This is a genomic window from Pseudomonas sp. GXZC (genome assembly GCF_026967615.1).
Lineage (GTDB): Bacteria > Pseudomonadota > Gammaproteobacteria > Pseudomonadales > Pseudomonadaceae > Aquipseudomonas > Aquipseudomonas azotoformans_A.
The window spans coordinates 4,384,566-4,441,805 of record NZ_CP114115.1 but is presented as its reverse complement, the minus strand read 5'-3'; the positions used below and the strand labels follow the sequence as shown (position 1 = coordinate 4,441,805).

At 59.9% G+C, this 57,240-nt stretch carries 50 protein-coding genes (2 of these 50 running past the window's edge); 22 read left to right on the top strand and 28 right to left on the bottom strand.

Going from position 1 to position 57,240, the window contains the following annotated elements; translation table 11 throughout:
• From OZ428_RS20755 to tagF, 6 genes are all read left to right on the top strand, one after another.
• Window positions 1-1,021 carry the 3' portion of a type VI secretion system Vgr family protein gene (locus tag OZ428_RS20755; protein WP_269131129.1) on the top strand. The gene continues 941 nt to the left of window position 1, outside the view, so only the last 1,021 of its 1,962 coding nucleotides appear in the window; its start codon lies beyond the left edge, outside the window; its stop codon occupies window positions 1,019-1,021.
• Window positions 1,022-1,039: 18 nt separating this feature from the next.
• Window positions 1,040-2,443, top strand: a complete 1,404-nt coding sequence (gene tagH, locus OZ428_RS20750; RefSeq protein ID WP_269131128.1) for a type VI secretion system-associated FHA domain protein TagH — start codon at window positions 1,040-1,042, stop codon at window positions 2,441-2,443.
• 228 nt (window positions 2,444-2,671) lie between these two features.
• A complete protein-coding gene (tssK, locus tag OZ428_RS20745; RefSeq protein ID WP_269131127.1) occupies window positions 2,672-4,003 on the top strand; it encodes a type VI secretion system baseplate subunit TssK in 1,332 nt (443 codons plus the stop codon).
• 15 nt (window positions 4,004-4,018) lie between these two features.
• Window positions 4,019-5,290: a type IVB secretion system protein IcmH/DotU gene (gene icmH / locus OZ428_RS20740; protein WP_269131126.1), complete on the top strand. Its 1,272-nt coding sequence runs from the start codon at window positions 4,019-4,021 to the stop codon at window positions 5,288-5,290.
• 2 nt (window positions 5,291-5,292) lie between these two features.
• Complete coding sequence (gene tssM / locus OZ428_RS20735) at window positions 5,293-8,856, top strand: type VI secretion system membrane subunit TssM (protein ID WP_269131125.1); 3,564 nt, start codon at window positions 5,293-5,295, stop codon at window positions 8,854-8,856.
• A gap of 9 nt (window positions 8,857-8,865) precedes the next feature.
• Window positions 8,866-9,411: a type VI secretion system-associated protein TagF gene (tagF, locus tag OZ428_RS20730; protein WP_269131124.1), complete on the top strand. Its 546-nt coding sequence runs from the start codon at window positions 8,866-8,868 to the stop codon at window positions 9,409-9,411.
• Window positions 9,412-9,446: 35 nt separating this feature from the next.
• Here the strand turns inward: tagF and OZ428_RS20725 are convergent, their stop codons facing one another.
• The 23 genes from OZ428_RS20725 to OZ428_RS20615 form a co-directional block, all read right to left on the bottom strand.
• A complete protein-coding gene (locus OZ428_RS20725; RefSeq protein ID WP_033896843.1) occupies window positions 9,447-9,761 on the bottom strand; it encodes a helix-turn-helix domain-containing protein in 315 nt (104 codons plus the stop codon).
• Complete coding sequence (locus OZ428_RS20720) at window positions 9,751-10,101, bottom strand: toxin (protein WP_038850296.1); 351 nt, start codon at window positions 10,099-10,101, stop codon at window positions 9,751-9,753. The genes OZ428_RS20725 and OZ428_RS20720 overlap by 11 nt, the downstream gene beginning before the upstream one ends.
• Before the next feature lie 238 nt (window positions 10,102-10,339).
• Window positions 10,340-11,803, bottom strand: coding sequence for an NADH-quinone oxidoreductase subunit NuoN (gene nuoN, locus OZ428_RS20715; protein WP_105698607.1), 1,464 nt, complete (start codon window positions 11,801-11,803; stop codon window positions 10,340-10,342).
• A 7-nt stretch (window positions 11,804-11,810) separates the two neighbouring features.
• On the bottom strand, window positions 11,811-13,343 hold the full coding sequence (gene nuoM / locus OZ428_RS20710) for an NADH-quinone oxidoreductase subunit M (protein ID WP_269131123.1): 1,533 nt from the start codon (window positions 13,341-13,343) through the stop codon (window positions 11,811-11,813).
• Between the two features lie 49 nt (window positions 13,344-13,392).
• On the bottom strand, window positions 13,393-15,246 hold the full coding sequence (gene nuoL / locus OZ428_RS20705) for an NADH-quinone oxidoreductase subunit L (protein ID WP_033896839.1): 1,854 nt from the start codon (window positions 15,244-15,246) through the stop codon (window positions 13,393-13,395).
• Complete coding sequence (gene nuoK, locus OZ428_RS20700) at window positions 15,243-15,551, bottom strand: NADH-quinone oxidoreductase subunit NuoK (protein WP_003174727.1); 309 nt, start codon at window positions 15,549-15,551, stop codon at window positions 15,243-15,245. Before nuoK ends, nuoL begins: the two co-directional genes overlap by 4 nt.
• A gap of 2 nt (window positions 15,552-15,553) precedes the next feature.
• Window positions 15,554-16,057 (bottom strand): NADH-quinone oxidoreductase subunit J, encoded by a 504-nt coding sequence (nuoJ, locus tag OZ428_RS20695; protein WP_016974946.1) that lies wholly within the window; start codon window positions 16,055-16,057, stop codon window positions 15,554-15,556.
• Between the two features lie 9 nt (window positions 16,058-16,066).
• Complete coding sequence (gene nuoI / locus OZ428_RS20690) at window positions 16,067-16,615, bottom strand: NADH-quinone oxidoreductase subunit NuoI (protein ID WP_003174725.1); 549 nt, start codon at window positions 16,613-16,615, stop codon at window positions 16,067-16,069.
• Window positions 16,616-16,626: 11 nt separating this feature from the next.
• Window positions 16,627-17,634, bottom strand: a complete 1,008-nt coding sequence (nuoH, locus tag OZ428_RS20685) for an NADH-quinone oxidoreductase subunit NuoH (protein WP_017137518.1) — start codon at window positions 17,632-17,634, stop codon at window positions 16,627-16,629.
• Window positions 17,631-20,345: an NADH-quinone oxidoreductase subunit NuoG gene (gene nuoG / locus OZ428_RS20680; RefSeq protein WP_269131122.1), complete on the bottom strand. Its 2,715-nt coding sequence runs from the start codon at window positions 20,343-20,345 to the stop codon at window positions 17,631-17,633. Before nuoG ends, nuoH begins: the two co-directional genes overlap by 4 nt.
• A gap of 135 nt (window positions 20,346-20,480) precedes the next feature.
• A complete protein-coding gene (gene nuoF / locus OZ428_RS20675; RefSeq protein WP_003174722.1) occupies window positions 20,481-21,836 on the bottom strand; it encodes an NADH-quinone oxidoreductase subunit NuoF in 1,356 nt (451 codons plus the stop codon).
• On the bottom strand, window positions 21,833-22,330 hold the full coding sequence (gene nuoE, locus OZ428_RS20670) for an NADH-quinone oxidoreductase subunit NuoE (RefSeq protein WP_033896837.1): 498 nt from the start codon (window positions 22,328-22,330) through the stop codon (window positions 21,833-21,835). Before nuoE ends, nuoF begins: the two co-directional genes overlap by 4 nt.
• Window positions 22,331-22,332: 2 nt before the next feature.
• Window positions 22,333-24,117: an NADH-quinone oxidoreductase subunit C/D gene (gene nuoC, locus OZ428_RS20665; protein ID WP_033896875.1), complete on the bottom strand. Its 1,785-nt coding sequence runs from the start codon at window positions 24,115-24,117 to the stop codon at window positions 22,333-22,335.
• 73 nt (window positions 24,118-24,190) lie between these two features.
• Complete coding sequence (locus OZ428_RS20660) at window positions 24,191-24,865, bottom strand: NuoB/complex I 20 kDa subunit family protein (RefSeq protein ID WP_016975544.1); 675 nt, start codon at window positions 24,863-24,865, stop codon at window positions 24,191-24,193.
• A gap of 10 nt (window positions 24,866-24,875) precedes the next feature.
• Entirely contained in the window at window positions 24,876-25,289 is a 414-nt protein-coding gene (locus OZ428_RS20655; RefSeq protein WP_003219575.1) for an NADH-quinone oxidoreductase subunit A, read from the bottom strand.
• Window positions 25,290-25,790: 501 nt separating this feature from the next.
• Window positions 25,791-27,116, bottom strand: a complete 1,326-nt coding sequence (aceA, locus tag OZ428_RS20650) for an isocitrate lyase (protein WP_003174717.1) — start codon at window positions 27,114-27,116, stop codon at window positions 25,791-25,793.
• Between the two features lie 490 nt (window positions 27,117-27,606).
• On the bottom strand, window positions 27,607-28,344 hold the full coding sequence (locus OZ428_RS20645) for a secretin N-terminal domain-containing protein (protein ID WP_269131121.1): 738 nt from the start codon (window positions 28,342-28,344) through the stop codon (window positions 27,607-27,609).
• Between the two features lie 262 nt (window positions 28,345-28,606).
• On the bottom strand, window positions 28,607-29,029 hold the full coding sequence (locus OZ428_RS20640) for a GNAT family N-acetyltransferase (RefSeq protein ID WP_095015613.1): 423 nt from the start codon (window positions 29,027-29,029) through the stop codon (window positions 28,607-28,609).
• The gene (locus OZ428_RS20635; RefSeq protein WP_269131120.1) at window positions 29,022-30,188 is read right to left on the bottom strand and encodes a ribosomal protein uL16 3-hydroxylase; all 1,167 of its coding nucleotides are present in this window, start codon (window positions 30,186-30,188) and stop codon (window positions 29,022-29,024) included. Before OZ428_RS20635 ends, OZ428_RS20640 begins: the two co-directional genes overlap by 8 nt.
• A gap of 84 nt (window positions 30,189-30,272) precedes the next feature.
• Window positions 30,273-31,643 carry an adenylosuccinate lyase gene (gene purB, locus OZ428_RS20630; protein ID WP_269131119.1) on the bottom strand — a complete coding sequence of 457 codons (1,371 nt, stop codon included), beginning with the start codon at window positions 31,641-31,643 and terminating at the stop codon, window positions 30,273-30,275.
• 124 nt (window positions 31,644-31,767) lie between these two features.
• Window positions 31,768-32,391, bottom strand: a complete 624-nt coding sequence (gene hflD, locus OZ428_RS20625) for a high frequency lysogenization protein HflD (protein ID WP_033896832.1) — start codon at window positions 32,389-32,391, stop codon at window positions 31,768-31,770.
• Window positions 32,388-33,512 (bottom strand): tRNA 2-thiouridine(34) synthase MnmA, encoded by a 1,125-nt coding sequence (gene mnmA, locus OZ428_RS20620; protein WP_269131118.1) that lies wholly within the window; start codon window positions 33,510-33,512, stop codon window positions 32,388-32,390. Before mnmA ends, hflD begins: the two co-directional genes overlap by 4 nt.
• A gap of 59 nt (window positions 33,513-33,571) precedes the next feature.
• On the bottom strand, window positions 33,572-34,018 hold the full coding sequence (locus tag OZ428_RS20615; RefSeq protein WP_269131117.1) for an NUDIX hydrolase: 447 nt from the start codon (window positions 34,016-34,018) through the stop codon (window positions 33,572-33,574).
• 337 nt (window positions 34,019-34,355) lie between these two features.
• Between OZ428_RS20615 and OZ428_RS20610 the strand changes: the two genes are divergently transcribed.
• The 6 genes from OZ428_RS20610 to OZ428_RS20585 all read left to right on the top strand — a co-directional run bounded on the left by OZ428_RS20610 (window position 34,356) and on the right by OZ428_RS20585 (window position 41,117).
• Window positions 34,356-35,306, top strand: coding sequence for a transposase (locus OZ428_RS20610; RefSeq protein WP_269131116.1), 951 nt, complete (start codon window positions 34,356-34,358; stop codon window positions 35,304-35,306).
• A gap of 250 nt (window positions 35,307-35,556) precedes the next feature.
• Complete coding sequence (locus OZ428_RS20605; protein ID WP_269131115.1) at window positions 35,557-36,453, top strand: DMT family transporter; 897 nt, start codon at window positions 35,557-35,559, stop codon at window positions 36,451-36,453.
• A 39-nt stretch (window positions 36,454-36,492) separates the two neighbouring features.
• Window positions 36,493-36,936 (top strand): cupin domain-containing protein, encoded by a 444-nt coding sequence (locus OZ428_RS20600; protein ID WP_269131114.1) that lies wholly within the window; start codon window positions 36,493-36,495, stop codon window positions 36,934-36,936.
• Window positions 36,933-38,456 carry an acyl CoA:acetate/3-ketoacid CoA transferase gene (locus OZ428_RS20595; protein ID WP_269131113.1) on the top strand — a complete coding sequence of 508 codons (1,524 nt, stop codon included), beginning with the start codon at window positions 36,933-36,935 and terminating at the stop codon, window positions 38,454-38,456. The genes OZ428_RS20600 and OZ428_RS20595 overlap by 4 nt, the downstream gene beginning before the upstream one ends.
• An 85-nt stretch (window positions 38,457-38,541) precedes the next feature.
• Window positions 38,542-40,098, top strand: coding sequence for an FAD/NAD(P)-binding protein (locus tag OZ428_RS20590; protein ID WP_269131112.1), 1,557 nt, complete (start codon window positions 38,542-38,544; stop codon window positions 40,096-40,098).
• A gap of 140 nt (window positions 40,099-40,238) precedes the next feature.
• Window positions 40,239-41,117: a LysR substrate-binding domain-containing protein gene (locus tag OZ428_RS20585; protein WP_269131111.1), complete on the top strand. Its 879-nt coding sequence runs from the start codon at window positions 40,239-40,241 to the stop codon at window positions 41,115-41,117.
• A 61-nt stretch (window positions 41,118-41,178) separates the two neighbouring features.
• Here OZ428_RS20585 and OZ428_RS20580 read toward each other — a convergent pair whose 3' ends face one another.
• Window positions 41,179-43,404 (bottom strand): NADP-dependent isocitrate dehydrogenase, encoded by a 2,226-nt coding sequence (locus tag OZ428_RS20580; protein WP_269131110.1) that lies wholly within the window; start codon window positions 43,402-43,404, stop codon window positions 41,179-41,181.
• A 493-nt stretch (window positions 43,405-43,897) separates the two neighbouring features.
• On the opposite strand from OZ428_RS20580, the gene icd reads away from it, so the two are divergent.
• Window positions 43,898-45,154 carry an NADP-dependent isocitrate dehydrogenase gene (gene icd, locus OZ428_RS20575; protein ID WP_038847898.1) on the top strand — a complete coding sequence of 419 codons (1,257 nt, stop codon included), beginning with the start codon at window positions 43,898-43,900 and terminating at the stop codon, window positions 45,152-45,154.
• A gap of 76 nt (window positions 45,155-45,230) precedes the next feature.
• On the opposite strand, the gene cspD is transcribed toward icd, so the two are convergent.
• On the bottom strand, window positions 45,231-45,497 hold the full coding sequence (gene cspD, locus OZ428_RS20570) for a cold shock domain-containing protein CspD (protein WP_330911104.1): 267 nt from the start codon (window positions 45,495-45,497) through the stop codon (window positions 45,231-45,233).
• A gap of 218 nt (window positions 45,498-45,715) precedes the next feature.
• Here cspD and clpS point away from each other — a divergent pair, with 218 nt between their 5' ends.
• Together clpS and clpA are read left to right on the top strand one after the other, a co-directional pair.
• Window positions 45,716-46,084 carry an ATP-dependent Clp protease adapter ClpS gene (gene clpS, locus OZ428_RS20565; RefSeq protein WP_005789091.1) on the top strand — a complete coding sequence of 123 codons (369 nt, stop codon included), beginning with the start codon at window positions 45,716-45,718 and terminating at the stop codon, window positions 46,082-46,084.
• A 29-nt stretch (window positions 46,085-46,113) separates the two neighbouring features.
• Window positions 46,114-48,384, top strand: coding sequence for an ATP-dependent Clp protease ATP-binding subunit ClpA (gene clpA / locus OZ428_RS20560; RefSeq protein ID WP_033896823.1), 2,271 nt, complete (start codon window positions 46,114-46,116; stop codon window positions 48,382-48,384).
• Window positions 48,385-48,510: 126 nt separating this feature from the next.
• On the opposite strand, the gene infA is transcribed toward clpA, so the two are convergent.
• The 3 genes from infA to aat form a co-directional block, all read right to left on the bottom strand.
• A complete protein-coding gene (infA, locus tag OZ428_RS20555) occupies window positions 48,511-48,729 on the bottom strand; it encodes a translation initiation factor IF-1 (protein ID WP_002553999.1) in 219 nt (72 codons plus the stop codon).
• Between the two features lie 100 nt (window positions 48,730-48,829).
• On the bottom strand, window positions 48,830-49,537 hold the full coding sequence (locus OZ428_RS20550; protein ID WP_016975530.1) for an arginyltransferase: 708 nt from the start codon (window positions 49,535-49,537) through the stop codon (window positions 48,830-48,832).
• A gap of 55 nt (window positions 49,538-49,592) precedes the next feature.
• Entirely contained in the window at window positions 49,593-50,273 is a 681-nt protein-coding gene (aat, locus tag OZ428_RS20545; RefSeq protein ID WP_177112677.1) for a leucyl/phenylalanyl-tRNA--protein transferase, read from the bottom strand.
• 246 nt (window positions 50,274-50,519) lie between these two features.
• Here aat and OZ428_RS20540 point away from each other — a divergent pair, with 246 nt between their 5' ends.
• The 7 genes in view from OZ428_RS20540 to cysG are tightly spaced (at most 54 nt apart) and all read left to right on the top strand, a layout consistent with a single transcriptional unit that may run on beyond the window.
• On the top strand, window positions 50,520-50,795 hold the full coding sequence (locus OZ428_RS20540; protein WP_156487831.1) for a hypothetical protein: 276 nt from the start codon (window positions 50,520-50,522) through the stop codon (window positions 50,793-50,795).
• Window positions 50,770-53,178, top strand: a complete 2,409-nt coding sequence (locus tag OZ428_RS20535) for a DNA translocase FtsK (RefSeq protein WP_033896820.1) — start codon at window positions 50,770-50,772, stop codon at window positions 53,176-53,178. The genes OZ428_RS20540 and OZ428_RS20535 overlap by 26 nt, the downstream gene beginning before the upstream one ends.
• 54 nt (window positions 53,179-53,232) lie before the next feature.
• Complete coding sequence (gene lolA / locus OZ428_RS20530) at window positions 53,233-53,856, top strand: outer membrane lipoprotein chaperone LolA (RefSeq protein ID WP_016975527.1); 624 nt, start codon at window positions 53,233-53,235, stop codon at window positions 53,854-53,856.
• Window positions 53,857-53,866: 10 nt separating this feature from the next.
• Complete coding sequence (locus OZ428_RS20525; RefSeq protein ID WP_016975526.1) at window positions 53,867-55,189, top strand: replication-associated recombination protein A; 1,323 nt, start codon at window positions 53,867-53,869, stop codon at window positions 55,187-55,189.
• Window positions 55,189-55,563, top strand: a complete 375-nt coding sequence (gene crcB, locus OZ428_RS20520; RefSeq protein WP_033896818.1) for a fluoride efflux transporter CrcB — start codon at window positions 55,189-55,191, stop codon at window positions 55,561-55,563. Before OZ428_RS20525 ends, crcB begins: the two co-directional genes overlap by 1 nt.
• A gap of 16 nt (window positions 55,564-55,579) precedes the next feature.
• On the top strand, window positions 55,580-56,860 hold the full coding sequence (gene serS, locus OZ428_RS20515; RefSeq protein ID WP_269131109.1) for a serine--tRNA ligase: 1,281 nt from the start codon (window positions 55,580-55,582) through the stop codon (window positions 56,858-56,860).
• On the top strand, window positions 56,861-57,240 hold the start of the coding sequence (cysG, locus tag OZ428_RS20510; RefSeq protein ID WP_269131108.1) for a siroheme synthase CysG. It continues 1,015 nt past the right edge of the window; the window shows 380 of its 1,395 coding nt (coding positions 1-380); it begins with the start codon at window positions 56,861-56,863; its stop codon lies beyond the right edge, outside the window.

Here is a 57,240-nt window from a genome sequence, read left to right as displayed (position 1 = left end):
CGAGCAGAACGCGCAATTCCTGTTGCTGGAGGCGCGCTATCGCTTGTCCTCGGACACCTACGAGCCGACGCCGCCGGACCATCCCGAGCCGGTGCTCACCTGCGAGTTCGTTGCCCTGTCGCGCCAGCAGCAATTTCGTGCGCCGTGTGTGTCGCGCAAGCCGCTGATGCACGGCCCGCAGACCGCCATGGTGGTGGGCAAGCAAGGCGAGGAAATCTGGACCGATAAATACGGGCGCATCAAGGTGCAGTTCCACTGGGACCGCGAAGGCCTGCGCGATGAAAACAGTTCGTGCTGGATTCGTGTGGCCCAGGGCTGGGCCGGCAAACGCTGGGGCGCGCTGTACACGCCGCGTATCGGCCAGGAGGTGGTGGTGAGTTTTCTTGAAGGCGATCCCGACCAACCGCTGGTGACCGGCAGTGTCTACAACGCCGACACCCTGCCGCCCTATGCGCTACCGGAAAATGCCACGCGTTCGACGATCAAAAGCAACTCATCCAAAGGCGGCGGTGGCTACAACGAGCTGCGTTTCGAAGACAAGAAAGGCGCGGAACAGGTGTTCCTGCACGCCCAGAAGAACCTCGACCAGCGCGTGCTCAAGGACTCCCTGGACTGGGTCGGCGGTGACCGCCATTCAAAAGTCGACAACGACCTGCGCGAGAAAGTCGGCGGTGACCGGCATTCCTCGGTGGGTGGCAATCGCAATGAGAAAGCCACCGGCGCCGTGTCGATGACAGCCGGCACCAACATGATCATCGACGGCAAGTTGAAGGCCGGTGTTACTGCCGGCCTCGACGTGCACATCAAGGGTGGCATGAACGTGGTGATCGAAGCCGGGGCGACCATCACCCTGAAGGTCGGCACGACCTTTCTCACGATCACTCCGGCGATGATTCTCGCCTCGACCATTCCCATCCCCTTGCCCCAGGCCGGCACCGCCGCGACCGCGCTGGCGCTGTCGGCCGCCACGGGGCCTGCCGGTGTGCCGTTGCCGCCCAAGGAGGCCGACGATGGCAAATAACCCTTACAGGAGCCCGCTATGAACCTGATCCTGCTGGTCAAAAGCTACCGCGACCAACCAATGCCCGGTGACGTGATCTGCCGGTTTACCGAGGTGGGTGGCTCCATCGGCCGAGGTCCGGACAATGACCTGACCCTGGACGACCCAGGCAAGTACATTTCGCGGGTGCATGCGCGCATCGAGCTGCGTGGCGCCGAGTTTTACCTGACTGACACCGGCAGCAATCCCAGCCTGGTCAATGAGCGTCCGCTGGGTAACGGGCGCGAGCGCGTGCTGGAGGAGGGGGATCGCCTGGTGATCGGTGATTACGCCCTGGAAGTGCGCCTGGCGCAGCCAGCCGCCGTCGAACCCGAAGACGACGCCCTGGCGACGCGGATCCTGCCGCCGTTGTTTGTACCTCCACCGCCGCCCGTGGCCGTGCCGCTGCCACCCCTGGAAGTGCCCCAGCCGTTGGCGCGCAACCCTGAAGTGGTGGTGCCGGTGCTGCTGCATGATGACCTGGCCGGTGCGCGCATCCTGGAGGGCGGCTCGTTGTTTGACGGGGCGATGCCGTTGTCGGACCCGTTGGGGTTGAATCCATCGCTGACGCCGGCGTTTCGCGGCACTGAAAGTGACCACGTGGCGCCGCAGTTGCAGGCGTTCAACGCGCCGTTGTGGCAAGCGGAGCCGCAGGTGATTCCGGAGGATTACGACCCGTTGTTTGGCCTGTCATCAGAACCAGCGGTTTTGCCGGATCTAAATGTGGGAGGGGGCTTGCCCGCGAAGAACGATAACGCGGTGGTTCAGGAAAACCTCGGTGTGCGTGAGCCCATCGCGGGCAAGCCCGCTCCCACAGTGGGGGACGCTGTCCTGCAGGCCCTGTTGACTGGCCTCGGTATTCCGGACCTGCACACCTCGCGCTCGCCCACCGAACTCGCCCAGCTCATCGGCGAAATGCTCCGTGCCGCCACCACCGGCACCATGGATGTGCTCATGGCCCGCGCGCTGACCAAGCGCGAAAGCCATATCGACATGACCATGATCGGTGCCTATTCCAACAATCCACTCAAATTCTTCCCCGACGCCGACAGCGCCCTGACCCAGATGCTCGGTGGCGACTCGCCGGCCTATATGCGCCCGGTCAAGGCGATGAACGCCTCGTTTGAAGACCTCAAGGCCCATGAGCTGGCGGTGATCGCGGGCATGCGCGCGGCCCTTGGTGCGGTGGTGCAACGCTTTGATCCGGCACGGGTCGAGCAACGCCGCACCACCCATGGCGCGCTGGACAAGTGGATGCCGGCGCGGCGCAAGGCGCGGTTGTGGGACCGCTTGGTGGAGCGCTACGAAGACCTGGCACGGGACGCCGATGAGGATTTGCAGCGGTTGTTTGGTGAGCTGTTTTCCAAGGCTTATGAGGAACAGGTCGCGCGGATGCGCTCTTGAGCGCAGGTCTTTGTATTGAGCGGGCTTGTTGTGGTGAGCGGGCTTGCCCCGCGCTGGGCTGCGAAGCAGCCCTAAAACAGGCGACCTTATTTGACTGAATAAACGCAGCGTCTGGATTGGGGCCGCTTCGCAGCCCAGCGCGGGGCAAGCCCGCTCACCACAGTAAGCCCGTTCACCACAGACAAGCTTGCCAGCATCAGAAACGTATTCAATTGATGAGAAGAATTCATGTCCTGGAATAACAAAGTCGTCTGGTCCGAAGGCATGCTGTTGCAGCCTCAACACCTGCAACAACATGACCGTTTCCTGCAGGCCCAACTGGAAGCCCGCGTCAGTGCCTTGCGTGCTTACAGCTGGGGTTTTTCCACGCTGGAAATCGACCCGCAACAGTTGGCCATGGGCAAGTTGTCCTTGTTGTCGTTCAGCGGCGTGTTGCCTGACGGTACGCCGGTTGGCCTGCCTTTCGGCGATGAAATGCCGTTGCCCCTGGAGATCCCCGGCGACGCCCGCGATCTGAAAGTGGTGTTGGCGCTGCCCAGCCTGCGTCCTGGCGTGTCGGAGGTGGATGACAACCCCAGCTTTGAAAACTTCGCCCGCCATCGCAGCAGCGAGTACGAAGCCTGGGACAGCAATGGCCTGGACAGCAGCGCGTTGATGAGCATCGGCAAACTGCGTCTGCGCCTGGCGTTTGAAGGCGATGTAGCGGATGCCTACACCACCCTGGGCATCGCCCATGTGGTGGAAAAGCGCGCCGACAAAAGCGTGGTGCTCGACCGCACTTACTGCCCGCCGTGCCTGGACATGCGCGCCGCCGAACGCCTGGGGGCGTTTGTCGATGAGCTGCTGGGCCTGGTGCAGCAGCGGGTCGAGGCGCTGGCGTCGCGCCTGACTCAACCCGATGGCAGCGGCGCCGCAGAAATCGCCGACTTCCTGCTGTTGCAGGTACTCAATCGCAGCCTGCCGTTGGTGCGCCACTTGGCGGCGATGACTGGCCTGCATCCCGAGCAGTTGTACCGCGACCTCGCGAGCCTGGCCGGTGAATTGGCGACCTTTACCCGCGATGACAAGCGCGCCTCTGCCTACCCGGCGTACCGCCATGCAGCCCTGGCGGAAACCTTCGCCCCGGTGATGCTCGACCTGCGCCGCGCACTGTCGACGGTGATGGATGCGCGCGCCATCGCGATCCCGCTGGAAGAGCGCCAGTACGGCATTCGCGTGGCGGTGCTGCCCGACCAGGAGTTGCTGCGTTCGGCCACCTTTATCCTGGCGGTGCAGGCGCAGATGTCCGCCGAGAGCGTGCGCAACGGCTTCCCGCCGCAGGTGAAGATCGGCTCGGTGGAGAAGATCCGCGACCTGGTCAACCTGCAACTGCCGGGCATCGGTCTGCGCCCCTTGCCGGTGGCGCCACGGCAGTTGCCGTTCCACGCCGGTTTTACCTATTTCGAACTCGATCGCAGCAGCGAATATTGGCAATTGCTGAGCCAGTCGGCCGGCTTTGCCCTGCATATCGCCGGGGTGTTCCCAGGGCTGGACATGCAGTTCTGGGCGATCCGCAACTAAGGCAAGGTGACTGACGTGAACGACACTTTTGAAGGCGACCCGGATCGCACCCTGCTGATTCCCACTCCAGGCGGACGCAGGGCAGCACCGCCGGTAACACCGGTACAGCGCGAAGCCATGGTGTTGCAGGGCCAGGGGCTCAACCCGCTGGTGCGTGCCGCCAACCCGCTGCTGGACCTGGTGGTGCCGTTGCGCAGCCTCACGGCCATGCCGGATATGGAAAGCCTGCGCCAACGCCTGATCCAGGCGGTGCAGGCCTTCGAAGCCCAGGCCCGCGCCAGCCAGGTCGACGTGGAAACCGTGGCCGCCGCGCGCTACGCGTTGTGCACTCTGGTCGACGAAACCATCGCCAGCACCCCGTGGGGCGCCGGAGTGTGGGGCAGCCGCAGCCTGTTGGTGACCTTCCACAACGAGGCGTGGGGCGGCGAGAAGTTCTTCATGATCCTGCAGCGCCTGAGCCAGGACCTGCGTACCCATATCGACGTGCTGGAGTTGATGTACCTGTGCATGGCGCTGGGCCTGGAGGGACGTTATCGCGTGCTGGATCGCGGCCTCGATCAGTTGGGGTTGCTGCGTGAACGCCTGCTGCACTTGATCAACCAGCAACGTGGCAATCAGGAGCAAGACTTGTCACCGCGTTGGCGCGGTGCCGAAGCGCCGCAGGCCTCAATGTTGCGGCGGGTGCCGTTGTGGGTGTTGGCGTCGGTGGCGGCGGTGCTGCTGTTGAGTGTGCAACTGACCTACAGCTGGTTGCTCAACCGTGCGTCCGACCCGGTGTTTGCCCAGCTGGGTTCGATCCGTGTGGCTTCGCCGCTCAAGGTGGCGGTGCCGGCCACGCCTGCGCCCGTGCGCCTGGCCGGTTTCCTCGCGCCGGAAGTGGCCCAGGGGCTGGTGGCGGTGAAAGACAGCGCCGACCGCTCGGTAATCACCCTGCGCGGCGATGGGGTGTTCGCCTCCGGCAGTGCCGAAGTGTCGAGCAACTTCGACGGCTTGCTTGCGCGCATCGGCGATGCCCTGGCTACGGTGCAGGGGGATGTGGTGGTGGTTGGGCATACCGACAACGTGCGGCCCTCGGCGACCTCACGGCTGGGCTCCAACTTTGATCTGTCCCAGGCGCGGGCCAAGACCGTCGCACGCTTGCTGGCGCAACGGGCCGGGCCGGTGGAGCGTTACCGCAGCGAAGGCCGTGGCGAAACCGAACCCTTGGTGCCCAACGATTCAGCGGTGAATCGCGCGCGTAACCGCCGCGTCGATATCACCGTATTGATCCCTTCCCAGGCGCAATAGCCATGAATTTTTCGACGCTGTTTTCGTTGTTATGGTCCCCGGTGGAGCGCTTCATCCTGTGGCTGCTCAAGCCCTGGTTGTTGTCGCTGATCGGTGTGGCCTTGCTGTCCCTGCTGGTGTGGTACGAAGGCCCGTTGCTGGCGTTCAACGGCAGCGAGCCGTTGGCGCCGGAGTCGCGGCGCTGGGGTTTGATCGGGTTGTTCGTGTTGGTGTGGGCCAGCTATTTTGCCTGGCGCCTGTGGCGGGCCTGGCGTGCCAACCGTGGCTTGATGGCGGGCGTGGCCGACGCACCATCGGTGGCGCCCGGCGTGCGTGAGTCCCAGGCTGAAGTGGCCGAGTTGGGCGAACGCATGCGTTCGGCCATGGCGGTGCTGCGCAAGGCCAATCCTGGCTGGAAGATGAGCGGGCAGTACCTGTATCAATTGCCGTGGTACATGTTTGTCGGCGCGCCGGGCAGCGGCAAGACCACGGCACTGACCCATTCCGGGTTGCAATTTCCCCTGCGCGAGGCCATGGGCAGCGGTGCCATTGGCGGTGTCGGCGGCACGCGGCATTGCGATTGGTGGTTCACCGATGAAGCGGTGCTGCTCGACACTGCCGGGCGCTACACCACCCAGGACAGCTACACCGAAGTGGACAAGGCCGCGTGGGGCGGCTTCCTCGACCTGCTGAAAAAGTACCGTCGGCAACGCCCGGTCAACGGTGTGATCGTGGCCTTGAGTGTCAGCGACCTGCTGCAACAGACCGACGCCCAGCGTCAGGCCCAGGCTGTGGCGATCCGTGCGCGCATCAATGAGCTGTACGAGCGCCTGGGCTTGCGCTTCCCGGTGTATGTGATCATCACCAAGTGCGACTTGCTCGCGGGTTTTTCGGAGTTCTTCGAAACCTTCGGCCGCGACGAACGCGCGCAGGTGTGGGGTGTGACTTTTCCATTGGCCCAGCCACCCCAGGTGGAAACGGGCCTGGCGTCGTTCCCGGGCGAGTTCGATGCCCTGGAGCGTCAGTTGCAACGGCGTGTGCTGGAGCGTTTGCAACAGGAGCGCGATTTGTCACGACGCGCGTTGCTCTACAGCTTCCCGCAACAGTTCGCCAGCCTGGGCGACGGCCTGACGCGGTTTCTCAATACAGTCTTCGAAGCCAATCGCTACCAGGAGCCGGCACTGCTGCGGGGTGTGTATTTCACCAGTGGCACCCAGGAGGGCAGTCCGATTGATCGGGTGCTGACCTCGCTGGCGGCGTCCTTCGGGCTGGGCCGCAAGGTGCTGGCGCCGAATGTCGCCAGTGGGCGCAGTTACTTCATCACCCGCCTGCTGCGCGAAGTGATCTTCAAGGAAGCCGGGCTCGCCGGGGTCAATCACCAGGAGCAACGGCGCCGACGCCTGCTCGGCCGGGCGGGGCGCATGGCGGCGGGTGTGGCGTTCGTCCTGCTGCTGGTCGGCATGACCATCAGTTATACCCGCAACCTGCAACTGATCGCCGATGCGTCCAGTGCCGCCACCAACGTCGCGCAATTGGCCAAGGCACTGCCGGCCGAAGGCGATGTGCTGGTGACCCTGCCGTTGCTGAATGCCGCGCGCGCGTTGCCCAGCGGCTACAGCGACGGCGACCGCAGTGTGCCGTTGCTCAGCCGCATGGGCCTGTACCAGGGCAACAAGCTCGGTGCGGGTGCAGTCACGCTGTATCGGCGCTTGCTGCGCAGCACCTTGTTGCCGCATATCGTCGCCAACATGGAAAACGCCTTGCGCCGTGGCGACGCGAGCAATCAGGAGTTTCTCTACGAAACCTTGCGCGCCTACTTGATGCTCGGCGAGCGGCAGTTCTTCGACGCGCCGTCGGTGCAGGCCTGGGTCGATGTAGATTGGCGTCGCGAACTGCCCCAGGCCACGCCTGCGCAGTTGCAGCAACTGTCGGACCACGTCACGGCGCTGTTGGAGGCCGACGACGAGGCCGAGCCGGTGCAACTGGACAGCGCGCTGGTGGCCAAGGTGCGCCTGGCGTTGGCGAGCATGCCGTTGTCCCAGCGCATCTATAACCGGGTGAAGCGCCAGGTCGACCAGCAACACCTGCCCGAGCTGAGTGTGAACAGTGCGGTGGGGCGGGATGTTTCGTCGTTGTTTACCCGCGCCAGTGGCGAGCCGTTGTCCCGTGGGGTGAGTGGCGTCTACAGCATCGCCGGCTACCGGGAACTGACCCGCAAGACCCCGCAGGCCGTGGCCGAGATGGCCAAAGACAGTTGGGTGCTGGACCGCCAGGAATCGGCGCAGATTGCCGGCGCCGATCCGGCCATGCAGGCGGCGGTGCTGGAGCTTTACTACGCCGACTACATCCGCCAATGGGACAGTTTCCTCGCGGATGTGCACCTGGCACCGTTGACCAGCCTGGGCCAGGCCTCGTTGGTGACCAATGTGCTCGCCGCCAGCGATTCTCCGTTGCGCGCGTTGCTGGTGGCGATATCGAAGGAAACCACGCTGGAGGGGGCGTTGACCTCGACCACAATCAAGGACACCGATCAGCGCGTGCGCGACAAGATCGCTGCGGCCACGCAAAAGCTGCAATCGGCGCTGGGTGGCGATAGCCCGGCACCGGTGGCGGACGCGTCGGCCAATCCGGTGGACCCGCATTTCGCTGCGCTGCATCGCCTGGTGGGCAACGGCGCCGGTCCGCAGCCGGTTGATGAGGTATTGGCGTCGCTGAAGGACGCCGGGCAATTCTTCGACAGCGCTGACGCCGCGCGCCGCAGTGCTGCGCCGGCACCTTCCAACGAGGTGTTGGGGCGCTTGAAACGCTCGGGTGACACGCAGCCTGCGCCGTTGTCGACGCTGCTGCGGGATGTGGAGTCGGGGGGCACGGCGCTGACCCTTGGCAATGAAAAAGCCCGGTTGAATGCACTATGGGAGGCGAGCGGCGCGCCGTTCTGTCGGGCGGCCATCGATGGGCGTTATCCGCTGGTGCGCAGCTCGGCCCGCGATGCCACCGCCGATGACTTCGGCAAGTTTTTCGGCCCCGGTGGGTTGATGGACGATTTTTTCAGCAAGAACCTTGCGGCGTATGTCGACATGAGCGGCAGCCAGTGGCGCTGGCGTTCAGCTGGCGTGACGCCGCTGAATATCTCCCAGGATGTACTCAATCAATTCCAGCGTGGCGCCAAGTTGCGCGATATGTTCTTCGTGGCCGGTGCGCGCCAGCCGTCCATGCGTTTCGACTTGAAAACCCTGGGAGCAGACCCGGCACTGAGCAAGGTCACGCTGGATATCGATGGCCAGCCGGTGGTGTTTGACGCTGGGACTGTGGCCGACTTTGCCAGTATCTCGCTGCCCAGCGGCAAGTCCGGCGGCCTGGTGCGACTGGATGCCACGCCAGGGCTGGCCAGCCCACTGCGCACCGACGGCCCCTGGGGTTGGCTGCGCATGATGGACAAGGCTGTGGTGAGCACCCAGGGCGAACAGCTGCAACTGACCTTCAATCTGGAAGGTCATCGGGTGGCGTATCTGCTGCGGGCCAGCAGTGTGATCAACCCGTTCCGCCGCGACAGCTTCGAGCCGTTCCATTGCCCGGGCAGCTTTTAGGAAACCACCATGAATGGATTTTTCGGCAAGGTTCCCAGACTGGGAGACTTTGTCAGTCGTCGCTTGGCACCGGAATTCCTTGGCCCGTGGGACGCCTGGTTGCAGGCCGGTTTGCAGTGCAGTCATGAGCGTCTGGGCGAGCAATGGCTGGAGGTGTACCTGTGCAGTCCGATCTGGCACTTTGCGTTGGCGGCGGGTGTGTGTGGTGAACAGGGCTGGGCCGGGGTGATGATTCCCAGTGTGGATCGGGTGGGGCGCTATTTTCCACTGACCGTTGCTGCAGCAGTTGGAGACGTGCTGCTGTTGGATGCGACCTGGCATGATGAGGTGGAGCGCTTGGCGTTGTCAGCCTTGAGCGAGGCGTTTTCCCTCGAAGTATTTGATGAGTCGGTACAGGCGTTGCCATTGCCCACGCTTATCGCACGAGCAGATCCCTCCATGCGGGTGTTGTTCTGGAGCGAAGGTTCCCCCCACGTTGCGCCGACGCGTTGGGAAGGGGAGGGATTGCCTGATGCAGAGACCTTCGCCGACATGCTCGGCAGCCCATGGCCCTGAATGAAAAAGCCCCGAACCTGTCGGGGCTTTGCTGATCAACCCAATGCAGCAAGTTGCGCCACGGTTTCCGGGAAACGTGCCACCAGGCGGATCAGCGTGGCAGCCTGGGCGTTTGGCTTGGCCCGGCCTTGCTCCCAGTTTTCCAGGGTGCGGGTGTTGGTGCGCAGGTACATGGCGAACACCGACCGAGAGAGGTTGAGTTGTTGGCGCACCGCGACCACTTCCTCGGCGGTGAGTGGCGCCAGGTTTTTGAGGTGAACCTTGTGGGTTCGCAGGGTGACTTTGCCTTGGCGTTCGTCTGCCAGGGCGTCGAAGCCTTCGACCAGTTCGGAAAAGATTTCACGTTTCATGATGTGTTCTCGCTTTGATTTCCCTGTCCAGCAGGTGTTTTAGGGCTTTTTTGTGCTGTGGTGTCAGGTCATCCTGTTCGTGCTTGCCGTACAGGGTGAACAGCCAGAATTGCGTGCCGCCCGACCACCAGTAGTAAATGACCCGCAGGCCACCGCGCTTGCCTTTGTTGCGTCGCTCATCGACGAAGCGAACCTTGCGCAGTCCGCCTGTTCCCTCGATCACATCTCCTGCTTCCGGGTTTTTCATCAACTCTTGTTGAAAACCCTGGAAAAGCTCGTCACTCAGATAGTCCTTGCGATGCCGCTCGAAGGCCGGCAGTTCGATAAATAGAGCATCCATGTTCTGTACGTAGCCTGCGTATAGTTTGGTGGCCCACCCGCGATGAGTCAAGTGACCCTGCTGTGGGAACTTTCCTAAAACGCAGACACCATACGGCGGCCTTCATCGAGTAGATGCCGGATGAGGAGGCAGATGGCTGAGGAAATTTCCGCGAATAGGGGAGGGTAAAAGCCACTCCCCCAGAAACGCAAAACGGCGCCCGAAGGCGCCGTTTTGTTGACTGCATCCCGCTAAGCGATCAAACGCCCAGCACCGCGTGCTGCACCAGGGTGAGCAGCGGTTGTGGGTACACGCCCAGGAAGAACGCGAGCAGGGCGATGGCCAGCAGCATCACGCCGCCTGCCTTCTGTTCCCAATGCAGCTCGGCATCCACACGGCGCAGGTTTGGCTCGATCAGGTAGAGGGTGACCATCACGCGCAGGTAGTAGAACACGCCAATCGCGGAGCCCAGTACCAGGGAGGCAACCAACCACCATTCGTGGGCTTCAACACCGGTGGCGACGATGTAGAACTTGCCGATAAAGCCCGCCGTCAGCGGGATACCGGCCAGGGACAGCATCATCACGGTCAGTACGGCGGTCAGGTACGGACGGCGCCAGAACAGGCCGCGGTATTCGTACAGGGCGTCGGCGTCACGGCCTTTGAATGGCGAGGACATCAGCGTGATCACGCCGAATGCACCCAGGCTGGTGATCACGTAGGTGACCAGGTACACGCCCATGGCTTCCACGGCCAGGCCTTTGCTCGCCACCAGGGCGATCAGCAGGTAGCCGAAGTGTGCGATGGAGGAGTAACCCAGCAGACGCTTGAGGTTGTTCTGGGTCAGGGCCAGCAGGTTACCGAACAGGATCGACGCGATGGCGATCACGGTCAGCACGGTGCTCAGCACGCCGGTGTTGGCAGCAGGGGAGATCTGGAACAGACGCACCATCACCGCAAACACTGCAACCTTCGACGCGGTGGCCAGGAACGCCGCTACCGGGGCCGGCGCGCCTTCGTACACGTCCGGGGTCCACAGGTGGAACGGCACCAACGACAGCTTGAACGCCAGGCCAATCAGCATCATCGCCAGGCCCAACTGGGCAATCGGCGCAGGCATGCCGGTGGCGGCCAGGGCGTGACCGATACCGGTAAAGCTCAGGCTGCCGGCTTCGGCGTAGAGCAGGGCCATACCAAACAACAGGAACGCGGAACCGGCGGCCGACAGCACCATGTACTTGATGCCGGCTTCCAGGGAGCGCTTGTTGAAGAAGGCGTAGGCCACCAGGCCGTAGGTCGGGATCGACAGCAGTTCCAGGCCGATGAACAGGCCGGCCAGGTGCTGTGCGCTGACCAGCACGATACCGCCGGCCGCAGCCAGCAGGATCAGCAGGTACAGCTCTTCCTTGTTGCCTGGGTAACCGGTGCCGCCTTCGCCCATATAGGCGTGGGCGAGGGTGACGCACGCCAGGGTCGCGACCAGGATCAGCGCGATATACAGCAGGGCGAAGTCATCCACCATCATCAACGGCGTGACCGCCAATGGCGCGACCTTGAGGGCCGGGATGATCGACAGCAGGGCCAGGTTGAGGCCAGCACAGGACAGCAGGAACGTTTGCGAATGATTGCGGCGCCAGGCGATTGCCAGCATCACCACCACGATGGTGAGGCTGGTAATCAGCAGCGGCGCAAGCGCGATAAAGTGTTGGATCGTGAATTCCATAGCGCTCTTACCGGGCCGAAGCGAGTTGAGAGAAGGCGGTGCCGAACCACTGCTGCACGCCATGCATCGTCGCGGCAGAAGTGTCCAGGAACGGTTGCGGGTACACGCCGATGTAGATCAGCAGCACCGCAAGGCCGAGCACCATGATCAGTTCGCGAGCATCCATCCCTTGCAGGACGGTGTCGGACTTGGCCGGGCCGAAGTAGGCGCGGTGGATCATGATCAGCGAGTAAACCGAACCAAACACCAGGCCGGAGGTAGCAATCGCACTGATCCACGGTGTTTGCACGAATGCACCCATCAGGATCAGGAACTCGCCGATGAAGTTGCCGGTGCCCGGCAAGCCCAGGGACGCGGCGGCGAAGAACAGGCTGATCGCCGGCAGGTACGCGATGCGCGACCACACGCCACCCATTTCACGCATGTCACGGGTATGCAGGCGCTCGTACAGCTGGCCACTCAGGATAAAGAGGGCAGCGGCCGAGACACCGTGGGCCAGCATCTGGATCACGGCGCCTTGCAGCGCCAGCTGGCTGCCGGAGTAGATGCCGATCAGTACGAAGCCCATGTGGGAAACGGACGAGAAGGCAATCAGACGCTTGATGTCGGTTTGTGCGAAGGCCAGGAACGCACCGTAGAAGATCCCGGTCAGACCCAGGGTCATGGCGATCGGCGCGAACTCGGCCGAGGCATTCGGGAACAGCGGCAGTGCGAAACGCAGCAGGCCGTAGGCCGCCGTCTTCAACAGGATACCGGCCAGGTCCACGGAACCTGCGGTCGGCGCCTGTGCGTGGGCATCCGGCAGCCAGGAGTGGAACGGCACCACCGGCAGCTTCACCGCGAACGCGATGAAGAAGCCCAGCATCAGGATGTACTCGGTGGTGAGGGACATCTTGGTTTTCAACAGGTCGGCGTAGTTGAAGGTAATCACGCCGGTGTTGTTGAAGTTGACCAGTACCAGGCCCAGGATCGCCACCAACATGATCAGGCCGGAAGCCTGGGTGAAGATGAAGAACTTGGTCGCCGCGTAGATCCGGGTTTTCTTGCCGTCCGAAGAACTGTGACCCCAGAGCGCGATGAGGAAGTACATCGGCACCAGCATCATTTCCCAGAAGAAGAAGAACATGAACAGGTCGAGGGCGAGGAACACGCCGACAACGCCGCCCAGGATCCACATCAGGTTCAGGTGGAAGAAGCCCACGTGACGCTGGATCTCTTTCCAGGAGCAGAGTACCGAGAGGATACCCAGCAGGCCGGTCAGCAGGATCATCAACAGCGACAGGCCGTCGAGGGCCAGGTGCACGTTGATGCCGAAGCGCTGGATCCACACGTGCTTGAATTCAAGCGCGAAGGTCGGATCGACACCCGGTGCCGGAGCAAATGAGTAGTCGCCATGGGCCCACAGCCAGAGGCCGAGTGCGAGTTCCAGGGACATGGTCAGCAACGCAATCCAGCGGGGGAGGGTGGCGCCGAAGCGTTCACCCATCCAGCAGAGCAGGCCGCCGATAAAGGGGATCAGGATTAGCCAGGGCAGAATCATGACAGGCTCGTTTCCTTTCGCAAGTTCGCAAAGATCGCAATGTTCATAGTCATACCGCTACCACAACGATGGCGCCGATCACCAGTACGGCACCGGCTGCCATGGAAGCGGCATACCAACGCAGTTGACCGGTCTCGCTGCGGCTCAGGGCGGTGTGACCGGCCTTGGCGGCACGCGGGATCAAACCGATGGTCTGGTCGAGCGGGTCTTTGCGCAGTACATGGCTGATGGCAAGGTAAGGCTTGACGAACAGTTTGTCGTAGATCCAGTCGAAGCCCCAGGCAGCGAACCACCAGGCCGACAGGAAGCGGCCAATGCCACTGTTGGCCACGGCGGTCACGAAGCGACGCTTGCCGAGGAACAGCAGGGCTGCCAACAGGATACCGGCGATGGCGATGGCGCCCGAGGCGATTTCCAGGCTGTGCTTGGCAGCGCCACCGGCATGGCCGGCGCTTTCTGGCAGAACACCGGCCAGCGGTGGGGTGATCAGGGCGCCGATGAAGGTCGACAGGATGATCAGAACGGACAACGGCAACCAATGCGAGATGCCATGGCCTGCGTGTGCTTCGGTCTTGGCTTCACCGTGGAAGGTGATGAAGATCAGGCGGAAGGTGTACAGCGAGGTCATGAACGCACCCACCAGGCCTGCGTACAGCAGGTTCTGGTTACCGCTGGCAAAGGCTTCCCAGAGGATTTCGTCCTTCGAGTAGAAGCCGGCGGTCACCAACGGCAGGGCGGCCAGGGCGGCACCACCGACGATGAAGCTGGCGTAGGCCAGTGGCAGTTTCTTCCACAGGCCGCCCATCTTGAAGATGTTCTGCTCGTGGTGGCAGGCAACGATCACCGCACCGGAAGCGAGGAACAGCAGGGCCTTGAAGAAGGCGTGGGTCATCAGGTGGAAGATCGCCGCGTCCCAGGCGCCAACGCCCAGGGCCAGGAACATGTAGCCGATCTGGCTCATGGTCGAGTAAGCGAGGATGCGCTTGATGTCGGTCTGCACCAGCGCGGCGAAGCCGGCCAGTACCAGGGTCACGCCACCGACGATGCCCACCAGGTGCAGGATGTCCGGCGCCAGGGTGAACAGGCCGTGGGTACGGGCGATCAGGTAGACACCGGCGGTCACCATGGTGGCCGCGTGGATCAGTGCGGAAACCGGGGTAGGACCGGCCATCGCATCCGCCAGCCAGGTTTGCAGCGGCAGTTGTGCGGATTTACCGACAGCGCCGCCCAGCAGCATCAGGGTCGCCAGGGTGATCCAGAAGTCGCCAACCTGGAATTTCTGCGGTGCCAGCACCAGCAGTTCCTGGATGTTCAGCGTGCCCACCTGTTGGAACAGGATGAACAGGCCGATGGCCATGAACACGTCACCGATACGGGTCACGATGAAGGCTTTAAGGGCTGCGTTACCGTTGTTGCGGTTGCTGTAGTAGAAACCGATCAACAGGTACGAGCACAGGCCCACGCCTTCCCAGCCGAAGTACAGGAACAACAGGTTATCGCCCAGCACCAGGAACAGCATGCTGGCGATAAACAGGTTGGTGTACGAGAAGAAGCGCGAGTAACCGGCTTCACCGCGCATGTACCAGGACGCGAACAGGTGGATCAGGAAGCCCACACCCACCACCACGCCGAGCATGGTGATCGACAGGCCGTCGACGTAGAGGGCGAAGTTAGGCTTGAAGCCCTCCACCGACATCCACTGCCACAGTACCAGGGTGTAGTGACCGCCTTCCGGCGGCGCCACGTTGAATTGCCAGATGACGTAGGCGGTCACGATGGCCGAGAGGCCAATGGAGCCCACACCCACCAGGGCCGAGAGGTTTTCCGACCAGCGCCCGCGAGAGAACGACAGCAGCAGGAAACCGATCAGGGGGAATACGAAAGTCAGAAAGATCATGTTCATCCGCGCATCTCACTGGCAGCGTCGATATCAAGCGTGTGGAAGCGACGATACAGTTGCAGCAGGATCGCCAGGCCGATACTGGCCTCGGCGGCTGCCAGGCTGATCACCAGGATGAACATGACTTGTCCATCCGGCTGGCCCCAACGTGCACCCGCAACGATGAACGCCAGTGCAGCGGCGTTCATCATGATTTCCAGGCTCATCAACACGAACAGAATGTTACGGCGAACCATCAGGCCGACCAGGCCAAGGCAGAACAGGATGCCGGCGACCGCCAGACCATGCTCCAAAGGGATAGCAGGCATCGTCATTGCTCCTTGGCTTCGTTGCGGCCCAAGTGGAAGGCGGTGATGGCTGCCGCGAGCAGCAGCATCGAAGCCAGTTCGACCACCAGCAGGTACGGGCCGAACAGGCTGATGCCCACGGCTTTCGCGTCTACGGTGGTGTGGCCGATGGCCTGGCCGCTCTGGTGAGCGAACAGCACATACAGCAGTTCACCCAGCAGCAGCGCTGCGAGGATAACCGGGCCGAGCCAGATGCCGGGCTTGAGCCAGACGCGCTCCTGGGCGACCGAAGCCGGCCCCAGGTTGAGCATCATCACCACAAACACGAACAGCACCATGATGGCGCCCGCATAGGCGATCACTTCCAGCACGCCGGCGAACGGGGCGCCGAGTGCGAAGAAGGTCATGGCCACGGCGATCAACGAAATGATCAGGTAGAGCAGGGCGTGCACAGGATTGGTGTTGGTGATCACGCGAAGCGTGGACACCACTGCAATACCGGACGCGAAATAGAAAGCGAATTCCATCTTTCTTCCTTAAGGCAGCAAGCTCTTCACGTTGATCGGCTCGGCTTCGTTTTGTGCGGCGCCTTTCGGCTTACCGGCAACGGCCATACCTGCAACACGATAGAAGTTGTAATCAGGGTTTTTACCGGGACCAGAGATCAAAAGATCTTCTTTCTCGTACACCAGGTCCTGACGTTTGAACTCGGCCATCTCGAAATCCGGTGTCAGCTGGATCGCGGTGGTCGGGCAAGCTTCCTCGCAGAGGCCGCAGAAAATGCAGCGCGAGAAGTTTATGCGGAAGAAGTCCGGGTACCAGCGACCGTCTTCGGTTTCAGCTTTCTGCAGGGAGATGCAACCCACCGGGCACGCCACGGCGCACAGGTTGCAGGCTACGCAACGCTCTTCGCCATCGGGGTCGCGGGTGAGCACGATACGGCCGCGATAACGCGGCGGCAGGTACACCGCTTCTTCCGGGTATTGCAGGGTGTCGCGTTTGCGAAAGCCATGGCCGAAAACCATCACCAGGCTTCGCAACTGGGTACCGGTACCCTTAACGATGTCGCCAATATATTTGAACATGGGTCAAATCCTCACTGAACCGCGCCGGCTGGTGTGTTCAACAACACAACGGCAGCCGTCACCAGCAAATTGATCAGGGTCAGTGGCAGGCAGAAGCGCCAGCTGAAATCCATCACCTGGTCGTATCGTGGACGCGGAATGGACGCGCGCAGCAGGATAAACAACATGATGAAGAACGCGGTCTTCAGGAAGAACCAGAAGAACGCCAACTGCGGCAGGATGCCGAACGGACCATGCCAGCCGCCGAAGAACAGCGTGACCAGCAGGGCCGAGATCAAGATGATGCCGATGTACTCGCCAACGAAGAACATGCCCCATTTCATGCCGGCGTATTCAATGTGGTAACCGTCGGCCAGTTCCTGTTCCGCTTCCGGCTGGTCGAACGGGTGACGGTGAGTCACGGCGACGCCAGCAATGAAGAAGGTACAGAAGCCGAAGAACTGCGGAATGATGAACCACAGGTTCTGCGCCTGGTACTCGACGATGTCACGCATGTTGAACGAGCCGACCTGCACCACGATGCCCATCAGCGCGAGGCCCATGAACACTTCATAGGACACGGTCTGGGCCGAAGCCCGCAAGCTGCCCAGGAGGGCAAACTTGTTGTTACTCGACCAACCGGCGAACAGCACCGCATAGACCGACAGACCGGCCATGGCGAAGAAGAACAGCAAGCCGATGTTCAGGTCCGCCACGCCCCAGGTCGGGGTGATCGGGATGATCGCGAAGGCGATCAGCAAGGCGCTCATGGCCACGACCGGTGCCAGGGTGAAGATCACCTTGTCGGCAAACGGCGGGGTCCAGTCTTCCTTGAAGAACATTTTCAGCATGTCGGCGGCGATCTGGAACATACCGAATGGGCCAACGCGGTTCGGACCGTAACGGTCCTGCCACCAGCCCAGCAGGCGACGTTCGACGAAGCTGAGCAGGGCGCCCGCGACGACCACGGCCAACAGGATCACGATGGCCTTGACCACCGAAATGATCACGTCAATTACTTCCGGCGTGAACCAAGTCATTGCGCTGCCTCCTGCAGACCGTCAACGGTTTTGCCAAAGATCGCCGCTGGAATGCCGGCGAAACCTTTTGGCAGTGCGATCAGGCCAGCACCCAACTCTTCGTTGATGCGCAGCGGCAGACGCAGGGTCTGGCCGGCCACGTTCAGACTGAGCAAGGCACCGTCGTTGACGCCCAGGCGGTCGGCTTCGGACTTGGCCAGGGCAACGTAGGCGGCTGGGGTGCGCTCTTGAACCGGCGCGGCTTTGGAAGAGTTCTCTTCGCTGCCGAACAGGTGGAAGAACGGCACAACCTGCCAAGTACCCTGGGCCGGGTTGAACGGACGCGGTACGGCAGCGAACCAGTTCAGCGCGTCACCAGTGCTTTCGATCAGGCGGGTGCCTGGGTCGCCAGCGCGGATGTGACCACCGACTTCGTCCTGGAACTTGTTCCAGGCCTGTGGCGAGTTCCAGCCCGGCGACCAGGCGAACGGCACTTGTTGGCGCGGTTCGGCGGAGCCCGAGTAACCTTCCATGGAGAAGGCAAACGCGGTGTCCTGGTCTTGTGGAGTGCGCGGTTCGTGCACGCTGATGTTGGCGCGCATGGCCGTACGACCGGAATAACGCAGCGGTTCACGGGCCAGTTTCATGCCCTTGATGCGGAACGCGGCGGACGGCGCAGCGTCGACGATCCGTGCCAGTTGCGGCGCGCTCGCGGCGGTGGCGGCAGTGACGTGGTCGAGCTGGGTCCAGTCGATCGGCTGGTTCAGCAGGGTGGCGCGCAGGGCATGCAGCCAGCGCCAGCCTTCGTGAACCAGGATGCTGGCGTCCATGTACTTCGGATCGAACACCTGGAAGAAGCGCTGGGCGCGGCCTTCCTGGCTGACCAGCGTACCGTCGCCTTCGGCGAAGGTGGCGGCTGGCAGGACCAGGTCGGCACGTTCGCTGGTGGCGGTCTTCTGGTGGTCGGCAACGATCAGCACTTTGGTGGCGTTGAGCGCAGCGTCAACCTTGGCGGCATCGGTGCGGGTGTACAGGTCGTTTTCCAGCACCACGATGGCGTCGGCATTGCCGTCGATTACCGCTTGCAGGCCAGCGTCCAGGGACTCGCCACCGAGCATGGCCAGGCCAAGGCTGTTGGCTTCCGGCACGACCAGGCTGATGGAACCGTTCTTGTCGCGCAGCTTCAAGGCCTTGGCGATGTTGGCAGCGGCTTCGATCAACGCCTTGGAACCCAACGAGGTGCCGGCGATGATCAGTGGACGCTTGGCGGCCAGCAGGGCGTCGGCGATACGCTGAGCCAGTTCAACGGCTTCAGCGTCCAGGCCTTCGACGGCCGGTGCGCTGGCGTCGAGGGCGTGGGCCACGGCGAAACCGATGCGGGCCAGGTCGTCTGGGGCTGCGTGCACACATTCTTCGGCGATATCGTCGAGCTTGGTTTCAGCCAGGCTTGCGATAAACAGCGGGTTCAGCGCGTGCTGGCCGATGTTTTTCACCGCGGCGTCGAGCCACGGTTGTACGCGCATGGCGTCGGCCATGTCTTCGGCCTTGCCTTTGACCGACTGGCGTAGCGACAGGGCGATGCGCGCGGCGGTCTGGGTCAGGTCTTCACCGAGCACGAAAATGGCGTCGTGGTCTTCGATGTCGCGCATGTTCGGCACCGGCAGCGGGCTGTCGTTCAGCACTTGCAGGACCAGGCGGATGCGCTCCAGCTCAGCGGCTTCGATACCGCTGTAGAAGTGCTCGGCACCGACCAGTTCACGCAACGCGAAGTTGCTTTCGAGGCTGGCGCGAGGCGAACCGATACCGACGATGTTGCGGCCGCGTAGCAGGTCGGCGGCTTTATCGAGCGCGTCGTCCAGGCTCAGCTTGCCGCCATTGGCCAGCAGTGGCTGGCGCGGGCGGTCTTCGCGGTTGACGTAGCCATAGCCGAAACGGCCACGGTCGCACAGGAAGTACTGGTTGACCGAACCGTTGAAGCGGTTTTCGATGCGACGCAGTTCACCGTAGCGCTCACCCGGGGAGATGTTGCAACCGCTGGAGCAGCCATGGCAGATGCTCGGGGCGAACTGCATGTCCCACTTACGGTTGTAGCGCTCGGAGTGCGTCTTGTCGGTGAACACACCGGTCGGGCAGACCTCGGTGAGGTTGCCGGAGAACTCGCTTTCGAGCACGCCGTCTTCAACGCGACCGAAGTACACGTTGTCGTGGGCGCCAAACACGCCCAGGTCGGTGCCGCCGGCGTAGTCTTTATAGAAGCGCACGCAACGGTAGCAGGCGATGCAGCGGTTCATTTCGTGGGAAATGAACGGGCCGAGGTCCTGGTTTTGGTGGGTACGTTTGGTGAAGCGATAACGGCGCTCGTTGTGGCCGGTCATCACCGTCATGTCTTGCAGGTGGCAGTGACCGCCTTCCTCACAGACCGGGCAGTCGTGAGGGTGGTTGGTCATCAGCCATTCAACGACACTGGCGCGGAACGCCTTGGATTCTTCATCGTCGATGGAGATCCAGGTGTTGTCGGTGGCTGGGGTCATGCAGGACATGACGATACGACCACGGGTGTCGTTCTCGTCGGTGTATTGCTTGACCGCGCACTGGCGACAGGCACCGACGCTACCAAGCGCGGGGTGCCAGCAGAAATACGGGATGTCGAGGCCTAGTGAGAGACATGCCTGTAACAGGTTGTCTGCCCCATCGACTTCGAGCGCTTTGCCGTCTACGTGGATAGTGGCCATGGTTCAAAGTTCTTCGTTGGCCCGTTGTCAGCGGGCGTGGCTAATGGAATCTTGTTATTCATGGGCATCAACACAGCCTTTACGGCGTCAGCCCATGAGAAAGCGAAGGGCACGGACCCTTCGCCTTTTTAAGCGTTACGCGCCGACTACGATCGGCCTTGCCAGAGGCGGGACGGCGGCGCTGGTGGGCGCGATGCCGGCTTCGAACTCCGAGCGGAAGTATTTGATGGCGCTGCCCAATGGCTCCACGGCGCCCGGTGCGTGAGCACAGAAAGTCTTGCCTGGGCCGAGGAAACCGACCAGGCCGAGCAGGGTTTCGATATCACCCTCGCGACCTTCGCCATTTTCCAGGGCCATCAGCAGCTTCACGCTCCACGGCAGACCGTCGCGGCATGGGGTGCAGAAGCCGCAGGATTCACGGGCAAAGAACTGCTCCATGTTGCGCAGCAGCGAGACCATGTTCACCGTGTTGTCCACCGCCATCGCCAGGCCCGTACCCATCCGGGTGCCGACCTTGCCGATGCCGCCGGCATACATCTGTGCGTCGAGGTGCTCAGGGAGCAGGAAGCCCGTACCGGCACCGCCTGGCTGCCAGGCTTTCAAGGTGTAGCCGTCGCGCATGCCACCGGCGTAGTCCTCGAACAGCTCGCGGGCGGTCACGCCGAACGGCAGTTCCCACAGGCCAGGGTTCTTGACCTTGCCGGAGAAGCCCATGAGCTTGGTGCCCATGTCTTCGCTGCCTTCGCGGGCCAACGATTTGTACCAGTCCACGCCGTCGGCGATGATCGCCGGCACGTTGCACAGGGTCTCGACGTTGTTCACGCAAGTCGGCTTGCCCCACACGCCGACGGCGGCAGGGAAGGGCGGTTTGGAACGTGGGTTGGCGCGGCGGCCTTCGAGGGAGTTGATCAATGCGGTTTCTTCACCGCAGATATAACGCCCGGCGCCGGTGTGTACGAACAGTTCGAAGTCAAAGCCGGAACCCAGGATGTTCTTACCCAGCAGGCCAGCCGCCTTGGCTTCTTCCACGGCACGGTTGAGGTGCTTGGCGGCGGTGGTGTACTCGCCACGCAGGAAGATGTAGCCACGGTAGGTCTTCAGCGCACGGGCACTGATCAGCATGCCTTCGATCAGCAGATGGGGCAGTTGCTCCATCAGCATGCGGTCTTTCCAGGTGTTCGGCTCCATTTCATCCGCATTGCACAGCAGGTAGCGGATGTTGATGGATTCGTCTTTTGGCATCAGGCCCCACTTAACGCCAGTGGGGAAGCCTGCGCCGCCGCGGCCTTTAAGGCCGGCGTCTTTCACGGTCTGGACGATATCGTCCTGGGCCATGTCGGCGAAGGCTTTGCGCGCCGCCGCGTAACCGTTCTTGGCCTGGTATTCGTCGAGCCAAACCGGCTCGGCATCGTCACGCAGGCGCCAGGTCAGCGGGTGGGTTTCAGGCGAACGCTTGATCAGGTTGGCCGGGCCGAAGGATGTAAGGGTCATGGGTAGCCCTCGAGCAATTGGGTCACGCCAGTTGCCTGCACGTCACCGAATGTGTCGTCGTCGATCATCAACGCCGGCGCCTTGTCGCAGTTGCCCAGGCAGCACACTGGCAGCAGCGTGAAGCGGCCGTCCGGGGTGGTTTGGCCGAGGCCGATGCCCAGTTTGGTCTGGATCGCGTCAACCACTTTCTCGTGGCCACCGATGTAGCAGACCATGCTGTCGCACACGCGAATGATGTGGCGGCCAACCGGCTGACGGAAGATCTGGCTGTAGAACGTGGCCACGCCTTCAACGTCGCTGGCGGGGATGCCGAGGATCTCGCCGATGGCGTAGAGGGCGCCGTCCGGCACCCAGCCACGTTCCTTCTGGACGATCTTCAAGGCTTCGATCGACGCCGCGCGCGGGTCTTCGTAGTGATGCAGCTCGTGCTCGATGGCCGAGCGCTCGGTTTCACTCAGGGTGAAACGGTCTGTCTGGATAAGCGTGCTGTTCATGCTTAGCGGTCCACGTCGGCCATAACGAAATCAATACTACCCAGGTACGCAATCAAGTCCGCGACCATCTCGCCTTTGATCACCGAAGGGATCTGCTGCAAGTGGGCGAAGCTTGGGGTACGGATCCGGGTGCGGTAGCTCATGGTGCCGCCATCGCTCGTCAGGTAATAACTATTGATACCCTTGGTCGCTTCGATCATCTGGAAGGATTCGTTAGCCGGCATGACCGGGCCCCACGAAACTTGCAGGAAGTGCGTGATCAGGGTTTCGATGTGCTGCAGCGTGCGCTCTTTCGGCGGCGGCGTGGTCAGCGGGTGATCCGCCTTGTAAGGGCCTGCCGGCATGTTGCGCATGCATTGCTCGATGATTTTCAGGCTCTGGCGCATTTCTTCGACGCGCACGATGCAACGGTCGTAGGCATCGCCATTGGCGGCCAGCGGGACTTCGAATTCGAAGTTTTCGTAGCCCGAGTACGGACGCGCTTTACGGAGGTCGAAGTCGCAACCGGTGGAACGCAGGCCAGCACCGGTGACGCCCCATTCCAACGCCTCTTTGGTGTTGTACTGGGCGACTCCGATGGTACGGCCTTTGAGGATGCTGTTATCCAGCGCAGCCTTTTGGTACTCGTCCAGACGCTTGGGCATCCAGTCGATGAATTCCTTGACCAGGCGTTCCCAGCCATTGGGCAGGTCGTGGGCAACACCGCCGATGCGGTACCAGGCCGGGTGCAGACGGAAACCGGTGATGGCTTCGATGACCTTGTAGGCGCGCTGACGGTCGGTGAAGGTGAAGAACACCGGGGTCATGGCGCCGACGTCCTGGATATAGGTACCCAGGAACAGCAGGTGGCTGGTGATGCGGAAGAACTCGGCCATCATGATGCGGATGGTGTCGACGCGGTCCGGCACCTTGATACCGGCCAGCTTCTCGACCGAGAGCACGTACGGCAGGTTGTTCATCACGCCGCCGAGGTAATCGATACGGTCGGTGTACGGGATGAAGCTGTGCCAGGACTGACGCTCGGCCATCTTTTCGGCACCACGGTGGTGGTAGCCGATGTCCGGGACGCAGTCGACGATTTCTTCGCCGTCCAGTTGCAGGATGATACGGAAGGCACCGTGAGCCGAAGGGTGGTTCGGGCCCAGGTTGAGGAACATGTAGTCCTCGTTGGTGCCGGAGCGTTTCATGCCCCAGTCTTCCGGACGGAAACGTGCGGCTTCCTCTTCAAGCTGTTGCTTGGCGAGGTTGAGGCTGAACGGATCGAATTCGGTGGCGCGGGCAGGGAAGTCCTTGCGCAGCGGGTGACCTTCCCAGGTCGGCGGCATCATGATGCGCGTCAGGTGCGGGTGGCCCGGGAAGTCGATACCGAACATGTCCCACACTTCACGCTCGTACCAGCTGGCGTTCGGCCAGATACCGGTGACGGTCGGGATGCTCAAGTCGCTTTCGCTTAGTGCGACCTTGATCATCACGTCGCTGTTACGTTCCAGCGACATCAGGTGGTAGAACACGGTGAAATCGGCGCCGCTCGGCAGCCCTTGACGCTTGGTGCGCAGACGCTCGTCCACGCCATGCAGGTCATAGAGCATGACGTACGGCTTGGGCAGGTTGCGCAGGAAGGTCAGGACCTCGACGAGCTTGGCGCGCGCCACCCACAGCACCGGCATACCGGTGCGTGTGGCCTGGGCGGTGAAGGCGTCAGGGCCAAAACGGTTATTGAGTTCGACGACCACATCCTGGTCGTCTGCCTTATAAGGCGGGATGTACAGAGCGCTGCCTGTAGTCATGGTTTTTTTATCGCTTTCGGTCAACGTAAAGAATGAAGCCAGGTGTTCGTTCTATTTAAAGAAGCGGGCTGGATCAGACTTCGTCAGGGCTGCGCAGGTTGGTGACTGCGATTCGCTGTTCGCGGCGCTCTTCCTTTTGCGAAGGCATCTCGGCGCGGTATACGCCTTGATCGCCAACGACCCAGGAAAGCGGGCGACGCTCCTTGCCGATCGATTCCTGCAACAGCATCAAGCCTTGCAGGAATGCTTCGGGGCGGGGCGGGCAGCCAGGCACGTAGACGTCCACGGGCAGGAACTTGTCCACCCCCTGAACGACGGAGTAGATGTCGTACATGCCACCGGAGTTGGCGCACGAACCCATGGAGATAACCCACTTTGGCTCGAGCATTTGCTCGTAGAGACGCTGGATGATCGGCGCCATCTTGATAAAGCAGGTGCCGGCGATAACCATGAAATCCGCCTGGCGCGGTGATGCCCGGATAACTTCGGCGCCAAAGCGCGCGATGTCGTGGGGCGCCGTGAAGGCGGTGGTCATTTCCACGTAGCAGCACGAAAGACCGAAGTTGTACGGCCACAGGGAGTTCTTACGTCCCCAGTTGACCGCGCCACTCAGCACGTCTTCCAGCTTGCCCATGTAGATGTTTTTGTGGACTTGATCTTCTAACGGATCGGAGACGGTTTCCCGTTCGCCGATGGGGTACTGATCGTTAGGAGCATCCGGGTCGATCCTGGTGAGATTGTATTGCATCGCCAAAGCCTCATTGTTTCAGCTTCGCTTGCCGCTTACGACGAGCTTCCGGAGCCCAGTCAAGGGCGCCCACTCGGAATAGGTAGACAAGGCCTGCCAACAGAATTGCTATGAAAACGAGAGCTTCGACGAATCCGGTCCAGCCGCTTTCGCGGACGGACACAGACCAGGCAAAGAGAAAGAGGGCTTCGATATCGAAGATCACGAACAGCATCGCGACCAGATAGAATTTGGCTGAGAGCCGCAAGCGGGCGCCACCTGTAGGCAGCATGCCGGACTCGAACGGTTCATTTTTGCTGCGGCCCCAGGCTTTTGACCCGAGGAGGCTGGAGACACCGAGCATGAAGGCGCAGAGGCCGACAACACCGAGGAGGAAAATGGCAAAGCCCCAGTTGTGGGCCATGAGTCCTGTCGCTTCGGTCATGCTGGAAATCCTTAACAGAGAGCAAAGGTCTCTGAGCTCGAAAAAGTAACGATGCAGTGACGATATGTCGCACTGCAATCAATCGCGGTGATTTTATGGCTAAACACCGGGCAAGTAAAATTCCTATAGCGAAATTATTCGATGGAATAAGGACATAGTGCACCTTCTTGGGGCTGTAGCCCTTGTGCGGCGGGCATTAGCGGGCATTTAATCAAATGTGTTTTGTTTATCCTGTAACGAAGTTTTCATGCGCTAAATGATAATGAATATTGTTTGCGTGGGGTTTAAGCGAATGTTTCTCGTGTGGCGAGGGAAGTTGCCGTTACTTGCTAGAGTGCCGCTTAGTTGCTGACGGGGATCTTTTAACCGATCTGATCCACGCGAACACCGCTCTGGATCAATGTTTTGACAAAAAAACGCCCCGAACAGGTCGGGGCGTGATTGTTGTGCGGCACTGCGGTTAGGTCTTCCTTGGGGCCGCAGTGGCCGTGTACGCGCTGCTTAGTGGAACTGCTCTTCTTCGGTCGAGCCGGTCAGTGCGGTCACGGACGAGGTGCCGCCCTGGATCACGGTGGTCATGTCGTCGAAGTAGCCGGTGCCCACTTCCTGCTGGTGAGCCACGAAGGTGTAGCCCTTGGCGGCGTCAGCGAACTCCTGCTCTTGCAGCTTCACGTAGGCGGTCATGTCGTTGCGGGCGTAGTCGTGCGCCAGGTTGAACATGCTGTGCCACATGTTGTGAATGCCGGCCAGGGTGATGAACTGGTGCTTGTAACCCATGGCGGACAGTTCACGCTGGAACTTGGCGATGGTCGCGTCGTCCAGGTTCTTCTTCCAGTTGAAGGAAGGCGAGCAGTTGTAGGACAGCAGTTGGTCCGGGTATTCCTTCTTGATCGCTTCGGCGAAGCGGCGGGCTTCGTCCAGGTCCGGCTTGGCGGTTTCGCACCAGATCAGGTCGGCGTACGGCGCGTAGGCCAGGCCTCGGGCAATCGCCTGGTCCAGGCCGGCACGTACCTTGTAGAAACCTTCCTGGGTGCGCTCGCCGGTCACGAATGGCTGGTCGTACGGGTCGCAGTCCGAAGTCAGCAGGTCAGCGGCGTTGGCGTCGGTACGGGCCAGGATGATGGTCGGAGTACCGGCAACGTCAGCCGCTAGACGGGCAGCGGTGAGCTTCTGTACGGCTTCCTGGGTTGGCACCAATACTTTGCCGCCCATGTGGCCACATTTCTTCACCGAAGCAAGCTGGTCTTCGAAGTGCACGCCGGCGGCGCCAGCCTCGATCATGCTCTTCATCAACTCGTAGGCGTTCAGCACGCCGCCGAAACCGGCTTCAGCGTCAGCCACGATCGGTGCGAAGTAGTCGATGTAGCCTTCGTCGCCTGGGTTCTTGCCGGCTTTCCACTGGATCTGGTCGGCACGACGGAACGAGTTGTTGATGCGCTTGACCACGGTTGGGACCGAGTCCACCGGGTACAGCGATTGGTCGGGGTACATGGATTCAGCGGAGTTGTTGTCCGCTGCCACTTGCCAGCCGGACAGGTAGATCGCCTGGATACCGGCTTTCACCTGTTGCACTGCCTGGCCGCCAGTGAGGGCGCCCATGCAGTTGACGAAATCTTTGTCGGGACGGAAGGAAGGCTTGGCACCTTGGGTCACCAGGTTCCACAGCTTCTCGGCGCCGAGTTTTGCAAAGGTGTGCTCAGGTTGAACCGAGCCACGCAGGCGGACGACGTCAGCAGCGGAATAAGCGCGGGTCACGCCTTTCCAGCGTGGGTTTTCAGCCCAGTCTTTTTCGAGGGCTGCAATTTGCTGTTCGCGTGTCAGTGCCATGGAAGTAAACCTCGTCGCGTCTTCTTGTGGTGGAAAAATCCATTTGCCAGCCCTGCATTCAAATGCGTGGGCAGGGCTGCTCGCTGACCAGAAGCTTAGGCGGTCATGCCGGGTCTGGCGGGGAATGCGACGGGATGAACGATTGGCGAGAGGGGCGGTAGGTAAAGGCGGGCCGCGAACAGTCTGAGGGCGTCGTGGGCCCTTGGGTGTTCAACAGCGTGTAGCCGGGTTACCTGGTTAGCTTCCGTCCCTCGGGACAACTTCGTTCCAGTCGCAACCTCGTCAAACACGCCTTGTGGGCGGTACAGACACGAATCGGCTCAGGTGGGTAGCTTGGAGCGGCGATCCGAAGGCCCTTGCCAGGGCCCCTGATTAGCGGGAGCGAGGCCATCATGCCCATGCTTTTTTGGATCGTCAAATGTTTTGTAGTGCTTTTTTTAAAGCACTACATCTTTAGTCTAATACGACTCATCAGTCAGTTTTTGGTGCTTCAGTTCAGGGTGTCGACCTTGACCCGCACAGTCAGGTCATCGCGGCCTTGAGTAGAGTACGTGCGGGTTCCAGAGGATTTGTCGGCCTGGGTCTCGCGATTGATACCGGCCAGGGGGATCCATTCACCCAAGCGGCCGCTGACGGTTGTGTCGGTACTTTGCACATTCACTACATCGGGACGTTCCTGGCTCATGCGGTCACGGTTGGTGCTGATCGCCAGGTGAACGGTTTCGCCGGTGACGCTCGCCGTCACGTAGAAACCCTGGGTGACGTTGCGATACTGAGTCTGGTTCTGCAGGCGGCCGTAGCCGTCTTGCTGGGTGGTGGTCAGCGGCACGCTCTGGCCGACCTGAATCAGCGCGGGCACGCCTTCGCTAGCCTGGATCTGCTGGATCCCGCCGTCACGGCTGGCGGTGCCGTAGCTGATGATGCGGGTCTGGCTGTCGCCGCTGTTCTGTTGGTTGTTTTCGTTGGTGTCGACGGTGATCAGCAGTCGCTTGGCCGGTGTGTCGAGTTGGGAGAGCAGGGCGCGCAAGTCCTGGATCTTGGCGGGGTCGGCGTTGACAATAAGCTGGTTGCCGTAGGCGCTGACGGTGCCGTCCTTGCCGATGAAGTTCTGCGCTACGGGGAGCAGGTCGGCGCTGGTGCGGTTGCTCAGGTTGACGACTTCAGTGTCAGCCATGGCCGAAACGCTGGCGGTCAGGAGAAGGGCGGTGAGCAGGGTGCGTAGGGACATGTCCGTTATCTCTGCGAGTCATTAGGCTTGAGTTTGCCAGTTTGTCGGCTTGGTTGGCGGCAAGTTTAGTGAGGATTAAGCCTGCTGTGCCGGGTAGGGCTTGTTGTGGTGAGCGGGCTTGCCCCGCGCTGGGCTGCGCAGCGGCCCCCATAAAAAACGCCGCGTTCTTTCAGAAAGAACGCGGCGTCTGGTTTTTTGGGCTGCTGCGCAGCCCAGCGCGGGGCAAGCCCGCTCACCACACAGGTCTACTCACCACAGGGAGTCAGCCCTCGCGCACCATGTCCACATGCGGAATGCCGACTTCAAGGAATTCGTCACTGACGATCTTGAAGCCCAGTCGCTCATAGAACGGCGCTGCATACACCTGCGCACTCAGGAACTGCTTGGCCTGGCCGCGTTGCTCGGCCACGCCGATCACCGCTTCCATCAGCTTGTCGCCGACCTTCAGTCCGCGCCAGTCCTTGAGTACCGACACGCGTCCGATCTCGCCACTGGGCAGCAGGCGCGCGGTGCCAATTGGAAAATCACCTTCGAATGCAAGGAAATGCACAGCGCCGGCGTCGTCCGCGTCCCACTCCAGCTCTGGCGGAACCGATTGTTCAGCGATAAACACCGCTTCACGAATGCGCCGAATCTCGGCGATATCCTTTTGCCAGTCCGCGACACTTACGTGAATCTTATTCATCGGCAAATCCCAGGCTTCCTTGCTTGACCAATTCGCACAGCAGGTCGCGACCGTCTTCGTCCGCCAGCCATGGGGCGAGGTTTTCGGCGTGCAGGGCGTCGGCGGCGCAGATCAGCTTGAGCAGTTCGCGCAGCTTGCCCGGCAGGTAGCGGCTCTGGCCGCTGGCGAACAGCAGCACATCATTGTCGACTTCCGACCAAGCCATGCGCGCGCTAGGGTTGCGCACCAGGATCGCGCCGTCTTGCAGGCTGTTGACGAAATCTTCTTCGCCCAACTCTTCACCGGCCACCAGTTCAGGATAGCGCGGTTCGGTCATGAACTGGCCGAACCAGGTCAGCAGCATGCGCTCGTCGCTCATGTGCTCGGCCAGCAGGCTCTTGAGGCGGTCGAGCGCGTCGCCCTGGATCTGGTGCGGGTCGCTGACCGGCTGGGCGTCGGCGTCGGTGTAGCGTTCTTCGTCAGTCAGGTACTGGCTGAGGAAGTCGGTGAAGTGGGTCAGCACTTCAGCGGCGCTGGGGGCGCGGAAACCCACGGAGTAGGTCATGCAGTCATCTTCGGCAATGCCGAAGTGCGCCAGGCGCGGTGGCAGGTAAAGCATGTCGCCCGGTTCCAGTACCCACTCGGCGCTTTCTTCGAATTCAGCGAGGATGCGCAGGTCGGCGTGCTGCAGCAGCGGGCTTTCGGAGTTGCACATCTGGCCGATCTTCCAGTTGCGCTTGCCTTGGGCTTGCAGCAGGAACACATCGTAGTTGTCGAAGTGCGGGCCGACGCTGCCACCGGGTGCGGCGAAGCTGATCATCACGTCGTCGATGCGCCAGCTTGGCAGGAAGCGGAACTGCTCGAGCAATTCGGCCACTTCCGGCACGAACTGGTCGACAGCCTGCACTAGCAAGGTCCACTCACGCTCGGGCAGGGTGCTGAAGGCATCTTCAGCAAACGGGCCGCGACGCAATTCCCACGGACGCTCGCCGTGTTCGATCACCAGGCGCGACTCGACTTCTTCTTCCAGGGCCAGGCCGGCCAGTTCGTCGGCGTCGATCGGGCTTTCGAAATCAGGGATGGCCTGGCGGATCAGCAGCGGCTTTTTCTGCCAGTAGTCGCGCAGGAATTCCCGTGCCGTGATGCCGCCTAGAAGTTGAAGAGGGATATCAGGATTCATGTGTAACCTATTGAAAAAAAGCACTTTTCAGACTGGAATAAAAACGCCCGGCGCGGCCGGGCGTCTCAAAGGGTCAAGCAGCGATCAGATGCGCTTGGCTTGCTCTACAGCGTTGCCGATGTAGTTGGCCGGGGTCAGCAGTTTCAGCTCGGCCTTGGCCGCGGCTGGCATGTCCAGGCCGTCGATGAAAGTTTGCAGTGCGTCAGAGGTGATGCCCTTGCCGCGCGTCAACTCTTTCAGCTTCTCGTACGGGTTTTCGATGTTGTAGCGGCGCATCACGGTCTGGATCGGCTCGGCCAGGACTTCCCAGCACGCGTCCAGGTCAGCGGCGATCTTCTGCTCGTTGAGTTCCAGCTTGCTGATGCCCTTGAGGCTGGCCTCATACGCGATCACGCTGTGAGCGAAGCCCACGCCGAGGTTGCGCAGTACGGTGGAGTCGGTCAGGTCGCGCTGCCAGCGGGAGATCGGCAACTTGCTGGCCAGGTGCTGGAACAGGGCGTTGGCGATGCCGAGATTGCCTTCGGAGTTTTCGAAGTCGATCGGGTTGACCTTGTGCGGCATGGTCGACGAACCGATTTCACCGGCAATGGTGCGCTGCTTGAAGTAGCCCAGGGAGATGTAGCCCCAGATATCGCGATCGAAGTCGATCAGGATGGTGTTGAAGCGCGCAATGGCGTCGAACAGCTCGGCGATGTAGTCGTGGGGTTCGATCTGCGTGGTGTACGGGTTGAAACCCAGGCCCAACTCGTCTTCGATGAAGGCGCGGGCGTTGGCTTCCCAGTCGATCTCAGGGTAGGCCGACAGGTGGGCGTTGTAGTTGCCTACGGCGCCGTTGATCTTGCCCAGCAGTGGCACGGCCGCCACTTGAGCGATCTGACGCTCCAGGCGGTACACCACGTTGGCCAGTTCTTTGCCCAAGGTGGTCGGCGACGCCGGCTGGCCGTGGGTGCGCGACAGCATTGGCACGTCGGCGAAGCGGATAGCCAGTTCGCGGATGGCGTTGGCGGTCTGGCGCATCAGCGGCAGCATCACGTCATCACGGCCTTCGCGCAGCATCAGGGCGTGGGACAGGTTGTTGATGTCCTCGCTGGTGCAGGCAAAGTGGATGAACTCACTGACCTGGGCCAGTTCCGGCAGCTTGGCCGCTTGCTCTTTGAGCAGGTATTCGATGGCTTTTACGTCGTGGTTGGTGGTGCGCTCGATCTCTTTCACACGCTCGGCGTGCTCCAGGGAGAAGTTTTCCGCCAGGGTGTTGAGCACAGCGATGGCTTCGGCGGAGAACGCCGGCACTTCGCTGATGGCGGGATGAGCGGCCAGGCGCTGGAGCCAGCGCACTTCAACCAGTACACGAGCACGGATCAGGCCGTATTCGCTGAAAATAGGGCGCAGGGCCTGGGTTTTGCCGGCGTAGCGGCCGTCAACAGGGGAAACCGCAGTGAGCGAAGAGAGCTGCATGGGGTGTTCTCGGACAGTCGGGCAACGAAATGGGGCGCGTATCATACATGAAAAAATCCGCCGGTCCGTCGCCAACTGACCGGCGTATTACGCGTAACGGCTTGAAAATGCCTGTCGGTGCGACTTATTCGTTGCGCATCAACGGGTAAAGCTCTTTGAGCAATTTGCGGCGGCTGATCACCAGCTGCCAACGATGACCGCCCAACTGACGCCACAACCGCGCCGAACGAATACCGGCCAGGAGCAGGGCGCGAATTTTCGAGGCGTTGTTCGGTTGCTGCAGGTTGCGCATGTCGCCATGCACCTGTATGCGTTGGCGCAAGGTGCTCAGGGTGTCCTGGTATAGCGCGCCACAGGCCGCGATCACGTTTTCGTGGGCCGGGCCGAAGTGTTCCACCTGGGACTGAATCTGCGGCAAGCGCTTGCCGATGACCTCCAGCAGGTCGTCGCGCTTGGCCAGTTGACGCTCAAGGCCAAGCATTGACAAGGCATAGCGCAACGGCTCGCGCTGCAACGTGCTTGGGTCGCGCTCCAGGGCGCCGATCAGCGCGCGGTAACCTTCACGCAGGGCGATATCGTCGCCGCCGTAGACTTCCAGGGTGTCCTTGGGGTCGCGGATCAGCAGGCTGCCGAGCATGCAGGTCAGGCCGGCTTCGGTGACCTGGCCGGTCTTGGCGATCTTGTCCACCAATACAGCGGCGAGGAAAACCCCGCCCAGCGCCGTCAATTGCTCCTGGGTCGGGCTCATGCCGATTTGCTCCAGGCTTCGGCCACTTCAATCACGCCGCCGCCTAGGCAGATTTCACCGTCGTAGAACACCACGGACTGGCCAGGCGTGACTGCGCGTTGCGGGTCATCGAAGATAGCGCGGTAGCCGGTGGCGGTTTTTTCCAGGGTGCAGGGCTGGTCGCTCTGGCGATAACGCACTTTGGCAGTCAGGCGGCGCGGGGTGCTCAGGTCGATCGGGTTGACCCAATAGATTTCTGAAGCAAGCAGGGCGCCGGAGAACAGCAGTGGATGCTCGTTGCCTTGGCCGACGATCAGCACGTTGTTTTCCAGGTCCTTGACCAGCACGTACCACGGCTCTTCACCGGCGTCTTTCAAGCCGCCGATGCCCAGGCCCTGGCGTTGGCCGATGGTGTGGTACATCAGGCCATGGTGACGGCCGATGACTTCACCTTCGGTGGTGTGGATTTCGCCCGGTTGCGCCGGCAGGTACTGCTTGAGGAAGTCGCTGAAGCGGCGCTCGCCGATAAAGCAGATCCCGGTGGAATCCTTCTTCTTAGCGGTGGCCAGGCCGTGTTTCTCGGCGATCTTGCGCACTTCGGGTTTTTCCAGCTCGCCCACCGGGAACAGGGTCTTGGCGATCTGTTCACTGCCGACGGCGTGCAGGAAGTAGCTCTGGTCCTTGTTCGGGTCCAGGCCTTTGAGCAGTTCGGTGCGACCGTCGATGTCACGGCGGCGCACGTAGTGGCCAGTGGCAATCAGGTCGGCGCCGAGCATCATGGCGTAGTCGAGGAACGCCTTGAACTTGATTTCACGGTTGCACAGGATGTCCGGGTTCGGCGTGCGCCCAGCCTTGTATTCGGCCAGGAAATGCTCGAACACGTTGTCCCAGTACTCGGCGGCGAAGTTGGCGGTGTGCAGCTTGATACCGATCTTGTCGCACACGGCCTGGGCGTCCGCCAGGTCGTCCATGGCGGTGCAGTATTCCGTTCCATCGTCTTCTTCCCAGTTCTTCATGAACAGGCCTTCCACCTCATAACCCTGCTCCATGAGCAGAACGGCGGAAACGGAAGAATCCACGCCGCCGGACATACCGACGATGACGCGCTTCTTTTGTGTGTCAGAAGGGGCTGGATCACGCATAGGGTTTCAACGGGTGTCTTGAAAAAGGACGCGATTCTATCAGGCTCAGGCCTTCAAGGCTAAAGAGAAGGGCGGATCAATTCGAGGCTGTGGCGCTGACCGGCCAGATAATCATCGATACAGCGGATGATCAGCTCGCTGCGCCAGTCATTGCGCAGTTCCATCAGCTCGTCACGGGTCAGCCAGCGGGCGCGGAGGATGCCTTCGTCAAGTTGATAGTCTGGATGGTGTTTCAGAGGTTTGGCGATGAAGCAGACTCTTTGATAAGTCACGCCATTGCTGGGGGCGGTGTACAGGTAAATCCCGACGATGCCGGTGGCTTCGACGTCCCAGCCGGTTTCCTCGAGGGTTTCGCGCACGGCGGCTTCGGTGAGGGTTTCATGCGGGTCGAGGTGGCCGGCGGGCTGGTTGAGCACGGCGCGGCCGCCTTTGAGTTCTTCGACCATGAGAAAGCGGCCTTTGTCTTCGACGATGGTGGCGACGGTGATGTGGGGTTGCCAGGTCATAAGCGGCCTCAAGGATGATGTGACTGGAGAAACTCGGTCGGTGTGGGAGCTGGCTTGCCTGCGATGGCGGTGGGTCAGTTGCAGCTGTATTGGCTGACAGACAGCTATCGCAGGCAAGCCAGCTTGTGTCTTCAAGATCTCTTAAACTCAGAAGGGTGAGAGCAGTGGATGGCAGACTGAAAGCCAGCGGTGCTTAAAGCACGAGTGGGAGCCAAGTCGCCATCCACCTCTCACTCTGACCAGAAGCCCGAACAGTTGGATGAGCGGCAAAACTCGAAATCACAAGCTAGGGATAGGTCAGAGTGCTCTCACTTCTTGAGTGTAAGAGGGTTTGGCGATGATTTCCTACTATGTTGGTCTCGATGTTTCGAAAGCGACTGTGGATGTGGGGTTTCTTCCTGCGAATTACACGCAGTTTCAGGTCAGTAATGACCTTGAGGGCTTCACTCGGCTGATCACATGCCTGAACGAGCTTGAGGTGGGAAGGGTCTTGCTTGAAGCCACCGGCGGCTATGAAAGGGCATTGCTCAGAGCCTTGCGGTTGGAGGGTTTGAATGTCTTTCGCGTCAATCCAAAACGCGCTCGCGACTATGCGAGAGCAATGGGCAAGATAGCTAAAACCGATAAGATCGATGCTCAGATGCTGGCGAAATTTGCGAGAGATTTCGAGGACTTGCCGCATGTTGAACCGAATAAGGATCGGGATGAGCTGGGCGAATTGCTCAAGCTGCGAGGCAGCTTGGTCAAGAGCCGGGACAGCGACAAGCGCCGGATGAAGCAAACCACATGCGCTAAAGCCATATCCACTTACACCGATCACATCGCTTACCTGGAGGGCCAGATCAAGTCATTGGGTAAGGAGATTGAGGATGCCTCGACCGTGCTGGATCAGGAGAAAGCCAGACGACTGAGGTCGGTGAAAGGGATCGGAGCCATCACCTGCGGAACGCTCTTGGCATTTCTTCCTGAGCTTGGAACCGTGTCGGGACGCAAGATTGCGGCTTTGGCAGGGTTAGCGCCCTACAACAACGATAGCGGCAAGAAGAGCGGCCCTAGATCAATCGAGGGCGGGCGCTATACGGTGCGTGGCGCAACCTATATGTCGACCTGGTCAATGGTTCAGCACGATCCGCAAGTCAAAGCCGAATATGAGGCTCTGCGAGCGCGAGGCAAGCTTGCGAAGGTCGCTGTTGTGGCATGCATGCGAAAGCTCTTGATTCGTCTAAACGCAATGCTGCGAGATGGCACGGGTTGGAGAGAGCAGAAATCTCAGGTCCCCGCAGCCTGATAACAAATGAGGGGCACTTTACTGAAGCGCGGGCTTCGCCAGTAATACCGCTACGCGGTATTACTGGCGAAGCCATGTCCGAAAGGATTATTTTTAAAATAAATCCTCAAAGACAGTTGCTCCCACATTTTGATTGGGTTTCTTCAGTAAGTCTGCATAAGTGTTCTGCATGATGCGCCTAACATTTTATGATTTTACGGATGCCAGGGCCTGGCGCAGTTTACCTCTTCAAGTCAATTTGGAGAGTGTCATGAGCCCGGTTGCCCACAAAAGCTACGAAGTACGTCTCACTTCGCCGCTACCCATTGCCTTCATTCTGCTGTGGAGTTCCGGTTATATCGGCGGCGCCTTCGGCGTGCGTTATGGCGAGCCGTTCACCATGACGTTCTACCGGTTTGCCCTGGCGGCGCTGGTTTTCCTGGGAGTTGCACTCGCGATTAATGCGCAATGGCCGAAAAAGCTGACGCTTTACCTTCACGCTGCAGCAGTTGGGTTGCTTCTGCAGGCGTTGCAGTTCGGTGGCTTGTATGCCGGCATCAGTCAGGGCGTTCCCGCAGGTCAAGCCGCATTGATCGTCGGGCTGATGCCGGTATTTGTCGTGATCGGTGCTTATTTCTTTTTAGGTGAGCAATTGAGTTGGCGCGACCTGCCGGGGTCCATCCTGGGCGTCGGCGGTGTGGTTATTGTCGTAGCCAGCAGCCTTTTCGGCACCGAGGCGTCACTAGCCGGATATGGCGCAGTGGGCCTGGCGTTGCTAGGTATCACACTCGGCACGCTCTATCAGAAGCGCTTTCTGGGTGGCGTGAACCTGTGGGTGGGCTGCTTCATTCAGATGGTTGTCGCGTCGCTGGTTATGTTGCTGCTGGCCTACACCACCGAAACCATGCGCGTGACCGAATGGGCGCCATTTGCAGCGTCGATAGCCTGGATCACGTTGATGAACTCCGTTGGGGCGCTGACGCTGCTGTATTTGATGATTCGCCGGGGGGAGGCAAGTAAGGCGACTAACTTGTTTCATGTTATTCCGGCGGTCACGCAGATCATGGCGTCGCTAGTGTTGGGTGAAGTGCCGAGTGCGGTGGCGATTGTGGGGTTTGTTGTTTCGGCGGTTGGGGTTTATTTGATGAATCATGCCCGCGCGAAGTGATTGATAAATAGTTCATTCGTGACAAGGCGGAGAACGGCCATGCATACAATAAGCGGCAGCGGAATATTTGATATTCAGATGAGCAAGTTGGGCGGTGGATTATCTACAGACGATCTCGAGCATTTGAAGTTTGAACCTTATCAAATTGATGGTCGGGAGGGCGTTTCGATATTTCATCTGTATGACGCCCGGCAAAATGAACGGGGGCCCGCTGCGGCCTTGGTTCGTTACAACTCGGGGGCCTTCACCCCAAGACATATGCACTTGGGGTGGGAGTTGGTTTTGGTGTTAAAGGGCGAGCTGCTTGATGATAGGGGGTGTCATGCAGAGGGTGTGTTGCAGGTTTATCCGCCAGGTTCTTCACATGAGCTCTCTTCGGTGGCCGGCTGTACGTTCCTGGTTGTTTGGGAGCAACCTGTTCAGGTTGTTACGTCGCCCGAAGGCAGTGCGGGCGCTGCCTCAACTGCTGAGGCCGACCTATGAAAGTCATTAGCGAGCAACAAGCGGCGGACTTGATCGAAGACGGTTGGACAATCATCCCCGGTGGCTTTGGAAGTTGCGGGCATCCGGATGGTCTCACGCGCGCAATCAGTGAGCGTTTCAAGCGCGAAGGGCGACCGCGCCAAATTGGTCTGCTCTTTGCGTCGGCCTCCGGGGATCTCAAGGGGCGAGGTGTCGATCTATTTGCTCAGCCAGGGCTGGTGGCCAAGGCTATTGGCGGTTTTTGGGGGCTGGTTCCGCGACTGGGCGAGATGGCGCGACGCAGCGAAATAGAGGCGCATAACTGGCCGCAAGGTGTCATCAGTCAGCTCTTTCGTGCGATAGCAGCCAAAAAGCCCGGAGTAATATCCAGTATCGGGCTCAATACTTTCGTTGATCCCAATAATGACGGGGGCCGTTTAAATGATCAAGGGGGCGGTCCGCTTGTTCAAAGAGTTGATATAAAGGGGGTGACGACACTTTTCTATCCCTCGCTTGATGTTAATTGTGCGTTGCTGAGAGGTACCTGCTGCGATCCTGATGGAAATATCTCAATGGAAAGGGAGGTTTCTTATAGTGACTCGCTGGCGCAGGCAATGGCTGTCAAGAATTGTGGCGGTACTGTAATAGTGCAAGTTGAAAGTTTGGTAGGGCTGCACGAGATAGAACCACACCATGTAAAGATCCCGGGTGTATTAGTGGACTACGTCACCGTATCTCGCCCCGGAGAGCATCCTCAAACCTATGCGGAAGCCTACAACTCTGCATTCTTATGTCCGGGAGCTCCGGTGCTCGATAGGGGGGCGATTTCCTGTGCCGAGCGAATTATTGCTAAGCGCGCGCTCCAGGAAATTCGCGAGGAAAAGGCTCAAGTAATCAATCTCGGTATTGGTATGCCCACTGTTATTGGTCGAATGGCTGAAGAGAGCGGCTTACTAGGGAGTGAGACTTTTACTGTTGAGTCTGGAGTCATGGGGGGCAGACCGGCTTATGGATTGTCGTTTGGAGCCAGCTATCGACCAAGTGCTGTGATCGAGCAGGCAGCCTTGTTTGATTTTTATGAAGGTGGAGGCATTGATGTGGCGTGCTTGGGTTTTGCTGAGGTTGACGCTTTTGGTAATGTCAATGTTTCGCAGTTTGGCAGCAAGTTGCAGGGGGCTGGCGGCTTTATAAATATTTCTCAGTCCGCACGGGTCGTTATATTTTGTGGAACTTTAACGACGGTTGGGCTAGATGTGAAAATGGGTCCAGAGGGGCTGAGAATCGTCCAGGAGGGGCGCATTAAAAAATTTGTTCGTCAAGTTTCGCACCTGACATTTAATGGTGGCTACTCTGAATTGTTGCGTCAGCGCGTAATGTTTATTACAGAGCGCGCCGTTTTTTCGTTGCGTAATGGCGTGCTCTATTTGGATGAGGTTGCGACGGGTATTGATGTCGCACGCGATATTGCGCCGTGCATCGAAGGCGGATTTGTGATCTCGGCTAATTGCAAGCGTATGAAAGAGGATGTCTTTTTAGTTTAGGTTTATGTGTCATCGTAAGGTTTAAGTATAGTTGGCAATGTGAGGTGTCGAGTGGGGTGATCAATTCGATTGCGAGGAGGCTGTTATGGCAAATACCGTGATTACAATCATTGGCGGTGGCGCATCAAGCGTCGCGTTTATCTATTCTCTATTGGAGGGTCTGAGTAGATCGGGTTGTCACTCGAGTCTCTCTTTGTTTTTAATCGACAGGCAGTCCCAGTGTGGGTGCGGGCTCGCCTATTCAGAGGACTGTATCACTAATCTTTTAAATACTCGGGCCGAGTTCATCTCGCCTTTCGCCGATCAGCCTGGACATTTCTATAAATGGTTGTCGGATAATCGGGATGTTTGGGAGGATGCCTTTCCCGGCATTGAATTATTGCCTCAAGCCTTTCTGCCAAGGCCGCTGTTCGGGCTTTACCTTGCGCATATGGTTCGGTGTCTGGTTAATAGGGCGGTGGCACTCGGCTGCCAGTTGATTCAGGTTCATGATGAGGCGGTCAGCCTGAGTTTCGCTCACGACGGAAAAGTTGTGGTTTTAACCAGAGGGAATCTTTCCTTTCCTAGTGATCACGTGGTACTCAGTTGCGGTAATGCTCGCAGTCTGGAATATCAGCATCTGGCGACGTCAGAGGGCTTTTTCAACAGTCCTTATCCTCTAAGGCGTACATGTCGCTTGATTCCAAAGCACGCAAGTGTGGCCATTGTCGGCTCAAGGCTGAGCGCCATTGATACACTGATCGGGCTCACGACCAATGGGCATGTGGGGCCGATCACATTGCATTCGCGTACAGGCGCATTGCCCTATGTTCGGGGAACTCAGGCACGCTATAAACCGAAAATCCTGACGCCTGAGACTGTCAAGTCTTGCATTTCCAGCTATGGGGTGGTCCGACTTGAAGATGTGGCGCGCTGGACGTTGCAGGAGTTAGCTTTAGGCGGAGAGGCAACTGGCGCGATTGATTGGTCGTCCAAGTGCGCCCAGAAGCCCGCCATTGAGTTTCTGACGGATGAAATCGCACAGGCACAGCACCCCCGATTCTGGCAGTCGGTGCTTTATTCTACGAATGCGGTACTTGATCTGATTTGGCCTGCAATGCCTGATGAGGACAGGCGAAGATTTTTAGGATATTCAAGTTGGTGGATGGCTTACCGCGTTTCCATCCCGGTTGAGAATGCAATAAAGATAAAGGTGTTGCTAGAGACGGAACAGTTGTCGATCTGCAAGGGTGAGCTTAAAACAGTGGAGTGTGGCGCAGGGTTTACCTTGGTAGTGGGTGATTGTTCAGACGTTCGCCGCTGCGAGTATGACGCAGTGGTCATTGCGACTGGTACGCCTCGCGACGTCAGAATGTTCGACAACCCTCTTGTGCAAAATATGCTTAATCAGGGTCTCGCTTGTATTGATCCGTTTGGGGGTGTAAGGGTTTCTGCTAAAACCGGCGGACTGATTAATCAGCTAGGTTGTGTGGACGATAGAATTACAGTGCTAGGTGAGCTCACGAGCGGCGCATTCTTTTTTACCAGCGCGCTGGATATCAATTCCCGTCATTCGGCGAGTCGAGCTAACGATATTCTATCGAGGCTGTCACTTGTTCATGATAGAGGTTCCTACAGTTTAGCGCCGCGTTTGTTTGCATAGGGCGTAGGAAAATATACGGGGATACACGTTAAGTTTGATCTTTCTACGCGAGTAACATCGTTACCTAGCCGAACAGCCAGTGGTGATTGTTGCAGGAATTTGCCACACTTCGAAATGTATTCCTCGGTGGGTGGTGTGTTATGAGGGTCAATCTTGATGTTCAGTCCTTACGTAGTTTTATCAAGGTGGGTGAAACCAAAAGCTTTACGCGTGCTGCGCAAGCGTTGAGTTTGACTCAGCCTGCGATCAGCCAGCAGATCAGGCGCCTCGAAGACTTACTGAGTGTAGAGCTCTTCGTAAGGGAACGGGGTCGGGTGCTGCTTACTCTCGAGGGTGAAAAGCTAATTGGCTATGCCATGGATATCGTTGCTTGCAATGACAAGATAGGCGGGCTGTTTGAGAAGGAAAAAAGAAGAGAAACAGTTGTACTGGGTATGCCTGAACATTTTTGCGAACGTGTGCTTCCGCACATAATTTCTAATATGTCCATCCAGTTTCCATCTACGCAGATAGTGGTAAAGGTCGCAAGGTCTGGCGCGTTATTGGAGGCCGTAAAGGGCGGTAAGATCGACCTGTGTCTGGTTATAGATGAACTGGATATCGCGAACGAGCCGCCTTGGCATACGTTATCGGTAAAATGGTTCGCTAGTGCGCACGTCGGCATAGGCGATGATTTGGAAGATGTACCCTTAGTGTTGTTCAAACCCCCTTGTGGATTCCGCAGTTTGGCGATCAGGAGTTTGGAGGCGTCTGGACTCAAATGGCACTGCGTCTATGAGGCGGAGGACTTGATGTCGTTGCGCTCTGCGGTGCAAGCGGGAGTGGGGGTGACGTTACTTCCTTATGTTGCACAAGTGGTGGGGCTGAGAAGCCTCGAGGGTGTCTCTGATCTGCCGAGGTTGCCCGAGTTTGCTGTGATGCTGAGGGAGCGAGCAGGTTGGAATCCTGGTTGTCGGCAGCAGATGCTGGACTTGATCCGCACGGCATGGGCTTCTGAGTATGTCGATGGCCCCCTTTGATTAAGGCCTGAAAACACAAACCCCGGCACCAGGCCGGGGTTTGTGATGTCTCCTCACAACCTTACTTCAACTTGGCAATCGCCGCATTGAGCGTGTTGCTCGGGCGCATGGCCTTGCCTGTCAGCTCCGGGTTCGGCGCGTAGTAGCCACCGATATCCACTGGCTTGCCCTGTACAGCGTTGAGCTCGGCGACGATGGTCGCTTCGTTCGCAGTCAGGGTTTTTGCCAGTTCGCCAAACTGCGCTTGCAGTGCAGTGTCTTCGGTCTGGGCGGCCAGGGCTTGAGCCCAGTACAGCGCCAGGTAGAAGTGGCTGCCGCGGTTGTCGATGTTGCCGACTTTGCGCGATGGCGACTTGTTGTTGTCGAGGAACTGGCCGGTGGCCTGGTCCAGGGTCTTGGACAGTACCAGGGCTTTCGGGTTGTTGTACGTCACACCCAAATGCTCAAGGGAAGCGGCCAGGGCCAGGAACTCGCCCAGGGAATCCCAGCGCAGGAAGTTCTCTTCCACCAGTTGCTGCACGTGCTTGGGAGCCGAACCGCCGGCGCCGGTTTCGAACAGGCCACCGCCGTTCATCAGTGGCACGATCGACAGCATCTTGGCGCTGGTGCCCAGTTCCATGATCGGGAACAGGTCGGTCAGGTAGTCGCGCAGCACGTTACCGGTCACCGAGATGGTGTCCAGGCCCTTGCGGGTGCGCTCCAAGGTGAACTTCATCGCGTCGACTGGCGACATAATGCGGATGTCCAGGCCTTCGGTGTTGTGGTCTTTCAGGTAAGCCTGAACTTTCTCGACCACGACGCCGTCGTGCGCGCGCTTAGGGTCCAGCCAGAAAATAGCCGGGGTGTTGCTGGCGCGGGCACGGTTGACGGCCAGTTTGACCCAGTCCTGGATCGGCGCGTCTTTGGTCTGGCACATGCGGAAGATGTCGCCGGCTTCGACTTTCTGTTCCATCAGCAGGTTGCCCTTGCTGTCGGTGACGCGGACTACGCCGTCAGCCTTGATCTGGAACGTCTTGTCGTGGGAGCCGTACTCTTCGGCTTTCTTCGCCATCAGGCCAACGTTTGGCACGCTGCCCATGGTGGTTGGGTCGAAGGCGCCATTGGCCTTGCAGTCTTCGATGACCGCTTGGTAGATGGTGGCGTAGCAGCGATCCGGGATCACGGCCTTGGTGTCGTGCAGCTGGCCGTCGGTGCCCCACATCTTGCCGGAGTCACGGATCATGGCTGGCATCGAGGCGTCGACGATGACGTCGCTCGGCACGTGCAGGTTGGTGATGCCTTTGTCGGAGTTGACCATCGCCAGGGAAGGGCGAGCCGCGTAAACGGCCTGGATGTCAGCTTCGATCTGCGCTTGCTGGTCGGCCGGCAGGGCCTTGATGCGAGCGTACAGGTCGCCGATGCCGTTGTTCAGGTTGAAGCCGATCTGCTCCAGCACGGTAGCGTGCTTGGTCAGGGCGTCTTTGTAGAACTCGGCAACGATCTGGCCGAACATGATCGGGTCGGAGACCTTCATCATGGTGGCTTTCAGGTGAACCGACAGCAGTACGCCTTGCTTCTTGGCGTCTTCGATTTCAGCGGCGATGAACGCGCGCAGGGCTTTCTTGCTCAGTACGGCGGTGTCGATGATTTCGCCGGCCTGTACCGAAGTTTTTTCTTTCAGGACAGTCGCGGTGCCGTCTTGAGCGATCAGCTCGATTTTGACAGCGTCAGCGGCTTCGATCTGCACGGCTTTTTCGCTGCCGTAGAAATCGCCACTGTTCATGTGGGCGATGTGCGACTTGGAGTCGGCAGCCCAGGCGCCCATTTTGTGCGGGTGCTTGCGTGCGTAGTTCTTGACCGACAGCGGTGCGCGGCGGTCGGAGTTGCCTTCGCGCAGTACCGGGTTCACGGCGCTGCCCTTGACCTTGTCGTAACGTGCACGGGTTTCTTTTTCCGCGTCGGTGGTTACGGTTTCCGGGTAGTCCGGCAGGGCGTAGCCCTGGGCCTGCAGTTCCTTGATCGCGGCTTGCAGCTGCGGGGTCGAGGCGCTGATGTTAGGCAGCTTGATGATGTTGGCTTCAGGCGTAACGGCCAGGTCGCCCAGTTCGGCGAGGTGGTCCGGGATAGCCTTGGCGCCCAGTTGCTCGGGGAAGCTTGCGAGGATGCGCGCGGCGAGGGAGATGTCGCGGGTTTCCACGGCAATATCAGCGGAAGCGGTGAAGGCCTCTACGATAGGCAGCAGTGAATAGGTGGCGAGGGCCGGGGCTTCGTCGGTGAAGGTGTAGATGATCTTCGAGCGGGTGGGCATATTCGGATTAACTCTCTTCTTTGCTGAAAGCGTGCGCAGAAACTCGAGATGCGCCGGGTGGAGCGCGTTCGTTCAAAGTCATCCATGAGCGAAATGTCGAGGTTTCTTCGCGGTGATGTTGGGTTGCATCAGTCGAGCGTCAAGCGTTTGGACTATTGTAATAGTCCTGCTTTCTGGCTGAGGGCTACTGTCTAGAGCGGTCAACCGTCGTGACTCTTTGGTCAGCGGCGGCATTATACATAGGTCGCTATGCTTACGCCGAGCCTTCATACAAAAGGTGTGTCGTCCATTGGTCTAAAGGTCGCAGGGCCCAGGTTGCTGCCAAAGTCGCACGATGTGCTCAAGATTGGCGATTTTGCCTTTGCTTTCAGGCTTGTAGGCGACAAATTATGCTGTTTTCGATGCAAATGAGCATGGCGTGAGGTTTCGGTCGCCATTTATCTGGAGTAGGCTCGAACGCAGCCAGATGTTCAATCCATAGATGGAGTTCAGCATGGGATACAAGAAGATTCAGGTTCCGGCAGTCGGCGACAAAATCACCGTCAATGCAGACCATTCTCTCAATGTTCCTGACCAACCGATCATTCCTTATATCGAAGGTGACGGTATCGGCGTCGACATCAGCCCGGTGATGATCAAGGTAGTCGATGCAGCTGTTGAAAAGGCCTACGGCGGCAAGCGCAAGATCTCCTGGATGGAGGTATATGCCGGCGAAAAGGCGACTCAAGTCTACGACCAGGACACCTGGCTGCCCCAGGAAACCCTGGATGCGGTCAAGGATTACGTGGTGTCTATCAAAGGGCCGCTGACCACCCCCGTCGGCGGCGGCATCCGTTCGTTGAACGTGGCCCTGCGTCAACAACTCGATCTATATGTGTGCCTGCGCCCGGTGCGTTGGTTCGAAGGCGTACCCAGCCCGGTCAAGAAGCCTGGCGATGTGGACATGACCATCTTCCGTGAAAACTCCGAAGATATTTACGCCGGGATCGAGTGGAAGGCCGGTTCGCCCGAAGCGATCAAGGTGATCAAGTTCCTCAAGGAAGAAATGGGCGTGACCAAGATCCGTTTCGACCAGGATTGCGGAATTGGCGTGAAGCCGGTCTCTAAAGAGGGGACCCAGCGTCTGGCGCGTAAAGCCCTGCAATATGTAGTGGATAACGACCGCGACTCGCTGACCATCGTGCACAAAGGCAACATCATGAAGTTCACCGAAGGGGCCTTCAAGGAATGGGCCTACGAAGTGGCGGCCGAAGAATTTGGCGCCACACTGCTCGACGGCGGCCCGTGGATGCAGTTCAAGAACCCCAAGACCGGCAAGAACGTGGTGGTCAAGGATGCGATTGCCGATGCCATGCTCCAGCAAATCCTGTTGCGTCCGGCTGAGTACGACGTGATCGCGACGCTTAATCTGAACGGTGATTACCTGTCCGACGCCTTGGCGGCGGAGGTGGGCGGTATCGGTATTGCGCCGGGTGCGAACCTGTCGGACACCGTGGCGATGTTCGAAGCGACCCACGGCACTGCGCCTAAATATGCGGGCAAGGATCAGGTGAATCCGGGATCGTTGATTTTGTCGGCCGAGATGATGTTGCGGCACATGGGTTGGACCGAGGCGGCGGATTTGATCATCAAGGGCACCAATGGCGCGATTTCGGCCAAGACTGTGACTTATGACTTCGAGCGTCTGATGGACGGTGCCACCCTGGTTTCTTCGTCTGGCTTCGGTGATGCGCTGATCTCGCACATGTAAGCGACGGAGGTAAAAAAACCGGCCATACCGTAAGCGGAATGGCCGGTTTTTTATTGGGCGCCTGCTCGGTGGCCGATTAGGCTAATTGCTCTTTTGATTTTTGAGCGACGCCCTCTTTGGCTGTGCCGATGGTGACCGGCGCACTGATTTCGGTTGCGTGCTTGCCTTTGGGCCCCTCAATAATTTCAAAGGAGACCGGCTGCCCGGCTTTCAGCGTTTTATAACCGTCCATTTTGATCGCTGAGTAATGCGCAAAAAGGTCTTCATCCTTGCCGTCTTCAATAATGAAGCCGTACCCTTTGGCATTGTTGAACCACTTGACCTTACCGCTTGCCATGCCCATATCCCTCTGCACCAGACTCCATCACTGGAGTATCATCCAGTTTATCCGTCCTAACCCGAATAAATAAGGTTGACTGCGCGGACCTTTTTTACCCACTGTGGGTTCTATTGGTTGTAACACCGTTTCGCCGATAGTCAAGGCGACCAGTCGGTCAGAGTTGAAATTCTGACAGGTCGCCCCCACCACTGTATTTGAACCACTGACGAACCTTTCTTTCCATGCATGCAAACAGCCAGATTCGACTAACATTCAATCAGGATCGACCGGATCAGGAACATGATGACGACGGTTCTGCAGGCATTGCTGTTCAGGAGGCCAAGCCTGCCTTACAGGCGCCGCCGATGTACAAGGTGGTTTTGTTCAATGATGACTACACACCGATGGATTTCGTGGTCGAAGTACTCGAGGTGTTTTTTAACCTGAACCGCGAGTTGGCGACCAAGGTAATGCTGGCCGTTCACACAGAAGGACGGGCAGTATGTGGAGTGTTTACCCGCGACATCGCCGAGACAAAGGCCATGCAGGTCAACCAGTACGCCAGGGAAAGCCAGCATCCGCTACTCTGTGAAATCGAGAAGGACGGTTAACGCCGACCACTTGGGTATGAGGTGAAGCTATGTTAAACCGCGAGCTCGAAGTCACCCTCAATCTTGCCTTCAAGGAGGCTCGTTCGAAGCGTCATGAATTCATGACCGTCGAACACCTGCTGTTGGCACTTTTGGACAATGAAGCTGCCGCCACCGTTTTGCGTGCGTGCGGCGCCAACCTCGACAAACTCAAGCATGACCTGCAGGAGTTTATCGACTCCACGACGCCACTTATTCCAGTCCACGATGAAGACCGTGAAACCCAGCCAACCCTGGGCTTCCAGCGGGTGCTTCAGCGTGCCGTGTTCCATGTTCAGAGCTCCGGTAAGCGTGAAGTCACGGGCGCCAATGTGCTGGTGGCGATTTTCAGCGAACAGGAAAGCCAGGCAGTGTTCCTGCTCAAACAGCAGAGCGTTGCCCGTATCGATGTCGTCAACTACATCGCCCACGGTATCTCCAAGGTGCCTGGGCACGGCGATCATTCCGAGGGTGAGCAGGATATGCAGGACGACGAGGGCGGTGAGTCTTCTTCTTCGGGCAATCCACTGGATGCCTATGCCAGCAACCTCAATGAACTGGCGCGCCAGGGGCGGATCGATCCGCTGGTGGGGCGTGAGCTTGAAGTTGAGCGCGTAGCGCAGATCCTTGCCCGTCGTCGCAAGAATAACCCGTTGCTGGTGGGTGAGGCGGGCGTGGGTAAAACCGCGATTGCCGAAGGCCTGGCCAAGCGCATCGTGGATAACCAGGTGCCAGACCTGCTGGCCAACAGTGTCGTCTACTCCTTGGACCTGGGCGCGTTGCTCGCCGGGACCAAGTACCGTGGCGATTTCGAGAAGCGCTTCAAGGCGCTGCTTGGTGAGCTGAAAAAACGCCCGCAGGCGATCCTGTTCATCGACGAAATCCACACCATCATTGGCGCCGGTGCGGCGTCCGGTGGGGTGATGGACGCCTCCAACCTGCTCAAGCCGCTGCTGTCGTCGGGTGATATCCGTTGCATCGGTTCGACCACGTTCCAGGAATTTCGCGGGATCTTCGAAAAAGACCGTGCCCTGGCGCGTCGTTTCCAGAAGGTCGACGTGTCCGAGCCTTCGGTTGAAGACACCATCGGCATCCTGCGTGGGCTCAAGGGGCGTTTCGAGGCGCACCATGGCATCGAGTACACCGATGAAGCCCTGCGTTCGGCTGCTGAGCTGGCGTCGCGGTACATCAATGACCGGCACATGCCGGACAAGGCCATCGACGTGATCGACGAGGCGGGTGCCTACCAGCGCCTGCAGCCGGTCGAGAAGCGTGTGAAGCGCATCGACGTGCCTCAGGTTGAAGACATCGTGGCGAAGATCGCGCGGATTCCGCCTAAGCACGTCAACAGTTCCGATAAGGAGCTGCTGCGTAACCTGGAGCGCGACCTCAAGCTCACCGTGTTCGGCCAGGATGCGGCCATCGATGCGCTGTCCACCGCGATCAAGTTGTCCCGTGCGGGCCTCAAGTCGCCGGACAAGCCGGTTGGTTCGTTCCTGTTCGCCGGCCCGACCGGCGTCGGCAAGACCGAAGCGGCGCGGCAGTTGGCCAAGGCCATGGGCATTGAGCTGGTGCGTTTCGACATGTCCGAGTACATGGAGCGTCACACCGTGTCGCGCCTCATCGGTGCGCCTCCGGGCTATGTCGGTTTCGACCAGGGCGGTCTGTTGACCGAGGCGATCACCAAGCAACCGCATTGCGTGCTGCTGCTCGATGAAATCGAGAAGGCCCACCCGGAAGTCTTCAACCTGCTGTTGCAGGTGATGGACCACGGCACCCTGACCGACAACAACGGGCGCAAGGCGGACTTCCGCAATGTGATCGTGATCATGACCACCAACGCCGGTGCCGAAACGGCTGCGCGGGCTTCGATCGGCTTCAGCCATCAGGATCACTCTTCCGATGCGATGGAAGTGATCAAGAAGAGCTTCACGCCGGAATTCCGCAACCGCCTGGACACCATTATCCAGTTTGGTCGCCTCAGTCATGAGGTCATCAAAAGCGTGGTGGACAAGTTCCTCACCGAGCTTCAGGCGCAGTTGGAAGACAAGCGCGTGCAGCTGGATGTCACGGAAGCGGCGCGCAGTTGGATCGCCGAGGGTGGCTACGATGCGGCAATGGGCGCACGCCCAATGGCGCGTCTGATCCAGGACAAGATCAAGCGGCCGTTGGCCGAAGAGATCCTATTCGGCGAACTTTCCGACCATGGCGGCGTGGTGCACATCGACCTGAAGGATGGCGAGCTGACCTTCGAGTTCGAAACCACGGCTGAGATGGCCTGATCGATAGCTGCAATAAAGCAAAGGCGCCGAAAGGCGCCTTTTTGCTGTCTGTGGGGACTGTGGTGATTGTCAAATAGCGCGCACACAAAAACGCCCGGCATAACCGGGCGTCTTGTATTGACTTGCTTAGCGAGCGCGGTAAGTGATGCGCCCTTTGCTCAAGTCATAGGGCGTCAGCTCGACGCGCACTTTGTCACCGGTAAGAATACGAATGTAGTTCTTGCGCATCTTGCCGGAGATATGCGCGGTTACGACGTGCCCATTTTCCAACTCCACACGAAACATGGTGTTGGGCAGGGTGTCGACGACAGTGCCTTCCATTTCGAAGCTGTCTTCTTTCGACATGCAGTAAAGCCCTCGGTATCCAGTGAATGGCCCGGTGCAACTGCGCCAGGCAAAAGCGGCGTGCATTGTGCCCGAAAAAGGGTGTTTAAGCCAAGGGGTTCTAGTTAAGCACGACCCATCTTTGATTAATCAGCAGTTCTATGGGCCGATATTGGGTCTTGTAGTTCATCTTTTTGCAGTTCTTGATCCAGTAGCCGAGGTACACCGCCTCCAGTTCCAGGCGCAGTGCTTCGCCGATTTGCCACAGGATTGCAAAGCGCCCCAGGCTGCGACGTTCTTCGGCAGGCTCGTAGAAGGTGTAGACCGCTGACAGGCCGTTTGGCAGCAAATCGGTCACGGCCACCGCCACCAACCGGCCGTCGGCGCGAAACTCATAGAAGCGCGAGAAGGGCAGGTCACGTACCAGGAACGTGGAAAACTGGTCGCGACTGGGCGGAAACATATCGCCGTCGGCGTGGCGCTCTTCGATGTAGCGCTGGTAAAGGTCGAAATACTCTTCGGTGAAGCGTGGCTTGGCCGGCATCACCGTGAGGTCAGCATTGCGCTTGAGGATGCGTTTCTGGTTTCGGTCCGGCAGAAACTGCGCCACGGGAATACGTGCCGGGACGCAGGCATTACAGTTCTGGCAATGAGGCCGGTACAGATGATCGCCACTGCGCCGAAAGCCCATCTCCGACAGGTCGGCATACACATGCACGTCCATAGGCTGGCTGGGGTCGAGGAACAGTGTGGTGGCCTGCTCGTCGGGCAGATAGCTGCAAGAGTGGGGTTGAGTGGCATAAAACTTCAAACGCGCCAACTCGGTCATGATCAACCCTCGGATAAGCTTTGAAATAAGTGTAAGCCAGGAGCGCGGAAGTCGCCTAGGAAACCCACGGTCCAGCGCTGGGCTGATCCAGATGGTCGCGCAGGAAACCTGCGAAGTCGCTGCGGGATATGGCGCGGGCGCCCAGGCTGTGGAGGTGATCGTTGGGCATCTGGCAGTCGATCAATACAAAACCCCATTCCTGTAGCTGGCGGGTCAGCGTGGCAAAGCCGAACTTCGAGGCGTTGTCGGCGCGGCTGAACATGGACTCGCCAAAAAACAGCTGGCCCATCGCCAAGCCATACAAGCCACCCACCAGCTTGCCGTCGTCCCACACCTCCACCGAATGCGCGTAGCCGCGCTGGTGCAGTTCCAGGTAAGCGCTCTGGATGCTTTCGGTGATCCAGGTGCCGTCGGCATAGGCGCGCGGTGCGGCGCAGGCCTGGATGACGGCGGCAAAATCCTGATCGAAGGTCACGGTGTAGCGCTGCTGGCGCAGCAGCTTGCCCAGGCTGCGGGAGACATGCAGCTCGTCGGGGAATATCACAGTGCGCGGGTCGGGCGACCACCAGAGGATCGGCTGACCCTCCGAAAACCACGGGAAGCAGCCATGGCGATAGGCTTGCACCAGGCGTTCGGCCGAAAGGTCGCCGCCGGCAGCCAGCAGGCCATTGGGTTCGCGCATGGCCTTGGCCAGGGGAGGGAATGTCAGTGAGTCGCGTTGTAACCAGGTCAGCATGGCATCCAGGCTTACGGAAGGGGAGGGGAGTGGCAGGTATGACACCTGTCTGCGCAGTGCTGATTATTGTCGACACGGCGCCATCGGGCCAGCCCGAATCGGCTATTGAGGTGGATTAGCGTGAGCAGGTGTTTCTGCAACTCTGTGCCGGGGACGTGGTCGTAATCGGGTCTGTGCCATGCAGGCCATTTGCCAAGCTTGCCTGGATTGGTAAAAACAGCGCATAAGCCTTTGTCAGCAAAGAGAATGCATGCTCAAATTGAACATGCTGTGACACAAAATTGGCTAGGCTGTCGAGTGAAGGGCAGGGGCGTGGCATCGCCGGCACAAACCCGTACAATGCGGGCATTGTGGCGCTTTCGTCATTTCATCCAGCAAGCGCCCAATGGTAAAAGTAGATTCAACGACGCTCGTTCATTTTTCAACTGCTCGGATTGGGCAGTATTTGCAGTCATTCAACAGATGGACGCGCTAAAGGCGCAGGAAAAGACCCGTTTTGAAGAAATCCGCCGCAACACCTAAAGCAGCAGTCGTGCCGGCCTGGCGCCAGCACCTGCATTATCGCCTCAAGGAAGGTGCGCTGATCGCGATCGGCGCGCTGTGCCTGTTCCTGATGATGGCCTTGCTCACGTACGGCAAGGACGACCCGGGCTGGAGCCACAACAGCAAGATCGAAGACGTGCAGAACTTCGGTGGGCCTGCCGGTTCCTACAGCGCCGATATCCTGTTCATGGTGCTGGGTTACTTTGCTTATATCTTCCCGTTGCTGCTGGCGATCAAGACCTGGCAGATCTTCCGTCAGCGTCATGAGCCGTGGCAGTGGAGCGGTTGGTTGTTCTCCTGGCGCCTGATCGGCCTGGTGTTCCTCGTGCTGTCCGGCGCAGCCCTGGCCCATATCCATTTCCATGCCCCCACCGGCTTGCCGGCGGGCGCGGGCGGGGCGTTGGGCGAAAGCCTGGGTGATCTGGCACGCAGGACCCTGAACATCCAGGGCAGCACCCTGATGTTCATCGCCTTGTTCCTGTTCGGTCTCACCGTGTTCACCGACCTGTCGTGGTTCAAGGTGATGGACGTGACCGGCAAGATCACCCTCGACCTGCTGGAACTGTTCCAGGGCGCCGCCAACCGCTGGTGGGCGGCGCGTGTCGACCGCAAGCGCATGGTTGCCCAACTGCGTGAGGTGGACACCCGCGTCAACGAAGTGGTGGCCCCGACCACGCCGGACCGGCGCGAACAGGCCAAGGTCAAGGAGCGCCTCATTGAGCGCGAGCAGGCCCTGAGCAAACACATGTCGGATCGCGAGAAGCAGGTGCCGCCGGTAATCGCCCCGGCACCGCCCAAGGCTCCTGAGCCCAGCCATCGTGTACAGAAAGAGAAACAGGCGCCGCTGTTCGTCGACAGTGCCGTCGAAGGCACCTTGCCGCCAATCTCGATCCTCGACCCGGCCGAAAAGAAACAACTCAACTATTCCCCGGAATCCCTGGCGGCCGTCGGCCACCTGCTGGAAATCAAGCTCAAGGAATTCGGCGTCGAAGTGTCGGTGGACTCGATCCATCCAGGCCCGGTGATTACCCGTTACGAAATCCAGCCGGCCGCAGGCGTCAAGGTCAGCCGTATTTCCAACCTGGCGAAGGACTTGGCCCGTTCTCTGGCCGTGACCAGCGTGCGCGTGGTGGAAGTCATCCCCGGCAAGACCACCGTGGGTATCGAGATCCCCAACGAAGACCGCCAGATCGTGCGCTTCTCCGAGGTGCTGTCGACGCCGGAATACGATAACTTCAAATCGCCGGTCACCTTGGCCCTGGGCCACGACATCGGCGGCAAGCCGGTGATCACCGACCTGGCGAAGATGCCTCACCTGCTGGTGGCCGGTACCACCGGTTCCGGTAAGTCGGTGGGTGTGAACGCAATGATCCTGTCGATCCTGTTCAAGTCCGGCCCGGAAGACGCCAAGCTGATCATGATCGACCCGAAGATGTTGGAACTGTCGATCTACGAAGGCATTCCGCATTTGCTGTGCCCGGTGGTCACCGACATGAAGGACGCCGCCAACGCCCTGCGCTGGAGCGTGGCCGAGATGGAGCGCCGCTACAAACTGATGGCGAAGATGGGCGTGCGTAACCTGTCGGGTTTCAACGCCAAGATCAAGGAAGCCCAAGAGCGTGGCGAGACCATTGATGACCCGCTGTACAAACGCGAAAGCATCCATGACGAAGCACCGAAGCTGACCAAGCTGCCGACCATCGTGGTGGTGGTCGACGAATTTGCCGACATGATGATGATCGTCGGCAAGAAGGTTGAAGAGCTGATCGCACGTATCGCCCAGAAAGCCCGTGCCGCTGGTATCCACTTGATCCTCGCCACCCAGCGTCCATCGGTGGACGTGATCACGGGCTTGATCAAGGCCAACATTCCGACGCGCATGGCGTTCCAGGTGTCGAGCAAGATCGACTCGCGGACCATCATCGACCAGGGCGGCGCCGAACAACTGCTCGGCCACGGTGACATGCTCTACATGCCACCGGGCACCAGCCTGCCGATCCGGGTCCACGGCGCCTTCGTTTCCGATGATGAAGTGCACCGTGTCGTTGAAGCCTGGAAACTGCGTGGCGCACCCGAGTACAACGACGACATCCTTAACGGCGTTGAAGAAGCCGGCAGCGGCTTTGAAAACGGCGGCGGCGGGGGTGACGACGATGCTGAAACCGACGCGCTGTACGACGAGGCCGTGGCCTTCGTGCTGGAAAGCCGTCGCGCGTCGATTTCCGCGGTGCAGCGTAAACTGAAAATCGGCTACAACCGCGCCGCCCGCATGATCGAAGCCATGGAAATGGCCGGCGTCGTGACCGCAATGAACACCAACGGCTCGCGTGAAGTCATCGCCCCTGGGCAGATGCGCGACTGATCCCGTGCCGCGTGGCAACACGCGGCACGCCCTGAACACTCAATGAGGACTCCCATGCGCCTTATCCGCATGCTGTTGTTGCCAGCACTGGCCCTGACCGCTGTTTCGGCCCACGCTGATCCGGCCTCCGTCGCCAGCTTGAAGAACCTGTTGGACAAGTCCCAGACCCTGACCGCGCGCTTCTCCCAACTGACCCTGGATGCCGGCGGCACCCAGTTGCAGGAAACCGCAGGCGAAATGGCCGTGCAGCGTCCTGGCCTGTTCTACTGGCATACGGAAGGCAAGGCCGAGCAGACCATCGTGTCTGACGGCCAGAAGGTCACCCTGTGGGACCCGGACCTGGAGCAGGCGACCATCAAGAAGCTCGACCCGCGCCTGAATCAGACCCCGGCGCTGTTGCTGTCGGGTGATGTGTCGAAGATCAACGACAGCTTCGACATCACCTCCAAGCAAACCAGCAACGTGATCGAGTTCACCCTCAAGCCGAAATCCAAGGACACGCTGTTTGACACACTGTCCCTGTCGTTCGGCAATGGCGTGATCAACAACATGCGCCTGGTCGACAGCGTCGGCCAACGCACCGACATCCTGTTCTCCGGGGTCAAGGCCAACCAGCCGGTGCCTGCCTCCAAGTTCAAGTTCGACATCCCCAAGGGTGCCGATGTGATCCAGGAATAAATCGCTGCCCATGGACCTGTTTCGAAGTGACCCGATTGCCCAGCCACTGGCCGCGCGCTTGCGTTCGACCAACCTAGACGAGTACGTCGGTCAGGAACACCTGCTGGCTCGCGGCAAGCCGTTGCGCGAAGCCCTGGAGCAGGGTGCGCTGCACTCGATGATTTTCTGGGGGCCGCCTGGGGTGGGCAAGACCACCCTGGCGCGGCTGCTGGCGAAGGTCTCGGATGCACACTTCGAGACGGTCTCGGCGGTACTCGCCGGGGTCAAGGAGATCCGCCAGGCGGTGGAAGTCGCCAAGCAGCAGGCCGGGCAGTACGGCAAGCGCACCATCCTGTTTGTCGATGAAGTGCACCGCTTCAACAAGTCGCAGCAGGATGCGTTCCTGCCTTATGTGGAAGACGGCACGCTGATCTTTATCGGCGCCACCACGGAAAACCCTTCGTTTGAATTGAACAACGCTTTGCTGTCGCGGGCGCGGGTCTATGTGCTCAAAAGCCTGGACGAAGCAGCGATGCAGAAGCTGCTGCACCGTGCCCTGAGTGAAGACAAAGGGCTGGGCAAACGGCAACTGAGTGTGAGCGAAGAGGGCTTCAAGATTCTGCTTACCGCCGCCGATGGCGATGGGCGCCGCTTTCTCAACCTGGTGGAGAACGCCTCCGACCTGGCCGAAGACGGCAGCGAGATCGGCGTCGACCTCCTGCAAAGCCTGCTCGGCGACACGCGCCGGCGCTTCGACAAGGGTGGCGAAGCTTTCTACGACCAGATTTCGGCGCTGCATAAATCCGTGCGCGGCTCCAACCCGGACGGCGCGCTGTACTGGTTCGCGCGCATGATCGACGGCGGCTGCGACCCGCTGTACCTCGCACGCCGCGTGGTGCGCATGGCCAGCGAAGACATCGGCAACGCCGACCCGCGCGCCTTGAGCCTGTGCCTCGCCGCCTGGGATGTGCAGGAGCGCCTCGGCAGCCCGGAAGGCGAGTTGGCGGTGGCCCAGGCCATCACCTACCTGGCCTGTGCGCCGAAAAGCAACGCGGTGTACATGGGTTTCAAGTCCGCCCTGCGCGCCGCCGCCGAATACGGCTCCCTCGAAGTGCCGATGCACCTGCGCAACGCGCCGACCAAGCTGATGAAACAGTTGGGCTACGGTGATGAATACCGCTACGCCCACGATGAACCGGACGCCTATGCGGCCGGTGAAGACTACTTCCCCGATGACCTTGAGCCACTCCCGCTCTATCAGCCCGTGCCCCGTGGCCTGGAGCTGAAGATCGGCGAAAAGCTCAATCATCTCGCCCAACTCGATCGACTCAGCCCCAGACAGCGGAGAAAGTAGTGTTCAAGACGATTCTTGCCGTGTCCGCAGCCGGCATCGCTGGTACATTATTGCGTTTCGCCGCTGGCACATGGGTCAGCGCCAACTGGCCGAAGCATTTTTATGCGGCGACCCTGGCGGTCAACCTGATCGGCTGCCTGATCATCGGGCTGTTGTACGGCTGGTTCCTGTTGCGCCCGGAAGTACCGATTGAAATTCGCGCTGGCTTGATTGTCGGCTTTGTAGGCGGTCTGACGACCTTTTCATCCTTTTCACTGGACACGCTGCGCCTGCTGGAAAGCGGGCAGGCCCTGATAGCCTTCGGGTACCTGGGCATCAGCGTGTTCGGCGGGCTGCTCGCCACCTGGGCTGGCCTGTCCTTGACCAAACTTTGATAAACGAGAGACCGACATGCTCGATTCCAAACTGTTACGTAGCAACCTTCAGGACGTAGCGGACCGCCTGGCATCCCGTGGCTTTGCCTTGGATGTTGCGCGCATCGAAGCGCTGGAAGAACAGCGCAAGACCGTCCAGACCCGTACCGAAGCACTGCAGGCTGAGCGTAATGCGCGTTCCAAATCCATCGGTCAGGCCAAGCAGCGCGGCGAAGACATCGCCCCGTTGATGGCGGATGTCGAGCGCATGGGCACTGAGCTGTCCGACGGCAAGGTCGAGCTGGACAAGATCCAGACCGAGCTGGATTCGATCCTGCTGGGCATCCCCAACATCCCGCACGAATCCGTGCCGATTGGCGAAGACGAAGACGGCAACGTTGAAGTGCGCCGCTGGGGCACCCCAACCGCGTTTGATTTCGAGATCAAGGACCACGTTGCCCTGGGCGAATTGACTGGCGGCCTGGATTTCGAAACTGCCGCCAAGATGTCCGGCGCGCGCTTTGCCTTGCTGCGCGGCCCGATCGCGCGCATGCACCGTGCCCTGGCGCAGTTCATGATCAACCTGCACACCGGCGAACATGGTTACGAAGAAGCCTACACCCCATACCTGGTGCAGGCGCCGGCGCTGATGGGCACCAGCCAGCTGCCGAAGTTCGAAGAAGACCTGTTCAAGATCAGCCGCGACGGCGAAGCCGACCTGTACCTGATCCCGACCGCCGAAGTGTCGCTGACCAACATCGTGGCCGGCGAGATCCTCGACGCCAAGCAACTGCCGATCAAGTTCGTGGCCCACAGCCCGTGCTTCCGCAGCGAAGCCGGTGCGTCGGGCCGTGACACCCGCGGCATGATCCGCCAGCACCAGTTCGACAAGGTCGAGATGGTGCAGGTGGTCGAGCCGTCGACGTCCATGGAAGCCCTGGAAGGCCTGACCGCCAACGCCGAACGCGTTCTGCAATTGCTGGAGCTGCCGTACCGCGTGCTGGCGCTGTGCACTGGCGACATGGGCTTCAGCGCCGTGAAGACCTACGACCTCGAAGTGTGGGTGCCGAGCCAGGACAAGTACCGCGAGATTTCGTCGTGCTCCAACTGCGGTGACTTCCAGGCCCGTCGCATGCAAGCGCGTTTCCGCAACCCGGAAACCGGCAAGCCCGAGCTGGTGCACACCCTCAACGGTTCCGGTTTGGCCGTAGGCCGTACCCTGGTCGCGGTGCTGGAAAACTACCAGCAGGCTGACGGCTCGATCCGTGTACCTGAAGTGCTCAAGCCTTACATGGCGGGCGTCGAGGTCATCCGCTAAATGGAATTTCTGCCGCTGTTTCATAACCTGCGCGGCAGTCGTGTGTTGGTCGTCGGTGGCGGGGAGATTGCCTTGCGCAAATCCCGGCTGCTGGCCGATGCCGGTGCGTTGCTGCGGGTGGTTGCTCCCCAGATCGAAGACCAGTTGCGTGAACTGGTACTGGGCAGTGGCGGTGAACTGATTTTGCGCGGTTATCAGGAGGCGGACCTCGACGATTGCACCCTGATCATCGCGGCCACCGACGATGAGCCGTTGAACGCGCAAGTGTCCAGCGATGCCAAGCGTCGTTGCGTGCCGGTCAACGTGGTGGATGCGCCGGCCTTGTGCAGCGTGATCTTCCCGGCGATTGTCGACCGTTCACCCTTGGTGATCGCGGTGTC

What these genes read in the sequence shown, in the direction of transcription:
- mnmA (WP_269131118.1), bottom strand. Translation starts at nt 33,512, where the DNA reads ATGCGTGATCCAGCCCCTTCTGACACACAAAAGAAGCGCGTCATCGTC.
- nuoN (WP_105698607.1), bottom strand. Translation starts at nt 11,803, where the DNA reads ATGGAATTCACGATCCAACACTTTATCGCGCTTGCGCCGCTGCTGATT.
- nuoF (WP_003174722.1), bottom strand. Translation starts at nt 21,836, where the DNA reads ATGACCCTTACATCCTTCGGCCCGGCCAACCTGATCAAGCGTTCGCCT.
- tagH (WP_269131128.1), top strand. Translation starts at nt 1,040, where the DNA reads ATGAACCTGATCCTGCTGGTCAAAAGCTACCGCGACCAACCAATGCCC.
- cspD (WP_330911104.1), bottom strand. Translation starts at nt 45,497, where the DNA reads ATGGGCATGGCAAGCGGTAAGGTCAAGTGGTTCAACAATGCCAAAGGG.
- OZ428_RS20550 (WP_016975530.1), bottom strand. Translation starts at nt 49,537, where the DNA reads ATGACCGAGTTGGCGCGTTTGAAGTTTTATGCCACTCAACCCCACTCT.
- clpS (WP_005789091.1), top strand. Translation starts at nt 45,716, where the DNA reads ATGCATGCAAACAGCCAGATTCGACTAACATTCAATCAGGATCGACCG.
- OZ428_RS20585 (WP_269131111.1), top strand. Translation starts at nt 40,239, where the DNA reads ATGAGGGTCAATCTTGATGTTCAGTCCTTACGTAGTTTTATCAAGGTG.
- OZ428_RS20655 (WP_003219575.1), bottom strand. Translation starts at nt 25,289, where the DNA reads ATGACCGAAGCGACAGGACTCATGGCCCACAACTGGGGCTTTGCCATT.
- nuoG (WP_269131122.1), bottom strand. Translation starts at nt 20,345, where the DNA reads ATGGCCACTATCCACGTAGACGGCAAAGCGCTCGAAGTCGATGGGGCA.
- OZ428_RS20610 (WP_269131116.1), top strand. Translation starts at nt 34,356, where the DNA reads ATGATTTCCTACTATGTTGGTCTCGATGTTTCGAAAGCGACTGTGGAT.
- OZ428_RS20725 (WP_033896843.1), bottom strand. Translation starts at nt 9,761, where the DNA reads ATGAAACGTGAAATCTTTTCCGAACTGGTCGAAGGCTTCGACGCCCTG.
- OZ428_RS20615 (WP_269131117.1), bottom strand. Translation starts at nt 34,018, where the DNA reads ATGACCTGGCAACCCCACATCACCGTCGCCACCATCGTCGAAGACAAA.
- nuoI (WP_003174725.1), bottom strand. Translation starts at nt 16,615, where the DNA reads ATGTTCAAATATATTGGCGACATCGTTAAGGGTACCGGTACCCAGTTG.
- nuoK (WP_003174727.1), bottom strand. Translation starts at nt 15,551, where the DNA reads ATGCCTGCTATCCCTTTGGAGCATGGTCTGGCGGTCGCCGGCATCCTG.
- OZ428_RS20525 (WP_016975526.1), top strand. Translation starts at nt 53,867, where the DNA reads ATGGACCTGTTTCGAAGTGACCCGATTGCCCAGCCACTGGCCGCGCGC.
- tssK (WP_269131127.1), top strand. Translation starts at nt 2,672, where the DNA reads ATGTCCTGGAATAACAAAGTCGTCTGGTCCGAAGGCATGCTGTTGCAG.
- nuoL (WP_033896839.1), bottom strand. Translation starts at nt 15,246, where the DNA reads ATGAACATGATCTTTCTGACTTTCGTATTCCCCCTGATCGGTTTCCTG.
- tssM (WP_269131125.1), top strand. Translation starts at nt 5,293, where the DNA reads ATGAATTTTTCGACGCTGTTTTCGTTGTTATGGTCCCCGGTGGAGCGC.
- lolA (WP_016975527.1), top strand. Translation starts at nt 53,233, where the DNA reads ATGCGCCTTATCCGCATGCTGTTGTTGCCAGCACTGGCCCTGACCGCT.
- OZ428_RS20595 (WP_269131113.1), top strand. Translation starts at nt 36,933, where the DNA reads ATGAAAGTCATTAGCGAGCAACAAGCGGCGGACTTGATCGAAGACGGT.
- clpA (WP_033896823.1), top strand. Translation starts at nt 46,114, where the DNA reads ATGTTAAACCGCGAGCTCGAAGTCACCCTCAATCTTGCCTTCAAGGAG.
- nuoH (WP_017137518.1), bottom strand. Translation starts at nt 17,634, where the DNA reads ATGACTTGGTTCACGCCGGAAGTAATTGACGTGATCATTTCGGTGGTC.
- OZ428_RS20635 (WP_269131120.1), bottom strand. Translation starts at nt 30,188, where the DNA reads ATGAATCCTGATATCCCTCTTCAACTTCTAGGCGGCATCACGGCACGG.
- OZ428_RS20660 (WP_016975544.1), bottom strand. Translation starts at nt 24,865, where the DNA reads ATGCAATACAATCTCACCAGGATCGACCCGGATGCTCCTAACGATCAG.
- OZ428_RS20600 (WP_269131114.1), top strand. Translation starts at nt 36,493, where the DNA reads ATGCATACAATAAGCGGCAGCGGAATATTTGATATTCAGATGAGCAAG.
- nuoJ (WP_016974946.1), bottom strand. Translation starts at nt 16,057, where the DNA reads ATGGAATTCGCTTTCTATTTCGCGTCCGGTATTGCAGTGGTGTCCACG.
- icd (WP_038847898.1), top strand. Translation starts at nt 43,898, where the DNA reads ATGGGATACAAGAAGATTCAGGTTCCGGCAGTCGGCGACAAAATCACC.
- OZ428_RS20645 (WP_269131121.1), bottom strand. Translation starts at nt 28,344, where the DNA reads ATGTCCCTACGCACCCTGCTCACCGCCCTTCTCCTGACCGCCAGCGTT.
- OZ428_RS20640 (WP_095015613.1), bottom strand. Translation starts at nt 29,029, where the DNA reads ATGAATAAGATTCACGTAAGTGTCGCGGACTGGCAAAAGGATATCGCC.
- OZ428_RS20590 (WP_269131112.1), top strand. Translation starts at nt 38,542, where the DNA reads ATGGCAAATACCGTGATTACAATCATTGGCGGTGGCGCATCAAGCGTC.
- purB (WP_269131119.1), bottom strand. Translation starts at nt 31,643, where the DNA reads ATGCAGCTCTCTTCGCTCACTGCGGTTTCCCCTGTTGACGGCCGCTAC.
- nuoC (WP_033896875.1), bottom strand. Translation starts at nt 24,117, where the DNA reads ATGACTACAGGCAGCGCTCTGTACATCCCGCCTTATAAGGCAGACGAC.
- aceA (WP_003174717.1), bottom strand. Translation starts at nt 27,116, where the DNA reads ATGGCACTGACACGCGAACAGCAAATTGCAGCCCTCGAAAAAGACTGG.
- hflD (WP_033896832.1), bottom strand. Translation starts at nt 32,391, where the DNA reads ATGAGCCCGACCCAGGAGCAATTGACGGCGCTGGGCGGGGTTTTCCTC.
- tagF (WP_269131124.1), top strand. Translation starts at nt 8,866, where the DNA reads ATGAATGGATTTTTCGGCAAGGTTCCCAGACTGGGAGACTTTGTCAGT.
- OZ428_RS20580 (WP_269131110.1), bottom strand. Translation starts at nt 43,404, where the DNA reads ATGCCCACCCGCTCGAAGATCATCTACACCTTCACCGACGAAGCCCCG.
- nuoM (WP_269131123.1), bottom strand. Translation starts at nt 13,343, where the DNA reads ATGATTCTGCCCTGGCTAATCCTGATCCCCTTTATCGGCGGCCTGCTC.
- OZ428_RS20540 (WP_156487831.1), top strand. Translation starts at nt 50,520, where the DNA reads ATGCATGCTCAAATTGAACATGCTGTGACACAAAATTGGCTAGGCTGT.
- OZ428_RS20720 (WP_038850296.1), bottom strand. Translation starts at nt 10,101, where the DNA reads ATGGATGCTCTATTTATCGAACTGCCGGCCTTCGAGCGGCATCGCAAG.
- serS (WP_269131109.1), top strand. Translation starts at nt 55,580, where the DNA reads ATGCTCGATTCCAAACTGTTACGTAGCAACCTTCAGGACGTAGCGGAC.
- OZ428_RS20605 (WP_269131115.1), top strand. Translation starts at nt 35,557, where the DNA reads ATGAGCCCGGTTGCCCACAAAAGCTACGAAGTACGTCTCACTTCGCCG.
- nuoE (WP_033896837.1), bottom strand. Translation starts at nt 22,330, where the DNA reads ATGAACAGCACGCTTATCCAGACAGACCGTTTCACCCTGAGTGAAACC.
- aat (WP_177112677.1), bottom strand. Translation starts at nt 50,273, where the DNA reads ATGCTGACCTGGTTACAACGCGACTCACTGACATTCCCTCCCCTGGCC.
- infA (WP_002553999.1), bottom strand. Translation starts at nt 48,729, where the DNA reads ATGTCGAAAGAAGACAGCTTCGAAATGGAAGGCACTGTCGTCGACACC.